The organism is Rhizobium sp. CB3090 (assembly GCF_029714285.1).
Lineage (GTDB): Bacteria > Pseudomonadota > Alphaproteobacteria > Rhizobiales > Rhizobiaceae > Rhizobium.
Window position 1 is genome coordinate 3,795,364 of the sequence record NZ_CP121662.1, and the last position, 55,335, is coordinate 3,850,698.

Annotated in this window: 53 protein-coding genes and 3 pseudogenes (2 of these 56 cut by a window edge); 25 read left to right on the plus strand and 31 right to left on the minus strand. The window is 61.0% G+C overall.

Annotated elements, in window-relative coordinates; translation table 11 throughout:
* Together QA646_RS18265 and QA646_RS18270 are read right to left on the minus strand one after the other, a co-directional pair.
* A protein-coding gene (locus QA646_RS18265) for a CDP-diacylglycerol diphosphatase (protein ID WP_283056781.1) crosses the window boundary here: on the minus strand, positions 1-647 show its 5' portion. 121 nt of this gene lie to the left of the window's left edge; the window shows 647 of its 768 coding nt (coding positions 1-647); its start codon is at positions 645-647; its stop codon lies beyond the left edge, outside the window.
* Positions 648-870: 223 nt separating this feature from the next.
* Positions 871-1,338: a truncated hemoglobin gene (locus tag QA646_RS18270; RefSeq protein ID WP_283056782.1), complete on the minus strand. Its 468-nt coding sequence runs from the start codon at positions 1,336-1,338 to the stop codon at positions 871-873.
* Positions 1,339-1,580: 242 nt separating this feature from the next.
* Here QA646_RS18270 and mbfA point away from each other — a divergent pair, with 242 nt between their 5' ends.
* Both mbfA and QA646_RS18280 read left to right on the plus strand, forming a co-directional pair.
* Entirely contained in the window at positions 1,581-2,564 is a 984-nt protein-coding gene (gene mbfA / locus QA646_RS18275; RefSeq protein WP_283056783.1) for an iron exporter MbfA, read from the plus strand.
* 246 nt (positions 2,565-2,810) lie between these two features.
* A complete protein-coding gene (locus QA646_RS18280; protein ID WP_283056784.1) occupies positions 2,811-2,996 on the plus strand; it encodes a hypothetical protein in 186 nt (61 codons plus the stop codon).
* A 119-nt stretch (positions 2,997-3,115) separates the two neighbouring features.
* On the opposite strand, the gene QA646_RS18285 is transcribed toward QA646_RS18280, so the two are convergent.
* Complete coding sequence (locus QA646_RS18285; protein WP_283056785.1) at positions 3,116-3,715, minus strand: transglutaminase-like cysteine peptidase; 600 nt, start codon at positions 3,713-3,715, stop codon at positions 3,116-3,118.
* A 235-nt stretch (positions 3,716-3,950) separates the two neighbouring features.
* Positions 3,951-4,763: an alpha/beta hydrolase gene (locus QA646_RS18290; protein WP_283056786.1), complete on the minus strand. Its 813-nt coding sequence runs from the start codon at positions 4,761-4,763 to the stop codon at positions 3,951-3,953.
* Positions 4,764-5,042: 279 nt separating this feature from the next.
* Here QA646_RS18290 and infC point away from each other — a divergent pair, with 279 nt between their 5' ends.
* Positions 5,043-5,579 carry a translation initiation factor IF-3 gene (gene infC, locus QA646_RS18295; RefSeq protein WP_283058912.1) on the plus strand — a complete coding sequence of 179 codons (537 nt, stop codon included), beginning with the start codon at positions 5,043-5,045 and terminating at the stop codon, positions 5,577-5,579.
* Positions 5,580-5,723: 144 nt separating this feature from the next.
* On the opposite strand, the gene QA646_RS18300 is transcribed toward infC, so the two are convergent.
* Together QA646_RS18300 and QA646_RS18305 are read right to left on the minus strand one after the other, a co-directional pair.
* Complete coding sequence (locus QA646_RS18300; protein ID WP_283056787.1) at positions 5,724-6,041, minus strand: type II toxin-antitoxin system RelE/ParE family toxin; 318 nt, start codon at positions 6,039-6,041, stop codon at positions 5,724-5,726.
* Positions 6,031-6,282 carry a type II toxin-antitoxin system ParD family antitoxin gene (locus QA646_RS18305; protein WP_283056788.1) on the minus strand — a complete coding sequence of 84 codons (252 nt, stop codon included), beginning with the start codon at positions 6,280-6,282 and terminating at the stop codon, positions 6,031-6,033. The genes QA646_RS18300 and QA646_RS18305 overlap by 11 nt, the downstream gene beginning before the upstream one ends.
* Positions 6,283-6,659: 377 nt before the next feature.
* Between QA646_RS18305 and rpmI the strand changes: the two genes are divergently transcribed.
* The 5 genes from rpmI to pheT all read left to right on the plus strand — a co-directional run bounded on the left by rpmI (position 6,660) and on the right by pheT (position 11,602).
* The gene (rpmI, locus tag QA646_RS18310) at positions 6,660-6,863 is read left to right on the plus strand and encodes a 50S ribosomal protein L35 (RefSeq protein WP_283056789.1); all 204 of its coding nucleotides are present in this window, start codon (positions 6,660-6,662) and stop codon (positions 6,861-6,863) included.
* 37 nt (positions 6,864-6,900) lie between these two features.
* A complete protein-coding gene (gene rplT / locus QA646_RS18315; RefSeq protein WP_283056790.1) occupies positions 6,901-7,305 on the plus strand; it encodes a 50S ribosomal protein L20 in 405 nt (134 codons plus the stop codon).
* Positions 7,306-7,620: 315 nt separating this feature from the next.
* Positions 7,621-8,703 carry a phenylalanine--tRNA ligase subunit alpha gene (pheS, locus tag QA646_RS18320; protein ID WP_283058913.1) on the plus strand — a complete coding sequence of 361 codons (1,083 nt, stop codon included), beginning with the start codon at positions 7,621-7,623 and terminating at the stop codon, positions 8,701-8,703.
* Between the two features lie 34 nt (positions 8,704-8,737).
* Positions 8,738-9,160, plus strand: a complete 423-nt coding sequence (locus tag QA646_RS18325) for a hypothetical protein (RefSeq protein ID WP_283056791.1) — start codon at positions 8,738-8,740, stop codon at positions 9,158-9,160.
* An 18-nt stretch (positions 9,161-9,178) separates the two neighbouring features.
* Positions 9,179-11,602, plus strand: coding sequence for a phenylalanine--tRNA ligase subunit beta (pheT, locus tag QA646_RS18330; RefSeq protein ID WP_283056792.1), 2,424 nt, complete (start codon positions 9,179-9,181; stop codon positions 11,600-11,602).
* A gap of 175 nt (positions 11,603-11,777) precedes the next feature.
* Here pheT and QA646_RS18335 read toward each other — a convergent pair whose 3' ends face one another.
* From QA646_RS18335 to QA646_RS18350, 4 genes are all read right to left on the minus strand, one after another.
* Positions 11,778-12,137 (minus strand): nuclear transport factor 2 family protein, encoded by a 360-nt coding sequence (locus QA646_RS18335; RefSeq protein WP_283056793.1) that lies wholly within the window; start codon positions 12,135-12,137, stop codon positions 11,778-11,780.
* An 89-nt stretch (positions 12,138-12,226) separates the two neighbouring features.
* On the minus strand, positions 12,227-14,314 hold the full coding sequence (pbpC, locus tag QA646_RS18340; RefSeq protein ID WP_283056794.1) for a penicillin-binding protein 1C: 2,088 nt from the start codon (positions 14,312-14,314) through the stop codon (positions 12,227-12,229).
* A gap of 9 nt (positions 14,315-14,323) precedes the next feature.
* Positions 14,324-19,825 (minus strand): alpha-2-macroglobulin family protein, encoded by a 5,502-nt coding sequence (locus tag QA646_RS18345; RefSeq protein WP_283056795.1) that lies wholly within the window; start codon positions 19,823-19,825, stop codon positions 14,324-14,326.
* Positions 19,826-20,053: 228 nt separating this feature from the next.
* Positions 20,054-21,049, minus strand: a complete 996-nt coding sequence (locus QA646_RS18350) for an aldo/keto reductase (RefSeq protein ID WP_283056796.1) — start codon at positions 21,047-21,049, stop codon at positions 20,054-20,056.
* A 135-nt stretch (positions 21,050-21,184) separates the two neighbouring features.
* Between QA646_RS18350 and QA646_RS18355 the strand changes: the two genes are divergently transcribed.
* Positions 21,185-22,078 (plus strand): LysR family transcriptional regulator, encoded by an 894-nt coding sequence (locus tag QA646_RS18355; RefSeq protein WP_283056797.1) that lies wholly within the window; start codon positions 21,185-21,187, stop codon positions 22,076-22,078.
* Positions 22,079-22,116: 38 nt separating this feature from the next.
* On the opposite strand, the gene QA646_RS18360 is transcribed toward QA646_RS18355, so the two are convergent.
* Positions 22,117-22,611 carry a ferritin-like domain-containing protein gene (locus QA646_RS18360; RefSeq protein ID WP_283056798.1) on the minus strand — a complete coding sequence of 165 codons (495 nt, stop codon included), beginning with the start codon at positions 22,609-22,611 and terminating at the stop codon, positions 22,117-22,119.
* A 169-nt stretch (positions 22,612-22,780) separates the two neighbouring features.
* Here QA646_RS18360 and QA646_RS18365 point away from each other — a divergent pair, with 169 nt between their 5' ends.
* Positions 22,781-23,398 (plus strand): hypothetical protein, encoded by a 618-nt coding sequence (locus QA646_RS18365; protein ID WP_283056799.1) that lies wholly within the window; start codon positions 22,781-22,783, stop codon positions 23,396-23,398.
* Here the strand turns inward: QA646_RS18365 and QA646_RS18370 are convergent.
* From QA646_RS18370 to QA646_RS18385, 4 genes are all read right to left on the minus strand, one after another.
* Positions 23,388-23,831, minus strand: a complete 444-nt coding sequence (locus QA646_RS18370; protein WP_283056800.1) for a GNAT family N-acetyltransferase — start codon at positions 23,829-23,831, stop codon at positions 23,388-23,390. The genes QA646_RS18365 and QA646_RS18370 overlap by 11 nt on opposite strands.
* Positions 23,832-23,850: 19 nt before the next feature.
* Entirely contained in the window at positions 23,851-24,801 is a 951-nt protein-coding gene (locus tag QA646_RS18375; protein WP_283056801.1) for an aldo/keto reductase, read from the minus strand.
* Positions 24,802-24,910: 109 nt separating this feature from the next.
* Complete coding sequence (locus QA646_RS18380) at positions 24,911-25,903, minus strand: helix-turn-helix domain-containing protein (protein WP_283056802.1); 993 nt, start codon at positions 25,901-25,903, stop codon at positions 24,911-24,913.
* The gene (locus QA646_RS18385) at positions 25,900-26,466 is read right to left on the minus strand and encodes an isochorismatase family protein (RefSeq protein WP_283056803.1); all 567 of its coding nucleotides are present in this window, start codon (positions 26,464-26,466) and stop codon (positions 25,900-25,902) included. The genes QA646_RS18380 and QA646_RS18385 overlap by 4 nt, the downstream gene beginning before the upstream one ends.
* A gap of 316 nt (positions 26,467-26,782) precedes the next feature.
* Between QA646_RS18385 and QA646_RS18390 the strand changes: the two genes are divergently transcribed.
* A complete protein-coding gene (locus QA646_RS18390; RefSeq protein WP_283056804.1) occupies positions 26,783-27,769 on the plus strand; it encodes a Gfo/Idh/MocA family oxidoreductase in 987 nt (328 codons plus the stop codon).
* 107 nt (positions 27,770-27,876) lie between these two features.
* Here the strand turns inward: QA646_RS18390 and QA646_RS18395 are convergent, their stop codons facing one another.
* Both QA646_RS18395 and QA646_RS18400 read right to left on the minus strand, forming a co-directional pair.
* Positions 27,877-28,263: a GtrA family protein gene (locus tag QA646_RS18395; protein ID WP_283056805.1), complete on the minus strand. Its 387-nt coding sequence runs from the start codon at positions 28,261-28,263 to the stop codon at positions 27,877-27,879.
* Positions 28,260-29,273 carry a glycosyltransferase gene (locus QA646_RS18400; protein ID WP_283058914.1) on the minus strand — a complete coding sequence of 338 codons (1,014 nt, stop codon included), beginning with the start codon at positions 29,271-29,273 and terminating at the stop codon, positions 28,260-28,262. Before QA646_RS18400 ends, QA646_RS18395 begins: the two co-directional genes overlap by 4 nt.
* Positions 29,274-29,515: 242 nt before the next feature.
* On the opposite strand from QA646_RS18400, the gene QA646_RS18405 reads away from it, so the two are divergent.
* Positions 29,516-31,351 (plus strand): hypothetical protein, encoded by a 1,836-nt coding sequence (locus QA646_RS18405; protein ID WP_283056806.1) that lies wholly within the window; start codon positions 29,516-29,518, stop codon positions 31,349-31,351.
* A gap of 28 nt (positions 31,352-31,379) precedes the next feature.
* Positions 31,380-31,991, plus strand: a complete 612-nt coding sequence (locus QA646_RS18410) for an RES domain-containing protein (protein WP_283056807.1) — start codon at positions 31,380-31,382, stop codon at positions 31,989-31,991.
* Here the strand turns inward: QA646_RS18410 and QA646_RS18415 are convergent.
* Positions 31,957-32,184, minus strand: coding sequence for a homogentisate export protein (locus QA646_RS18415; protein ID WP_283056808.1), 228 nt, complete (start codon positions 32,182-32,184; stop codon positions 31,957-31,959). The two genes, QA646_RS18410 and QA646_RS18415, sit on opposite strands and share 35 nt — an antisense overlap.
* Before the next feature lie 234 nt (positions 32,185-32,418).
* On the opposite strand from QA646_RS18415, the gene xseA reads away from it, so the two are divergent.
* The 3 genes from xseA (at position 32,419) to QA646_RS18430 (ending at position 35,846) form a co-directional block, all read left to right on the plus strand.
* A complete protein-coding gene (gene xseA / locus QA646_RS18420) occupies positions 32,419-34,035 on the plus strand; it encodes an exodeoxyribonuclease VII large subunit (protein WP_283056809.1) in 1,617 nt (538 codons plus the stop codon).
* Complete coding sequence (locus QA646_RS18425) at positions 34,035-34,631, plus strand: NAD(P)H-dependent oxidoreductase (RefSeq protein WP_283056810.1); 597 nt, start codon at positions 34,035-34,037, stop codon at positions 34,629-34,631. The genes xseA and QA646_RS18425 overlap by 1 nt, the downstream gene beginning before the upstream one ends.
* Before the next feature lie 105 nt (positions 34,632-34,736).
* Complete coding sequence (locus QA646_RS18430) at positions 34,737-35,846, plus strand: endonuclease/exonuclease/phosphatase family protein (protein ID WP_283056811.1); 1,110 nt, start codon at positions 34,737-34,739, stop codon at positions 35,844-35,846.
* A 39-nt stretch (positions 35,847-35,885) separates the two neighbouring features.
* Here the strand turns inward: QA646_RS18430 and QA646_RS18435 are convergent, their stop codons facing one another.
* The 5 genes from QA646_RS18435 to QA646_RS18455 all read right to left on the minus strand — a co-directional run bounded on the left by QA646_RS18435 (position 35,886) and on the right by QA646_RS18455 (position 40,435).
* Positions 35,886-37,139, minus strand: coding sequence for an aminopeptidase (locus QA646_RS18435; RefSeq protein WP_283056812.1), 1,254 nt, complete (start codon positions 37,137-37,139; stop codon positions 35,886-35,888).
* Between the two features lie 92 nt (positions 37,140-37,231).
* Positions 37,232-37,705, minus strand: coding sequence for a Cys-tRNA(Pro) deacylase (gene ybaK, locus QA646_RS18440; protein ID WP_283056813.1), 474 nt, complete (start codon positions 37,703-37,705; stop codon positions 37,232-37,234).
* A 10-nt stretch (positions 37,706-37,715) separates the two neighbouring features.
* Positions 37,716-38,072 carry an ArsC family reductase gene (locus QA646_RS18445; protein ID WP_283056814.1) on the minus strand — a complete coding sequence of 119 codons (357 nt, stop codon included), beginning with the start codon at positions 38,070-38,072 and terminating at the stop codon, positions 37,716-37,718.
* A 101-nt stretch (positions 38,073-38,173) separates the two neighbouring features.
* Complete coding sequence (locus QA646_RS18450; protein ID WP_283056815.1) at positions 38,174-39,235, minus strand: succinylglutamate desuccinylase/aspartoacylase family protein; 1,062 nt, start codon at positions 39,233-39,235, stop codon at positions 38,174-38,176.
* A gap of 225 nt (positions 39,236-39,460) precedes the next feature.
* Positions 39,461-40,435, minus strand: coding sequence for a quinone oxidoreductase (locus QA646_RS18455; protein WP_283056816.1), 975 nt, complete (start codon positions 40,433-40,435; stop codon positions 39,461-39,463).
* Between the two features lie 59 nt (positions 40,436-40,494).
* Here QA646_RS18455 and QA646_RS18460 point away from each other — a divergent pair, with 59 nt between their 5' ends.
* Positions 40,495-41,406 (plus strand): LysR family transcriptional regulator, encoded by a 912-nt coding sequence (locus tag QA646_RS18460; protein WP_283056817.1) that lies wholly within the window; start codon positions 40,495-40,497, stop codon positions 41,404-41,406.
* A 91-nt stretch (positions 41,407-41,497) separates the two neighbouring features.
* Positions 41,498-43,123 carry a SulP family inorganic anion transporter gene (locus tag QA646_RS18465; protein WP_283056818.1) on the plus strand — a complete coding sequence of 542 codons (1,626 nt, stop codon included), beginning with the start codon at positions 41,498-41,500 and terminating at the stop codon, positions 43,121-43,123.
* Positions 43,124-43,154: 31 nt separating this feature from the next.
* On the opposite strand, the gene QA646_RS18470 is transcribed toward QA646_RS18465, so the two are convergent.
* Positions 43,155-43,775: a 2'-5' RNA ligase family protein gene (locus QA646_RS18470; protein WP_283056819.1), complete on the minus strand. Its 621-nt coding sequence runs from the start codon at positions 43,773-43,775 to the stop codon at positions 43,155-43,157.
* A 242-nt stretch (positions 43,776-44,017) separates the two neighbouring features.
* Positions 44,018-44,350, minus strand: coding sequence for a hypothetical protein (locus tag QA646_RS18475; protein ID WP_283056820.1), 333 nt, complete (start codon positions 44,348-44,350; stop codon positions 44,018-44,020).
* Positions 44,351-44,362: 12 nt separating this feature from the next.
* Here QA646_RS18475 and QA646_RS18480 point away from each other — a divergent pair, with 12 nt between their 5' ends.
* On the plus strand, positions 44,363-44,923 hold the full coding sequence (locus tag QA646_RS18480; protein ID WP_283056821.1) for a methylated-DNA--[protein]-cysteine S-methyltransferase: 561 nt from the start codon (positions 44,363-44,365) through the stop codon (positions 44,921-44,923).
* 306 nt (positions 44,924-45,229) lie between these two features.
* On the plus strand, positions 45,230-45,658 hold the full coding sequence (locus tag QA646_RS18485) for a VOC family protein (protein ID WP_283056822.1): 429 nt from the start codon (positions 45,230-45,232) through the stop codon (positions 45,656-45,658).
* A gap of 407 nt (positions 45,659-46,065) precedes the next feature.
* Here the strand turns inward: QA646_RS18485 and QA646_RS18490 are convergent, their stop codons facing one another.
* On the minus strand, positions 46,066-46,590 hold the full coding sequence (locus tag QA646_RS18490) for a hypothetical protein (protein WP_283056823.1): 525 nt from the start codon (positions 46,588-46,590) through the stop codon (positions 46,066-46,068).
* A 22-nt stretch (positions 46,591-46,612) separates the two neighbouring features.
* Complete coding sequence (locus QA646_RS18495) at positions 46,613-47,434, minus strand: class I SAM-dependent methyltransferase (protein ID WP_283056824.1); 822 nt, start codon at positions 47,432-47,434, stop codon at positions 46,613-46,615.
* Between the two features lie 116 nt (positions 47,435-47,550).
* Between QA646_RS18495 and QA646_RS18500 the strand changes: the two genes are divergently transcribed.
* On the plus strand, positions 47,551-48,525 hold the full coding sequence (locus QA646_RS18500; RefSeq protein WP_283056825.1) for a LysR substrate-binding domain-containing protein: 975 nt from the start codon (positions 47,551-47,553) through the stop codon (positions 48,523-48,525).
* Between the two features lie 58 nt (positions 48,526-48,583).
* On the opposite strand, the gene QA646_RS18505 is transcribed toward QA646_RS18500, so the two are convergent.
* The gene (locus tag QA646_RS18505; RefSeq protein ID WP_283056826.1) at positions 48,584-48,955 is read right to left on the minus strand and encodes a YciI family protein; all 372 of its coding nucleotides are present in this window, start codon (positions 48,953-48,955) and stop codon (positions 48,584-48,586) included.
* Positions 48,956-49,281: 326 nt separating this feature from the next.
* Between QA646_RS18505 and QA646_RS18510 the strand changes: the two genes are divergently transcribed.
* The 3 genes from QA646_RS18510 to QA646_RS18520 all read left to right on the plus strand — a co-directional run bounded on the left by QA646_RS18510 (position 49,282) and on the right by QA646_RS18520 (position 51,537).
* Positions 49,282-49,629 carry a YciI family protein gene (locus tag QA646_RS18510; protein ID WP_283056827.1) on the plus strand — a complete coding sequence of 116 codons (348 nt, stop codon included), beginning with the start codon at positions 49,282-49,284 and terminating at the stop codon, positions 49,627-49,629.
* Between the two features lie 6 nt (positions 49,630-49,635).
* A complete protein-coding gene (locus tag QA646_RS18515) occupies positions 49,636-50,895 on the plus strand; it encodes a DUF6596 domain-containing protein (RefSeq protein WP_283056828.1) in 1,260 nt (419 codons plus the stop codon).
* 201 nt (positions 50,896-51,096) lie between these two features.
* Complete coding sequence (locus QA646_RS18520; protein WP_283056829.1) at positions 51,097-51,537, plus strand: hypothetical protein; 441 nt, start codon at positions 51,097-51,099, stop codon at positions 51,535-51,537.
* A gap of 118 nt (positions 51,538-51,655) precedes the next feature.
* On the opposite strand, the pseudogene QA646_RS18525 reads toward QA646_RS18520, so the two are convergent.
* Together QA646_RS18525 and QA646_RS18530 are read right to left on the minus strand one after the other, a co-directional pair.
* Positions 51,656-52,526, minus strand: a pseudogene (locus QA646_RS18525) (methyltransferase domain-containing protein).
* 225 nt (positions 52,527-52,751) lie between these two features.
* Positions 52,752-53,478 (minus strand): annotated as a pseudogene (locus QA646_RS18530) (NAD(P)/FAD-dependent oxidoreductase); the annotation flags it as partial.
* 2 nt (positions 53,479-53,480) lie between these two features.
* Between QA646_RS18530 and QA646_RS18535 the strand changes: the two are divergent.
* Positions 53,481-53,807: pseudogene (locus tag QA646_RS18535) on the plus strand (TetR/AcrR family transcriptional regulator C-terminal domain-containing protein); the annotation flags it as partial.
* A 146-nt stretch (positions 53,808-53,953) separates the two neighbouring features.
* Here QA646_RS18535 and guaA read toward each other — a convergent pair.
* Positions 53,954-55,335: the 3' portion of a glutamine-hydrolyzing GMP synthase gene (guaA, locus tag QA646_RS18540; RefSeq protein ID WP_283056830.1), read on the minus strand. The gene runs 181 nt beyond the window's last position; only the last 1,382 of its 1,563 coding nucleotides appear in the window; its start codon lies beyond the right edge, outside the window; its stop codon occupies positions 53,954-53,956.

Genomic DNA, 55,335 nt, shown 5'->3' on the forward strand with positions numbered 1-55,335 from the left:
TCCGGCAATGTCGAGCCAAAGACGCCAACCACCACGTTTTTCATATTCGAGCGGGCTCCATCAACACCGTCTGCGACAAGCTTCAACGGGTTCAAATTTGAAAGGTCATCGGCCGCACGGAATGTTGCCCACCAACCGACATTGGTTCTCAAGTTTGTAAACCGAATGCTTCCAATCTCCGTCGCATGGATCTTCAGCAGAGCGCGAAAGCGAGGCGTCTCGCATCCCATGTGGATATGAAGCCGATCTTGTGTGCGCCAACTTGCGGCGTTTATCGCCAGTGCAAAATCCGGTGGCGAACCCTTCCAGGCACGCGGGCCTATTCCGGCTGATCGCTCTCTCCACGCTGCGTCAAAATAGTTCGGCGCCCCCGCCGCCAGAAGGCGAGGGTCTTCAATGCCGGATACATCGGCGAGCGGCGCAAGAATGGTTCGCTCTTTATCGGTCGGCTCGCGAAGAACGGCGTAGGAAGACAACGGATCCTGCCCCTGAACTATTTTGAGGCACGGATACGGCGATCCTGTCAGTGTAGAGTTAACCTCGCAAGCTCTAACGACCAGCCCCAAAGCAGAGCGGCTGACGAATGAGCTCATGATGATGACGACAATAACGAGAGAAATGGAGAGAATAACGGGGCGATGCTTCATGCGTGATTTCGAAGTTTTGTTGACGAGCCCATCATTTCCAAAGACCTGGCCCTCATGATATTTTACCTTAAAATCCCTTGCGATAGTCGCGGAAGAACCACCGACCTCGATAATTCGGCGGAGATTTCCATTATGGCTGTCGGGACACTAATATTTCCAGAATTTTTGTCGGGCTAAGCAGGAAATATGCAATCATCGAGCCGCACATTGCGCCCAACTTGCTTTAAACGGTCTTTCTCGCCGGATCATCCACCGCCGGATTATAGAAGAGCGATAGCGTCAGGCTCTTGGCGATTCGCTCGGCCGTCGCCATAAACCAGGCCTTGGCTTCATCCGAGGGTGCTATGTCGGCAAGTGTTTCGGAAAACAGCGCCAGCCATTCCGGAAAGAGATCGGGCGCGATGCCTTCGACGCCGAGATGTGCCTGCACCGGCTTACCGCCATAGGCGCCGTTCTTGAAAGCGACCGACGACCAGAAGCGTTTCATCTTCTCCATATGGTCCGGCCAGCGGCCGGCAAGACGTCCGTCAAAAACGGGACCAAGTCTGGGATGGGCTTGAATGCGGCCGTAGAAAGTATCGACAAGCCTGTCGATGAAGGCTGCATCGATGCCCATGCCGGCCATCTCGGCTTCGGCCTTCTCACGAATGCCGGCCAGGTGAGCGGCGCGGCCCTGTATGTCATTATTCACGTGATGCTCCTGCCGCCGCGCAGCATTCGGCGCAGATACGGCGTTGTCGATCCCTATCTATGCATTTTCATGGCGCAACCAAGGCGTCATGCCGCCGTTGCGGCAATCTGTCAAAGTCGCGGTGGTTGGCCTGGCATGATCCTGCCTTAAAAGCGCATCGCAACTGTCGGGACAAGCCTTAGCCCTTGACCCGCGTGATTGTCCACTTTAGCTTAGAATAATTCTAAACATGGAGATTCTTAATGTTGCTCGGGTTTTTCCGCTCGCCAAAACGTTCCTTTGCCTCTTTGACCGAACAGGAAATTCTCGCAATTGCCATCGCCTCGGAAGAGGACGATGCGCGCATCTATCTCGCCTACGCCGATATTCTAAGAGCCAGTTATCCGGACTCCGCCAAGGTGTTCGAGGACATGGCCGAGGTCGAAGACACGCATCGCAAGACGCTGATCGACATGCACCGCAAGCGTTTCGGCGAGCGCATCCCGCTGATCCGGCGCGAACATGTCAGTGGTTTCTACGAACGCAAGCCGGATTGGCTGCGCAAGAACCTCTCGCTCGAAGCCATTCGTGCCGAAGCCGAGGGCATGGAGCAGCAGGCCTATAATTTTTACGTCGAGGCGGGCAAGCGGGTTGCCGACGCCTCGACGCGCCAGCTTCTCGGCGATCTGGCACTGGCCGAACAGGGACATGAAGACATCGCCCGTATGCTCGGCGACAAACACACGCCACAGTCGGTGAAGGAGGAAGAGGACGCGGATGCCCACCGCAAATTCGTCCTGACCTATGTGCAGCCGGGCCTTGCCGGCTTGATGGACGGCTCCGTCTCGACGCTTGCGCCGATCTTCGCCGCCGCCTTCGCGACGCAGCAGACATGGCAGACCTTCCTCGTCGGCCTCTCGGCTTCCGTCGGCGCCGGCATTTCCATGGGCTTCACCGAAGCCGCGCATGACGACGGTAAGATTTCCGGCCGCGGTTCGCCGGTCAAGCGCGGCCTTGCCTGCGGCGTCATGACGGCGCTCGGCGGATTGGGGCACGCGCTTCCCTATCTCATTCCCCATTTCTGGACGGCCACCATCACCGCCGCTATCATCGTCTTCTTCGAGCTTTGGGCGATCGCCTTCATTCAGAACAAATATATGGAGACGCCATTTCTCCGCGCCGCCTTCCAGGTCGTCGTCGGCGGCTCATTGGTGTTGGCCGCCGGCATATTGATTGGAAATGGGTGAGACGCGTTCGGCGAAGCCGACAAAACGATGCAGTGGATCGTTTCCGGCATCGAACATCCTTTTTGGCAAGCTCGGGATGCAGAGCAAGGGCCCGGTGGTACGGCATAGGCGGTGACCTATCCCTGCAGAAGTGTGAGGACAAGCCACACATCACGAAATGTTAAAATTCGGAACGCTCTCTGGGGCCATCTGTTACCAGCACGAGGCCGCTCTTGGCCTCGACTGGAAACCTAAGGAGATAATCCAATGGCAAACCAAGGTGGAAGCCACGAACAGCACGTCAAGGCTGGGCAGCAGAGCCATAAAAACATGGACGACAAGACCCGCAATGCCTCGTCTTCCGGCTCACGCGAACAGCAATCGAGCGGTACGCGTGGTGGTACCCACGAGCAGCATGTGAAGGCCGGTCAGCAAAGCCATAAAAATCACTAATCAATGGCGATCGAATTTGTCCATGCCTAACGGCAGGGACCGTTCTGAGCAGTTTCGGAAAAGCAGAAGGCCGGCAGATCCGCCGGCCTTCTGTATGGATTCTGTTCTTCTATTGCTGCTTACTTGACTGCACCGACCAGGACGTCGTTGCCGTTTTCGATGGTGACCCAGCGGCCGGCATTGTAGCTCGCCTGACGCTTCAGATAGGAATAGGGGGTCTTGTACCAGACCTTCACCTCGTCATCGAGATTATCGAGAATGTAGTCGCCCTGCTGGGTACGCAACGTCAGCACGGCATGGCCCTCGCCATCGGGCTTGCGCACGACCGTCATCAGAAGATTGGCGGCGGAAATGCCCTTCTGCATCAGAAGCTTGCGCTTCAGGAGCGCGAAATCTTCGCAATCACCGGCCGTCTTAGGATATTCCCAATATTCTTCCTGGCCATAGACTTCCATGTCTGTGGCGGGCGTGATGGTCTTGTTGACGCGCAGGTTGATCTGGGTGACCAGCGCCCAGGTGTTGGCATTCATATCGACAGGACCGGTATTGCGCGTCGGACCGCATTCGTCGGTGTGGCGCTCACAAAATTCATAATGCCCGATGGGCTGCGACGTGACGCCGCCGATGGTCATCGATGCTGTGTTCTGGGGGGCCGGCATGGCCGACGACGACATCGCAACAATAGCTGCGAAGGCAACGAATACGCCCTTAATACGCACGCCCACTTTCCTTGTATCGCCCTTGCATTTGTTAACAAATTGTTAATGTAAGGGGGCGCGCCAAGTCAATCGTTACTTAAGTGTTAACAGCGGAACCAGCCTTTATGGTTAATTTCAGCACAATCAAAAGGCTAGTTGTCATAATTCAATGCCTCTTATGATCATCTGATCGCATGCGAACCCTACCCGCGGCGGGGCCGCCAACAGGGTTTTCCTAGAGGCTATCTCAATGTTTTTATGGATGATTATGGAGCGCCAGCATCTCTGCCGCTGTCAATATGCGCTCGATATCCTGCGGTCGGGAAAGCCTATGGTCGCCATCACGCACAAGTGTTAACACGACATCATCGGCCGGCAAATGTTCGACCAATTTTAACGAATGCGCAAAGGGCACATCCTCATCCTGCATGCCCTGCAGGATATGAACCGGGCAGCCGGTTTCAATGATGCCGGTCAGGACGCGGTTGGCGCGGCCGTCCTCGATAAGGGCGCGGGTGAAAATATTCGGCTCGGGACTATATTCCGAGGGCTCCTCGAAATAGCCGCGTTCGGCAAGCGATTTCCGTTCGGTGTCGGAAAGATTGGGCTCGATCAGGTCGATGGTGAAGTCCGGGGCAGGAGCGATCAGCACCAGGCCCTGGATGGCGGGCGTCTTCTTGCGCTTGCGCAGTTCCTGGATGAGCCTCAGCGCGATCCAGCCGCCCATGGACGAGCCGACGAGGACGATGCGCTTCGGCTTGGCATAGTCGATAACGGCGAGCGCCTCTTCCAGCCAGCGCGAGATCGTGCCCTCGGTGAAGACGCCGCCGGATTGGCCGTGGCCCGAATAGTCGAAGCGGATGCAGCCGAGGCCTAATCGTTCGGCCAGTACATCGAGCTCCAGCGCCTTGGTGCCGCTCATATCGGAACGATAGCCGGAGAGCCACACGAACGTCGCGCCCTTTGCACCTTTCCTGGCCGCGCGCAATTGCACAGCTATCTGCCGTTGATCGCCGACGTTGCCCACGGAAACGAAGGTCGGTTCAAGATTGGCTAAGGCTTCGGACATCGGAAACTCCCGGAATTTTGTGCTCTATAAAGCAGATTCGCACGCGCGTAACCGCAAAAATCCTTCCGATTTCTGAAGAAGCTCACGCGCTATTTTGCGATGTTGCTGTGTCCTTTGCGCATCTTACGGCTGCGCGGCACAGTAATGGTGCACGGGAGATGATTTTTTCCTGACATCATGCTATTGACTTCACCGCAGCTTTTACGACATTTCCGTCAGTTGCGCCGACGGGAGCGAGAGGCTGCAGCAAATCCGAAACAATTCGTGGAGAGTACGACCATTCGCAGACCCTTTAAAGCCGACGCGCCCGTAAAGGACGGGCCGCGTTCCAACAGGGAAATTCGCATTCCCAAAGTTCAGCTCATCACGGCTGACGGCCAGAATATGGGCATCGTCCCGACCGACCAGGCATTGAGAATGGCAGAGGAGGCCGGTCTCGATCTGGTGGAGATTTCCCCCAATGCTGAACCGCCTGTGTGCAAGATCCTCGATCTGGGCAAGCTGAAATATGCCAACCAGAAGAAGGCGGCCGAGGCGCGCAAGAAGCAGAAGGTCGTCGAAGTCAAAGAAATCAAGATGCGTCCCAACATCGACACCCACGACTATGAGGTGAAGATGAAGGCGATCGGCCGTTTCTTCGAGGAAGGCGACAAGGTGAAGGTGACCTTGAAGTTCCGCGGCCGTGAAATGGCCCACCAGGAACTCGGCATGAAGCTTCTCCAGCAGGTCAAGGAAGATACGCTCGAGATCGCCAAGGTCGAAGCCGAGCCCAAGCTCGAAGGCCGTCAGATGATGATGGTGCTTGCGCCGAAGTGAGGCGCGAGCAGAAGTAAGAGGCCGGAGCCGTCCCAAGGGGCGGCTTTTTCCTTTTGTGGCGCCGGCCGAAAGGCTTGGCAACGAACCAGCTGCGGCTATCGCGTGGGTGTATGATCCGTCGCCAAGCCTGCACGGAGCTTTGTATTATTCTACAAAATCCTGGGGTTTGACATCTTCGGCGCCGTGCTTGACGCGTAGGATGACGATCCGGTCGTGATAAGAGCGATAATAAATACAGCGACCGCGGTAGGGAAAGCCACGCAAACCCTCCACGAGATGGTCTCGAGGCGAGCCGGTGAAGTCGACTTCGGCGATCCATGCAATTTTCGTCGTCAGATCGGCCAGAAATTCCTGGGCATAGTGTGGACTGCTTGCGGCGATATAGCGCCGGATGCTTCTAAGATCTTCCAAAGCCGAAGGTGCGATAATCAGCCGTTTCGACTTGCCGGCCTCAGCCGTCATTCATAACATCCTTTAGCAGGGCGGCGCTATCAGAATACTCCCTGCCAAGGCCCGCCTTAATTTCAGCGTCGGCGATGCTTATGTCTTGGCGTAGCGCTTGCATCTTCAGTTCATGGTCGGCAAGCATACGGATTCCTGCGCGAACGGCCTCGGTTTCCGTACCGAAACGTCCGTTCTTGACGAGGTCCGCGAGGATACCGTCATAGGTATCCCCGAGGGAAAATGTCTTCGCACGCGCCATGGCAATAGGCTCCTTCGCCTTAGATTATGGTAAAAACTAATATTATTGCAATATATTTTACGGCCCGTTCGATCCAAAAAATCACCGCTGATTGAACGCTTCGTTTCGGAAACTTTTATCCGCTAATGCTGCCGACATCGCTTTGATGAAAATCCCGTGACGGCCCGTTGCACTTACGGGCGACTGCGGTTATAAGCGCGCGTCCGAACTGACCGGCAGGGCATGCCGTGGCAGTTCAGAATGCTGGCGGAGCGGTTCATCACCGTTTCAGCCGTTCAACAACAAACGCTCCGGCACCTTGTTGCAGCCCGGCTTGGCCGGATCTGTGGGAAGGGCTTTTAGCAAAGCACGCCAGGAAGCATCGAAGGAGTAGCAAAATGCCCAAGATGAAGACGAAGTCGTCTGCCAAGAAGCGGTTCAAAATCACCGCGTCCGGCAAGGTCAAGGCAGCCGCTGCTGGCAAGCGCCACGGCATGATCAAGCGTACCAACAAGTTCATTCGCGACGCCCGCGGCACCATGGTTCTCGCAGAACCGGATGGCCGTAAGATTGTCAAGAACTACTTGCCGAACGGTCTCTAAGACTATTCGTAACGCTATAGACTAAGGAGATCATGACATGGCACGCGTAAAAAGAGGCGTTACCGCCCACGCCAAGCACAAGAAGGTTCTGAAGCAGGCCAAGGGCTTCTACGGCCGCCGCAAGAACACCATCCGTACCGCCAAGGCGGCCGTCGACCGTTCCAAGCAGTATGCTTACCGCGACCGCAAGGTCAACAAGCGCAATTTCCGCGCCCTCTGGATCCAGCGCATCAACGCTGCCGTCCGCGAATTCGGCCTGACCTATGGCCGCTTCATCGACGGTCTGAACAAGGCTGGTATCGAAGTCGACCGCAAGGTTCTCTCCGACATGGCGATCCATGAGCCGGAAGCCTTCGGTGCGCTCGTCGCAGCCTCCAAGAAGGCCCTGGAATACCTCAAGGACGCCGGCACGAAGAACGAATTCGAAGCTGTTGTGAGCTAACACAGCTTCGCACGTAGTTCGTGTATTCATTGCAAACCCGCGTCGGCAAACCGGCGCGGGTTTTGCGTTCCGCCGCAGGCGCAATCGAGCCTATTGGCCTGGTCAAAGCGTGTGCCGCCGCAGGCGATGGCCGAACTTCGGCACATGACCCGCATTCTCAGCGGGTTTTTGTCATTTGCCCGGTTGATTGGCCGCGTGCACATGGGTAGTGATCTGCAGCGCTTCATCGTTGCCACCAGCTATCCGATGGATGTGTTCACCAATTATTCTGCGGATAGCGGCGCGGTGAGCCCGCCCTCCGCAAGGCAGGACAAGATGACGGAACTCGATACTCTTGAAACCCAACTCATGGCCGACGTGGCCGCTGCCACGGACGAGCAGGCAATCGAAGCCGTCAGGGTGTCCGCTCTCGGCAAGAAGGGCTCGGTTTCGGAACTGTTGAAGACGCTGGGCTCGATGTCGCCGGAAGAGCGGCAGACGCGGGGTGCGGCGATCAATGCGCTGAAGAATTCGGTGACCGACGCCATCAACGCCCGCAAGGGGGCGCTGCGCGATGCCGCGATCGAGGCCAAGCTGAAGGCAGAGACGCTGGATGTCAGCCTGCCGGTGCGCTCCTCGCCGGCCGAGCGCGGCCGCATCCATCCGATCAGCCAGATCGTCGACGAGATCACCGCCATCTTCGGCGACATGGGCTTCTCGATCGCCGAAGGGCCCGATGTCGAGACCGATTATTATAACTTCACGGCGCTGAACTTCCCGGAAGGGCACCCCGCCCGCGAAATGCACGACACCTTCTTCTTCCAGCCGGACGAGAAGGGTGAGCGCAAGGTGCTGCGCACGCACACCTCGCCGGTGCAGATCCGCACGATGGAAGCCTCGAGCCCGCCCATCCGCATCATCATTCCCGGAAAGACCTATCGCCAGGACAGCGACGCCACGCACTCGCCGATGTTCCATCAGGTCGAAGGCCTTGTCATCGACAAGACGGCGAATGTCGCCAATATCCGCTGGGTGCTCGAAGAGTTCTGCAAGACCTTCTTCGAGGTCGACAATGTGACGATGCGTTTCCGCCCGTCCTTCTTCCCCTTTACCGAGCCGTCATTCGAGGTCGATATCCAGTGCGACCGCTCCGGCCCGATCGTCAAGTTCGGTGAGGGCACCGACTGGATGGAAATCCTCGGCTGCGGCATGGTGCATCCGAACGTGCTGCGCTACGGCGGTCTCGATCCGGACGAATATCAGGGCTTTGCCTGGGGGATGGGCCTCGACCGCATCGCCATGCTGAAATACGGCATGCCCGACCTGCGCGACTTCTTCAACGCCGACGTCCGCTGGATGAACCACTACGGCTTCCGCCCGCTCGACATGCCGACGCTGTTCGGCGGTTTGAGCGTGTAACGGACGCTAAGTTTGCCGTGGCAGAAGGGTCGTTATGAGCGGTGAATACATTCCATTGATCGTGACTGTCTTAGGACTGGTTGGTGCCGCAATCACCTACACGTATCAGCGGAATGTCGACCGGAAGACCACTCTGATGGAGCTGCGGCGAAAAGCTTACCGCGACTATTTAAGAGCTTTTCTCTTGATGACTGGCACGCCTGAACGTGATGAGGAAATACAAAACAGTCTTCTCGCAGCAGAGTTCGAACTGTTGGTGGTCGGCTCGGATCAAGTTGTGAAGTGCGTTGGTGCTTTGTCCCAATATTATGCGGAGACCAATCATGATCGCTTCAACAGAAGTGGCTCCAAAGTGCGGAGTTTGGTGGCTGAGGTATGTCGAGCGATGAGGCAAGATTGCTTTGAAGGAACCGACCTGAGCATCGATGAAATCCAGGCCATCGTGCCTATTGTCTGATTTGGAAGAGATCGACCGATGAAATTCACACTCTCCTGGCTGAAAGAGCATCTGGATACCGACGCCACGCTCGATGAGATTTGCGCTCGCCTGACGATGATCGGGCTGGAGGTCGAAGATGTCGACGACAAGGCGGCGTTCAAGCCCTTCGTCATCGCCAAGGTGCTGTCAGCCGAAAAGCATCCGCAGGCTGACCGGCTGAAGGTGCTGATGGTCGACAACGGCTCCGGCAAGCCGGTTCAGGTCGTTTGCGGCGCACCGAATGCGCGTGCTGGCCTCGTTGGCGCCTTCGCGGCTCCCGGCACCTATGTTCCCGGCATTGACGTGACGCTTATGGTCGGCAATATCCGCGGCGTCGAAAGCCACGGCATGATGTGCTCGGAAAAGGAGCTGGAAATCTCCGACAGCCATGACGGCATCATCGATCTGCCGGAAGATGCGCCCGTCGGCACCAGCTTCGCCGCCTATGCCGGCCTCGATGATCCTATGATCGAGATCAACCTGACGCCAAACCGCCCGGATTGCACCGGCGTCTATGGCATCGCCCGCGATCTAGCTGCTTCCGGCCTCGGCACGCTGAAGCCGCGCCTGACGCCAACCTTCGCTGTCGACGGCGATACGCCGACCGAGCTGAAGATCGAGCTTGACGATGCGCGTCTTTGCCCCGGCTTCGCCCTGCGCTTGGTGCGCGGCGTCAAGAACGGCCCGAGCCCGAAATGGATGCAGCAGCGGCTGCTCGCCATCGGCCTCCGCCCGATCAGCGCGCTGGTCGACATCACCAACTACATGACTTTCGATCAAGGCCGGCCGATGCACGTCTTCGATGCGGCCAAGGTCAAGGGCAACCTTGTTGTCCGCCGCGCCAGGGAAGGCGAAACCGTGCTGGCGCTGGACGAGCGCGAATACAAGCTCAACCCCAGCAACGTCGTCATCTCCGACGATAACGGCGTCGAGTCGATCGGCGGCATCATGGGCGGCGAGCATTCCGGCTGCGATGAGAACACGGTCGACGTGCTGATCGAATCGGCGCTTTGGGATCCGATGAACATCGCCAAGACCGGCCGCAGCCTCGGCATCATCTCCGATGCCCGTTACCGTTTCGAGCGCGGCGTCGATCCGGAATATATGGCTCCCGGTCTGGAGCGGACGACCGAGCTGGTGCTTGCCTGCTGCGGCGGTACCGCTGCGAAGGCGAGGGTCGTGGGCTACAAGGGTTATGACGCGAAGATCGTCGATTTCCCCTTCTCCGAGGTCAAGCGTCTGACCGGCCTTGACGTTTCCATGGAAGAGGGCAGGTCGATCCTGACGAAGCTCGGCTTTTCGGTTTCCGGCTCCGGTGAGCGGGTTTCGGTTGCCGTGCCCTCATGGCGGCCGGATGTCGATGGCAAGGCCGATCTCGTGGAAGAGATCATGCGCATCCACGGCGTCGACAACATCAAGCCGGCGCCGCTCACAAGCCACAACGCCGTCAACGGCAAGATCTTGACGACGCTGCAGATCCGCACCCGCACCGCCAAGCGCGCGCTTGCATCGCGCGGCATGCTGGAAGCCGTCACCTGGTCGTTCATCTCGGAAGACCAGGCCAAGCTTTTCGGCGGCGGTTCCAACGCGCTGAAGCTTGCCAATCCGATCGCCGCCGACATGTCGGACATGCGCCCCTCGCTCTTGCCGGGCCTGCTGTCGGCCGCGCAGCGCAATGCCGACAAGGGTTACGGCGATGTCGCGATCTTCGAAGTTTCCGGCACCTATGAAAACGACAGGCCGGAAGGCCAGCGGCGCGTCGCCGGCGGCATCCGCCGCGGCACCGCCTCACTCACCGGTGCCGGCCGTATGTGGTCGAATGCCGCCAAGGGCGGCGGCAAGCCGGTCGATGTCTTCGATGCCAAGGCCGACGCGCTTGCCGTCATCGAAGCCTGCGGCCTGCCGATGGGCAATATCCAGATCGAACAGGGTGGCCCCGCCTGGTATCATCCGGGCCGTTCCGGCACGATCAAGATGGGCCCGAAAGTCGTCCTCGGCTATTTCGGCGAATTCCATCCGAAGACACTGGAAGCGCTCGATGTCACCGGCGCGCTCGCCGGCTTCGAGGTCTATATCGACGCCATGCCGGAGCCGAAGAAGAAGACCACGCGCACCAAACCGCCCTTGGAGCTCTCGTCTTTCCAGGCAGTCAAGCGCGATTACGCCTTCGTGGTCGATAAGACGGTGGAAGCCGGCGCCATCATCCGCGCCGCCGTTGGCGCCGACCGCAAGCTGATCACCGCCGTCAATGTCTTCGATATTTTCGAGGGCGCGTCGCTGGGTGACGGCAAGAAGTCCATCGCCATCGAAGTGCAGATCCAGCCGGCCGAACGCACGCTGACCGACGAGGATTTCGAGGCGCTGACCCAGAAGATCGTCGCCAATGTGACGAAGACGACGGGCGGAGTTTTGCGGGGGTAATGAGATTGTCCTTCTCCCCTCGGGAGAAGGTGCCCAAAGGGCGGATGAGGGGGCGAGGACCTTCAGCACCGAGCGTTCTGAGCGGAAGCGAAGAACAACCCTTACGGTGCAGCGCCGCCCCCTCAACCCGCGCGTGCCGCGCGTACCTTCTCCCCGCTGGGGCGAAGGTTTCGATCTACCTATGCAAATGATAGACTTTGTTGACGATGGTCCATCGTCCGTCGATCTTCAGCAGTGACAGATAGTCGGAGAAGCGCATGCCGGCGAATTCGTCGACGACTTTGACGCTCGCAGCATCGCCCTCGATATCGATCAGCTCGATCTCCATCAGCGGCACCGTGTCAGGTGGTGCACTGCCTTCTTCGACGATCGCGGTAATGTATTCGTCGCGCGTCATCCACTCCACCGCGCCCTGATAATTGCCTATGATCGCGACCCGTGGATGCAGCGCTTTGCGCAAAGCCGGCTCATTCGCGAATGCCATGCCATCGACATAGAGGTGAACAACTGCGCGGATTGCTTGCTCTTCCGACATCTCGCCGTTCCTCGCTTGAGTGCCTGTTAATATAGCATAAACGCCCAGACAGGCAAAAACGCCGACACGCTCACAATATTTATCAGGCCCTATTCCACGAAAACCCGTACGCTCGCGGCCCGGCCGGCGGCATCGATGACGGTCAGCGTCGAATAGCCCGCGCCATCCGGAATCCATTGGTTGGTGCGGCGACGCGAGAGGTCGGGCAGCGGCTTGCCGTTGGCGAGCCAGCGGAACGGCGCCCGGCCGCCCTGCAGCTTCAGCGCCAATGGCATTAGCGGGCTGGCGCCGCTGCTTGCGCCAAGGTCGACGCGCGCGCCCTCGGGCGGGTAGACGATCTGCGGCGCCGGTTCGCGGGTCGAGGCCGACAGCAGGCCGGCGGCGGTAACCGAAAAGCGTCGCTGGCTGATCGGCAGTTCGGTGGCGGAAATGCGCACCGCGCCCATGGGAGGCGGCGGAAACGGCGCGATGGCGACGCCAGACTTGGCAAATCCTTCGAACAGGATGGGCGCGGCCGAGACATAGCCAGCCAGTCCCGGCACCGCGCCATTGTCCGGCCGGCCCACCCAGACGCCAAGCACATGCGCGCCGTCATAGCCGACGGACCAGGCATCGCGGTTGCCGTAGCTGGTGCCGGTCTTGTAGGCGATGCCGAGCTGCTTGCTGCCGGCCGGCGCGATGATGTCGGAGAGAATGTCGGTGATGTTCCAGACGGCCACCGGCTCCATCAGCGGCTCGCCTTCGATCGGCCCCGGCTGATCCTGGATACCGTCGCCGATCCGCATCGGCTTGCCGCGGTTGGCAAGGCCGGCATAGAGCTGCACCAGATCCTTCAGCGTGATGCCGACGCCGCCGAGACCGATGGCAAGGCCGGGCGCTTCATTGGGCGGCAAGACAGGCTTCACCTCGGCGCGACGGAAGCGCACGAGCAGCCGCGTCGGTCCGACCGCATCGAGCAGGCGCACGGCCGGTACATTGAGCGACAGTTGCAGCGCCTCGCGCACGCTGACATCGCCCTGGTAGGTCATGTCGAAATTGTGCGGACGATAGCCGTAGAAATCGGCGGGGCGATCTTCGATGATGGTTTCTTGAGCGACATATCCCTCCTCGAAGGCAAGGCCGTAGATGAAGGGCTTCAACGTCGAACCGGGCGAGCGCAGGACGCGGGTCATGTCGATCCAGCCGGAGCGGCTGGAATCGAAATAATTGGCCGAGCCGACTTCGCCAACGATCTCGCCGGTATGCGCATCCGCCATCACCATGGCGACCGAGACTTTCGGTCCCAAGCGCTTCGATGCCTCATCGGCCACGGTTTCCAGGCCCTGCTGAATATTCCGGCGCAGCGTCGTGTGGTGCTGGATGATACTGGGTTCCTTGCGCAGTGCAGCTTCTGCGAGATGCGCGGCATAGGCTGGCAATTGCCGCCGCTTGGCCGGGACGGGAACGAGTGCGGCCCGTTCCGCCTCGCCATCGCCGACGGCAGCCGAAACGGCGGCCCGGTCGAGCACGCGGCGGCGGGCCGCCTCGGCGCTCGCAAGATTGCGGTCGGGCCGGCGCTTTTCCGGGAGTTGCGGCAGAGCGACAAGCAAGGCCGCCTGCGCGACTGTCAAATGCCGCGGCTCCTTGCCGAAATAGGCGAGGCTTGCGGCCCGCACACCCTCCAGATTGCCGCCATAGGGCGCATGCGTCAGATAAAGATCGAGAATCTGTTCCTTGCTGAGCCGCCGCTCGATCTGGATGGCGCGGACGATCTGCAGCAGCTTCGCGGTCACCGACCGTTCGCTACGCGGCTCGATCAGCCGTGCCACCTGCATTGACAGCGTCGAGCCGCCGGAGACGATGCGGCCATGGCTGACGAGCTGCAGAAAGGCGCGGCCGAGCGCCACCGGATCGACGCCGCGATGGTCGTAAAAGCGCCGGTCCTCATAGGCGACCAGCATGCGCAGGAATTGCGGATCGACATCGGCGACATCGGTTTTCAGCCGCCAGCGCCCCTCCGGCGTGGCGAAGGCGCGAAGCAGCTCGCCATTGGCATCCAGCACTTCAGGCGAAACGACGCCGGCCTTGTCGAGCGGCGGCGGAAAGGCGCGGTCGGCGGTGTCAAGGCCGAAGGCGAGCGCCGCCACCGAAAGGGCGCTCACCCCGATACCGATCGCAATTTTCCACCGCGTCTTCATTGCCTTCTCTTACTGCTGCGCTGCCAGCACCTCCATGCGGCCCATGGCCGTGCGGGCCGAGAATTGCGGACGGTACATGTCCTCGACGCTTGCGGCCGGATGATCGTAAGTGCCAGGCGTAACGGCGCGCACGACATAGGCGAAGCTGAGATCGCGGTCGGACGATTGGTCGAAGGCGGCGACGAAGCGGTCGTTGCGGAACTCGACGTGGGCCGGCTGCACATCGCTCAGCCAGTCGAAGTTCGAAAGCTGCGCGCTGTTGACGATGCTTGGATTGTCGATCTCGAAGCCGGCCGGTAACAGGTCAGTGACGAGAACACGCGACGGCCAGTCGTTGGTTTCCGTGATATGCAGCACGACGACGTAACGTTCGTTCTGCTGTGCCTGGCTGACATTCGCCTCCTCGCCGTCGAGCGTGTAGTATTTGCGTTCGATGGTGAAGCCGTCGCCGCCGGCCGGCAGCGGCGTTACCGGGGCCGCGACGGTGGTCACGGAGGCTGACAGCGGCTGGCGGGTGGTGTTGGTGACGGTCAGCGGATGGCCCATCAGGGCGTCGCCGGTCATCTGGGCCATGTAAGCGCCGCTATGCGCAGCGCCGTTGACATCGAGCGTCAGGCCGTCATCGCCGTTCTGCAGGGCGCGGGCGGCGAGCAGCATCCAAGTCTGTTCCTGGGTGCTGGTATAGGTCTTGGTCTGCCATTCCTTGGCAACGACACCAGCCAGTTCCGGAATGATCGGCGGCACGGGGCGGCTTTCGGCGGCAAGCGCCAGCACGGCCGCGCCGTCGCGCAGCGACGAACCGTAGTCGGAGCGGGCGAAGCTGACCTTCGTCACCGCCGCCTTTTGCGACATCTGCAGCGCATCGATGAAGATATTGCGCGAGCGCTGCGCGTCGCCATAAAGCGCCAGAGCCGCCGCCAGATGCGCCTTGGAGAGCGGCGTCGGGAAGTCGTTCAGCATGGTGTCGGCGTAGTAGCGCAGATCGCTGATCGAAGCCTTCTTGTTGCGGGCGAGCACGTAGAGCGCATAGGCGATCTCGTTGCCCTGATCCTTGACGTTGGTGTTGATGCTCAGCGAATTCTGCAAGTTCTCCAGCGCCTGCACCATAGCCTGATCCGGCACCGTGTATTTCTGCTCGCGGGCACGGGTCAGGAAGTCGGTGACATAGGCATCGAGCCAGAGATCGCCGGAACCGGGAGCCCAGAGGCCGAAGCTGCCGGTCGACGACTGATAGGACGTTTCGCGATAGATCGCGTCCTGAATGCGCTTATGAATTTCAGCGTCGTCAGCAAGACCGTTCTTGATCGCCATCTCGCTGAAATAGAGCAGCGGCAGCGAGCTGCTGGCCGTCTGCTCGGCGCAGCCATAGGGATAGTGGCTGAGGCTCATCAGCAAAGCCGGCACATCAAAGGCGCTGGAGCGGCTGACATTGACGCTGACGGAAGCGCCCGGCAGCACGCTGTCGGCGAGCAGATCGGCATTGACCGTCAGGCTCTTGCCGGGTGCGAGCGTAATCAGCCGCCGTTCGGTCACCGGTAATTGTGCCGGCCGGACCGGTATGTCGACCGATTGGTCGAGCGACATTCCCGAAGCATTGGACAGATTGATCGCGACCGTGCCGGCACCCGGTTGTCCGCCGGTCAGAGGCAAGGTGATATCGTATTTGCCGCCTTGTTTCAGGTTGATCGTCTGCTGCGCGGCACTGGCATCGACGGTCACGGCCGAGTTGCCGGTCACTGCCAGCTTATAATCGCCGGCAGGCGCGTCGGTATTGGCGATATCGAGCCGGAGATTGGCCTTATCCCCCGGAGCGAGAAATTTCGGCAGGCTGGCGGTGACCACGACCGGGTCGCGGATGATCACGTCCTGCGTGGCATGGCCGATGCCGGCCTTTGACCAGGCAACCGCCATCAGGCGCGCCGTGCCGTTGAACTGCGGAATGTCGAAGCTGACATTGGCCTTGCCGCTGGCGTCGAGCTTGATCGGACCGGAAAAGAAGGCGATCAGCTTTTCCGTCGGCGGGCTCGCCTGCAGGGCCGCCTGTCCGCCGTCGCCGCCGGTGCGCAGCCGCCCGGTGGCGCCGAGCGAGCCGTCGATCAGGCGGCCGTAGAGGTCGCGGATTTCGAGGCCGAGCTGGCGCTGGCCGTAATACCAATCGTCCGGAACCGGCGGCTGGTAGCGCGTCAGGTTGAGAATGCCGACATCGACGGCGGCGACGGTGACGTAGGCATCCTCGTTGGCGCCTGCGCCCGCCACCTGCACGCCGATATTCAGCGGCTGGCGCGGCAAGGTCTTCTGCGGCGCATCGAGCTTGACCTGCAGCTTGCGTTCGCCGGGATCGACGGTCGCCCATTTGATGCCGATCGCGCGCATCGGCATGCGGCTTTCCTGCGCGTCGCCGGGACGGAAGAGGGTGGCGGTCACATAGGTGCCCGCCCCCCAATCGGCGGTGACGGGAATGTCGACTTCGCCGCCGGTCGTGCCGATGTCGGCATTGGTCACCGAGATCAGCGTTTCGGAGCCGGCCGTCACCATCAACTGGCCGGCATAACGAGAGGTTACCTTCAGCTTGGCCGTATCGCCGACATGGTAGTTGTCCTTGTCGAGCGCGATCTCCAGCGCATCCGGCGTTTGCGTCGAGGTGGAAGCGACATACCAGCCGGCGTCGAATTCGACACTGGATTGCGGGCCGTTCGTATCGGCGGTCTCCACCTCCAGCCGGTAGCGGCCCCAGGTGACCGGCACGGAAATTTCCGCGCCATCCGTCGTGGCATTGACCGTGCCGGTGGCGACCTGTTTTGTCGAGGCGACGGCTTCGTACTTCCAGCTACTGCCGTCGCGATACCATTGGTAGTCGCGCTCGACGGCGAGCAGCTTCCAGGTCAGGCCCTGCATGGCCTGCTTCTGGCCGTTCTGGTCGACGGCGATGACGTGGAAATTGCCGATCGAATTTTCGCCGAGATCGCCGTCGAATTCCGGCTTGATGCCGATCCGCGGCCCATCAGCCTTGACCGGCAGCGTCAGCGAGCGCTCGACAGCACGGCCGCCGGCCTCCTGCATGCGGACGGTGATGTTGGCGTTGAGGAGCTGCGTGGTTGAGGGCGTATCAGCGATGGTAACGTCGAAGGTCGTCTTGCCGTCTTCGTCCAGCGCCTGCAGGTCTTCCAGCGGCACTTGCGAGCTCTCGGCCTTGTTGTCGCTGCTGCTGTCGCTATCGCTGTTATCCTGTCCGGCGGCCTCGTCGGCAAGGCCGAATTCGTAGCCCTTATAGTCGTCGCTCTCGCGCGTCGGCTTTAGCGTTACTTCGCCTTCGAGGCTGAGGCCCGCGGCCGGCGCGCCATAGAGATAGCGCCCTTCGATATTGACGGGCGTCGGCTGGCCGACTTCGATCGCCTTGGCGTCGCTCTTCATGTCGAACTCGAAGCGATCCGGCACGAAATCGTCAACGAGGAAGGTCTGCGAGCCGATGGAGGCGCCCTTCGGGTCGGTATAGATGTTCATCGTCCAGGTGCCGCGCATCGAGGTCTGTTGCAGCGGCAGGTCGACATTGTAGCCGCCGAGCTTGCCGCCGTCGGTCACGATGCGACGGTCCTCGACGCCATCGGGGCGCAGGAAGACGAAGGTGAGCGGCAGGTTCTCGATCGCCATGGAGCTGACGTCGCGGGCAAGAGCGGAGGCATGCACTGTCTCGCCAGCGCGGTAGATGCCGCGTTCGGTCCAGGTGAGCAGATCGATCGCGCCCGGCGCCGTGCGGCCGGTGACGCCGCGGTCGGAGAGATCGAATCCGGCGCGGGTCATGTCGAGGAAGACGTAATCCTGATCGCCGTTCTGCGCTGTGATGACGGCCGGCGTCATGCCAGCAGTGCCGCGCATCAGGCCGGCGCTGAAGGTGGCGCGGCCATTCGCATCGGTCTTCGCTGTGCCGAGGATTTCATTGTTCTTGGCGAGCAGTTGCAGCTCGACGCCGGCGATCGGCTTGGCACTGGCGAGGGAGCGGGTGAAGACGTTCAAGCCGTCCGTGCCGGCATAGGTCGTAACGCCGATATCGGAGACGACGAACCATTGCGTTGCCTGCGGATCCCATTCCTGGCCGGCGTTCGGTGCGACCGCGGTCAGGACATAGACGCCGGGCTTGCGCTTCGGCAGGGCCTCGTCGATGGGGAAGCTCGTCACGACATCCTTGTTGAGATCCTGCTGGATATCGATCGAGCCCTGCCAGACCAACTCGCCGCTGGTGTCCTGAATGGTCTGGGCGCTATAGCTGTCCATCTGCGTCAGGAACTGCGAATTGTTGAGCAGTTGCGCGATATTGCGGTCGCCGATGCGGTAGAGCTTCAAGTTGGCGGTGGTGGCGTTGACCGAAACCAGCGGAATGCCGCGACGCGCTGTCGACGGCAGCACGAAATTGTCGCCGGTGAAGCGGATCGAGGCGGTGCGGTCCTTGACGTAGACCTCGATGTCCACCTGGGCGGCAAGATCTTCATCGACGGAGGAAGGCAGGCCGCGGCGCAGCGAAATCTTATAACGCTGACCGAAATCGAGGCCTTCGACGCAGATCTGGTTGTCCTTGGCATCGACGCCCTTCGGAGCGGCGCCATTGACGGTGACGAAAGGCGTATAGTCGACGCCGCTCTTCACCAGCTTTTCGGAGAATTGCAGGCAGGCGCGGGGCGAAGCGTTGTCGTTGTCAAGCGTGTTGCCGGTGACGCGGAAGCCCTGGCGGGCTCTCAGATCCTCATAGGCGGCCTGAACCGTCGGCGAGCCGGCCAGGGCGAGGCTTGCCTTGTAGGCGCTGAGCGCCTGACGATAATTCTGCGCGTTCTGCAGAGAGCTGGCGAGCACGGCGAGCGCGTCGGCGCGGCTCCGCGTCGTGCGGGAAAGCTGATAGCCGTTGAGGGCAGCATAGGCCGCCTGGGTGGCGACGGTCGTGTCGTTCGTTATGGTGTTGGCGGCCCGCGCCATCTCGACCCAAAGCGCGCCATTGTCAGGCGCCAGCGATAGCGCACCCTGGAAGGCGTTCAATGCGTTGTTGACGTTACCGGAGGTCAGCTCGATGCGGCCGAGCGCCGTCAGGCTTTCGACGCCCTGTCCTTTCAATTCGTTGGCAAGCATGAGCCTGCTCTTCGCATCGCGCGCGGCCTGTACGAAATTGTCGGAAAGGAAGGGAAGAGCGGGTGCGGCGCCGATATCCGGCTCGTTGGCGGCCGCAGTTTCGACAATCTTGCCCGCAACAGCGCCGGGGAAGCTGTTGAGCTGGTTGAAATCGGACTTCAGGAAGCACCATTTCACCTTGGGATTATAGGTGAAGGCCTTGCAGGACTTGTCGCCGATGCAGGATGTCGAGCATTGATCCAGCGTGACATTCTGCTCGGTGCGCAGATCGAAGCCGAAGTAATCGCCGTCCGGCGTGGTGACCACCTGCCGCTTGGCATCGGCGGCGCTCGCGGGTGTCAAAGCGACGAAGGTGGCTATAAGAAAAGCGGAAAGTCCGATAAACGCGCGCTTAGACATAAGTCCCCCCAACGCTGCCCGTTTCGATTGGCCGCACTCTTCAAACTTCGGGCTAATTTGTCAACCGAGCGTGGAGACGTAAATGCGCGATTTCGACTATACCGATCTGTTCGGCTGCCGCTTAGAGGCCATGCTTTCGCAGCTTTCGTAAAGGTGCCAACGAAAAAGCATCGACACCAGCGAGGGAACGCCGGTGCCTATGTTGCGTGCGAGAAGCTGACGATGCTCCTACAGGTTCGTCATGGCTAGCGAGGCATCCGAATAGCGCTTGCCGGCCACCAGATCGGGCGGGATGACATCGCTCAATTCCTGCAGTTCGCTGGCCGAGAGCGTGATATCGGCGGCGGCGGAGTTCTGTTCCAGATGGTGCAGCTTGCGGGCGCCGGGGATCGGTACGATGTCGTCGCCCTGGTGCAGCACCCAGGCGAGTGCGAGCTGTGCTGCGGTGACGCCCTTGTCCTTGGCGAGGACTTCGAGCTTGGCGACGAGGGCGGCGTTGGCGTCGAAGTTTTCACCCTGGAAACGCGGCACGTTGCGGCGGAAGTCATCGGCTGCGAGGTCGCCCACGTTGCGGATCGCACCGGTCAGGAAGCCGCGACCGAGTGGGCTATACGGCACAAAGCCGATGCCGAGTTCACGGCAGGCAGCAAGCACCTCTTCCTCCGGATCGCGGCTCCACAGTGAGTACTCGCTTTGCACGGCGGCAATCGGATGCACAGCATGGGCGCGGCGGATGGTGGCGGCACCGGCTTCCGAAAGCCCGAGCGCACGCACCTTGCCCTCCTTCACCAGCTCCGCCATCGCGCCGACTGTATCCTCGATCGGAACGTTCGGATCGACGCGGTGCTGGTAGAAGAGGTCGATGACATCGGTGCCGAGCCGCTTCAGCGAGGCTTCGGCCACCTCTTTCACATGTTCCGGCCGGCTATCGACGCCGATCATCGCTGCCGGACCTGACTTTTCCGGATCGAGCTTGAAGCCGAACTTCGTCGCAATGACGACGCGGTCGCGGACGGGCTTCAGCGCACGGCCGACCAGCACCTCGTTGGTGAAGGGGCCGTATGTTTCGGCCGTATCGAAAAAGGTTACGCCGAGATCGACGGCTCTATACAGCGTTTTGATGGATTCATTGTCATCGGTTGCGCCATAGGCGAAGCTCATTCCCATGCAGCCGAGGCCGACAGCGGAGACGGAGAGTTCCTTGCCGAGTTTGCGGGTTTTCATAGTCGTGTCCTTCTGAGCTTAATTCTGGTCCGCGGCGACATTCTCGCCAGCCGCGTGACGAGAGAGAAATTATGTCTGCCGATAGCGAATGAAAATGCATGCAAATGCAAATGGGCTGTTCTATTATTTAGATCAATGAACAGAACTCAGCTCTCCCAATTGGCAGTCCTCGCCGCCGTTGCCGCCCATCGGAGCTTCCGTGCCGCCGGCAAGGAATTATCGATCGCGCCCTCTGCCGTCAGTCATGCGGTCTCCAGCCTCGAGGAAAGCCTCGGCGTGCGGCTGCTTGCCCGCACCACCCGAAGCGTTTCGCCGACGGAGGAGGGCAAGCTGCTGCTGGAACGTCTGGCGCCAGCGCTGCAGGAGATCGACATTGCATTGGAGGATACGCTTGCCGCCCGTGGGCGCCCGGCCGGCAATCTCCGCATCACCGCACCGCGTTTTGTCACCGACCTGCTGCTTGCCCCGCGCCTCGGCGATTTCCTGAATACCTATCCCGATATCACGCTGGAGATCGCCAATGAGGACGGCTTTATCGATATCGTCCGGGAGGGCTTCGACGCCGGTATCCGGCTGGAAGAGAGCCTGGAGGCGGATATGATCGCGGTGAAGATATCGCCCGACATCCGCACGGTCATCGCCGGATCCCCGGCCTATTTCGAGAAACATCCGAAACCTTTGCATCCGCGCGATCTTGTGCATCACCGCTGCATCAAGCGACGTTTCACCAATGGCGCGATCTATCGCTGGGAATTCGAGAAGGACGGCCGCGAGCTTGTTGTCGCCGTTGATGGCCCGCTGATCGTCGGGGAAGATCAACTCGCGGTTCTGGCAGCGCTGAATGGGGCAGGGCTCGCCTATCTATTCGATATGCGCGTTCAGCAGAAACTCGCCGAAGGCCAGTTGATCCGCGTGCTTGAAGACTGGTGCCCGTCTTATCCTGGCCCCTATGTTTATTACCCCAGCCGCCGCCAGATGCGCCCGGCACTCAGGGCCTTCATCGATTTCTTCAAATATTCAGGGCAGTAAGAGCAGCGGGAAAGCCCGCCGCTCTTGCTATGAGCCAATCAGGCTGCCGCTTTCTGATTGGCTGCGGTCATAGCCAGCTTCGAGAGGACCTTGTCGGTATTTCCCTCTTCCTGCAGCGTCTGGTCGAGCAGCTTGACCACCTGTTGTTGGCCGAGCGTGTTCGCCCAGGTGCGCAGCGTGCCGTAGCGGGCGATCTCATAATGCTCGACGGCCTGCGCAGCGGAAATCAGCCCGGCATCGAGAGCAGGCGTTCCCTTGAATTCATCGATGATCTCCTCGCCTTCGGCGATGATCCCTTGGATGGCTTCACAGGTCTTGCCTTGCGCGCGTTTGCCAATCAGTTCGAACACTTGCTGCAGACGTTCAACATGCCCCTCGGTTTCCTGCAGATGCTTTTCGAAGCCGGCTTTGAGATCCGGCGATTGCGCCGCACGTGCCATCTTGGGCAGCGCCCGAACGATTTGCCGTTCGGCATAGTAGATGTCCTTCAGCGTATCGTAGAACAGGTCTTCCAACGTCTTGTCCTTGGGCATTGTTTCTCTCCGTGTTTTTAGAGCCTGATTTTTCTGAGATGCCGCCTGACGGCGACCCCTACAGAAGCCAGCGCAATCCTAATTGTTCCCGATGCTGACAAAATTCGGAGCGGCCATGTGCGATAAAGCGTGGGCACTGGCCGCGCGAGCAGAGAGAAGGGTAGGAACGATGAAGAAGCCGGGATCGATGAAAGGGTTGGAGGAGCTCGGCCGTGTCAGGTTGTCGAAAAATTTCTTCTTCCGTGATTTCCTGCATTCGGAGATCGCCGACTTCCATCGCATTCCGAATATCCCCGACGATCCCGATCTGGCGATCGAGTCCGGCAGCCGGCTTTGCCAAGAGCTACTGGAACCTCTGGAGGCGACCTTCGGCCGGCTGCATATCCGCTCCGGTTACCGCGCGCCTGCCGTCAACGCTTTCGGTAACAGGAACGGCTTGAATTGCTCGACCAATGCGCACACCGCCGCGCATCACATATGGGATATGCGCGATCTCGATGGCTGCATGGGCGCGGCAGTCTGCATCGTCGTGCCATGGCTGATCGACAATTGCCGCGAGGAGGGCGATTGGCAGAAGCTTGCCTGGTGGATCCACGATCATCTGCCCTACGCATCGCTCTGCTTCTTCCCGAAATTATGGGCTTTCAACATCCAGTGGCACGAGCGGCCGCAACGGACGATCCAGAGTTTTGCCCAGCCTCGTGGCATGCTGACCAAGCGCGACATGGCAAATTGGCAGGGCGATCATTCGCCCCTCTACGAAGGTTTTCCGAGACTCAAAAACTGATGCGGTAGCGGATGTGCCCGTCGCTCTCGACATAGCTGTCATAGAGCTTGCGGGCAGTGGCGTTGCTCTCTTCCGTATGCCAATAGAGCCGAGCCCAGCCGTTCTTTTTGCAGAGTGCGACGAGGTCGTCCAGCAGCGCCCGGCCGACACCGCGGCCACGCGCACTTTCGTCGACGAAGAGGTCTTCCAGATAACAATCCGGTGCGCGGACCCAGGTGCCTTCATGGGTCAGGCAGAGCGTGAACCCCTTGACCTCTCCATCGACTTCGGCGACGCGCATGAAGATAGCGGACGCCGGATCAAAGACGCGGCGCCATGTCTTGTCGGTGATATCGGGCGCGATGCCGACGCCATAGAAGGCGAGATAGTCGGCCCAGAGCTTGCGCCAGCGGGTTTCGTCTTCGGGCTTGGCATCGCGGATTACGACAGTCATCGGTTCAATCCTGCTTATTTTATTCGCCGGCTTTGTCGAGCAAGCTCATGGCTTCGTCGGAAAGCGAAAGCTTCGCCGAATTGATCAACGCATCGAGCTGGCTGAGGCTGGTGGCGCTGGCGATCGGCGCAGTGACGCCGCGTTTGCGCAGCAGCCAGGCAAGCGCGACGTCGGCCGGCGTCGACTTGGTCTCCGCGGCAACCGTATCGAGGGCGGCGAGAATTCGGAAGCCCTTGTCGTTGAGGTAAGTAGCGACACGGTTTTCGCGCGCCCGGCCTTCGGTATCGGCCTTGCTGCGGTATTTGCCGGTGAGGAAGCCGGCCGCAAGGCTGAAATAGGTGATGACGCCAATCTCCTCTTTCACGCAGAGGTCCGCGAGCGGACCTTCGAAGCCGTCGCGGGCATAGAGATTATATTCCGGCTGCAGCACATCGTAACGCGGCAGGCCGGACTTGGCAGCGGCATCGAAGGAGGCCTGCAACTGCTCGGCATTGAGGTTGGAGCAGCCGGCATGGCGGATCTTGCCCTGCTCCTTCAGCTTGGCATAGGCGCTGAGCGTCTCTTCATACGGGGTTTCCGGATCAGGCCAGTGCGAGAGATAGAGATCGATATAGTCGGTCTGCAGCCGCTTCAGCGAATCCTCGACCGCCTGCAGGATGTAGTTCGCCTTCAGTCCCTTCTTGCCGGGACCCATTTCCGAGCCGACCTTGGTAATGATGATCGCCTTGTCACGGGCAACGCGGCCCTGTTTCAGCCACTTGCCGATGATCTCCTCTGAATCGCCGCCCTTATTGCCGGGAACCCAGCTTGAATAGACGTCGGCGGTATCGATCGCGTTGAAGCCGGCGTCGAAGAAGGCGTCGAGCAGAGTGTAGGAAGTCTTCTCATCTGCTGTCCAGCCGAAAACATTGCCGCCGAAGACGATCGGTGCGGTGAAAAGATCGGGTCGTCCAAGCTTGCGCATTTCCATGATGGCTCTCCAAATTATTTGAGCAAAACCGGCGCTGAAAAGGCCGGAACGGGAGGGGACGTTGGTGCAAGTTATCGTCCTACCATTGGAAATGCTACTAACGATTATTTTATTCAGCGGCCGATCGTCGGTAGTGGCTGGGCGGCAGCTCATTATATTTCGACCAGACGCGCCGCATATGCCGCGGCGAGGCGAAACCGGATTTTTCCGCCACGCGCTCCATATCCAGTCGCGAATTGGCAAGCACATCGCGGGCGAGCGTCACGCGCATCAGATTGACATAGGCGGTTACCGACAAGCCGGCATGCTCCTGAAACAGCCGGGAAATATGCCGCGTGCTCATCGCGCCGATGCCGGCAAGCTCCGCGAGCGACCAGCCGTGGGCGGGATCGGCCATGATCGCATCCTGGACGCGGTGAATGGCGGGATGCACATGATTGCGGCCGCTGAGCCAGGGTGAAAGCTGCGGATCGGCGCCGGTGCGGCGCATGTAGACGACCATGTGGCGCGCGATCGTCAGCGCTGTCACGGGAGAAGTGAGCTTGGAGACGATGTGCAGCATCAGGTCCGTGCCGGTGGAGATGCCTGCGCTGGAATAGCGCTCACGGTCCTCGACATAGAGCCGGTTGTCGAGTACCCGCGCAGTCGGTGCGTGGTGCTGGACCTCATCGAGACAGGCGGCATGCGTCGTGCAGGCATAGCCTTCGAGCAGCCCGGCGCGGGCGGCAAGCACAGCGCCGGAGCAGATGGTGATGAGGGTGACGCCCGGCCGGATCGCCGTCTTGAGCCAGGTGGCGAGCAGCCTGTTCTCCTCCTCGATGTCGCCGGCATCGGGCGGCGGCGTGACGCTGCCGGAGACGACGACCAGGGCGCCTTCGGGAATAAAGTCAGGCAAGGGCAGGAGATCGGCCACCGTCAGGCCGATCGAGGTCGTCTGCGTCGGCCGGGCGGCAATGAAACGGTAATCGAACAGGATATCCTCCTGTTCGATATTGGCGCGGCGCAGAACCTCCACCGGCCCGGCCACATCCATCAGCAGCGTATAGGGCGGCAGGAGGACATAGACGGGAATGGTCCGGAGGTGTCGGCCGGTTTGGTTCATGCAGCACTCCTGATCGTCACGGATGCAAGCGCATCTTCCACCGTGGCGATGCGGGCGAAACGGCCTGATAGCACCAGCTCGGTACGCTTCTTGATATCGTCGGCGCTGAAAACCGTACCTGACGCATGCGTCATCGGGAAAGTTAGCGTTGCCTCGGTGACGTAATCGACATCGTAGCCGAGGTCGGAGGCATGGCGCGTCGTCGTTTCGCAGCATTGCTCGGTACGGATGCCGGAAACGATCAGCTTGCGGATGCCGTTTTCCACCAGCCAGACGTCAAGACCGGACCCTACGAGCGCGGAATGGCGGGATTTGTGGAACACGGCATCAGCCTCCAGCGTGATCTCGTCGAGCTTGCGGACATATCCGCTCGCGAGGCTGAAATGCTCGTCGCCGTCGACATGAAAAATCTGGATCACTGGAATGCCGCGGGCCTTGGCGCCATCGATCAAAGCCTGCAGCCGGTCCACGAACTCCGGCAGCTCGTCCGCTTGCCAGTAGGGGCGCTGGCGAAAGGATTCCTGAACGTCGATAACCAGCAAAGCAGTGTCGACATGGGACATTTTCGTATCTCCTGTGATTGAAGGATAACCGAAGCTAGATCCATAATACCAGCGGCAAAAGCCACAAGCCGGACAAAATGAGGACAAATCCAGCCATAGATATCCTTCCCACGATGGCGAGTTTCTGGCTTGGGGTTGCGCGATGGCATTGCGCCTTGGGTAAGGGCCGAATAAAGTTGCCTCCGGTTTCATCGCGAGCGAGATGATCCATTATTTCGTCCCACCTATCACTTTCATAAGGTCCTATCCGAAAGCCGCTCCGCGCTCTCCGCCTTGCGGTTGTTTGCTTGGGAATCTTGCTCCAGGAGGAAAAGTCATGCTGCGTTTCGGAATCTTATCGACGGCCAAGATCGGCCGCGAACTGGTCGTGCCGGCTATTCAGGATGCTGAAAATTGTGTGGTGACGGCGATCGCCAGCCGCGATCTGGCGCGCGCCCGCGACATGGCCGATCGCTTCTCCGTGCCGCATGCTTTCGGCTCCTACGAGGAGATGCTCGCTTCGGACAAGATCGATGCCGTCTATATTCCGCTGCCGACCTCGCAGCACGTCCAATGGACGATCAAGGCCGCCGATGCCGGCAAGCATGTGCTCTGCGAAAAGCCAATTGCCCTGAAGGCCGATGAGATCGACAGCCTGATCGCTGCCCGCGACCGCAACAAGGTGCTGGTGACGGAAGCCTATATGGTTACCTACACGCCGGTCTGGCAGAAAGTCCGCTCGCTGCTGGCAGCCGGCGCCATCGGCCGGTTGCGCCATGTTCAGGGCGCCTTCACCTATTTTAACCGCGATGCCGGCAACATGCGCAACATCCCGGAACTCGGCGGCGGCGGCCTGCCCGATATCGGCGTCTATCCGACGATCAGCACCCGCTTCGTCACCGGTCGCGAACCCCTGCGTATCCAGGCGGTCACCGAGCGCGACCCTGAATTCGGCACGGACATCTATTCCAGCGTCAAGGCTGATTTCGGCGATTTCGAACTGACCTTCTATATCGCAACGCAGATGGCCGCCCGCCAGGTCATGGTCTTTCACGGCACGGACGGTTTCATCGAGGTGAAATCCCCCTTCAATGCCGATCGCTATGGCGCTGAAGAGCTGGAACTGACCAATCGCGGCCACTCGGAATCGCAGATATTCCGTTTCCCTGACAGCCGTCAGTACAAACGCGAGGCGGAAGCTTTCGCCTCGGCGGCATTGGGCAAAGGCACGGAAGTCGTGACGCTCGAAAGTTCGAAGCTCAATCAGAAGGTCATCGACGCCATCTATCGCGCCAGCGAGAAGGACGGCTGGGAGCCTGTCTGAGCCGGCCTACAGCATGATCCCAAAAAGTGTGCAGCGGTTTTTGGATAAGATCATGCAAAATCAAAGAGCTAGAGCGTGACGACGATTCGGAGAAGAGTCGTCACGCTCTAGGGATTTTGCCGGTGGCGGAAGACGAAGCGCGAATAGCCGAAGAAGCTGAACGTAGTCGCTGCCGCCGATGCCAGGATCAGCGCTAGGATCGGTTGAAGGGTCGGCATGGAGACAAGCAGCGAGCTGAACAGGGCATAGTTCAGCAGCGCCGAAGTCAGGCCGACCGAACCATAGCGAAAACCTTCGGCGGCCAGCGAGCGATTGGAACGGCCGAAGGTAAAATTACGGTTGAGAAACCAGGTGGCGAGCAGCGCGCTCGGTATGGAAAGGGCCCGACCGACGAATGGGCCGAAGGGCGTGAACCAGAGCAGCAAGTGCAGCACGCCCGCATCGACCACGAAGCCTATGCCGCCGGCGATCAGGAAGCGCAGAAGCTTCTTCATGCAGCCTTGGCCTTTTTCCTCCGGCTCGCCGGCTTTTCGTGCTCGGTGATATAGACCGTTCGCTCATCCCCAATCTGCCGGGATGCCGGTTTGGCCAAGCTCATATAGTGGATGCGAAGCTGTTCGGCGCGGGCTCGTGCGACAGAATCGAGGATCAGCCCGGCCGTGAACAGCATGAAGGAAATCATCATCAGCGCCATGGACAGCACCCAGGTGGGCATGCGGGCGACCAGGCCGGTTTCGAAATATTCGAAAAAGACCGGGATCATGAAGCCGATACTCGTCTCCATGAAAATGGCTCCCAAAATGCCGAAGAACGCGAAGGGCCGCGTTTCCTTCATCAGCATCGCGAACATCCAGAGAATCTTCCAGCCGTCGCGGAAAGTCGAAAGCTTGGAATGCGAACCCTCCGGCCGCCGGCCGTAATCGAGTTCCAATTCGCTGACGGGCAGCTTCAGCCGCGAGGCATGCACCGACATTTCCGTCTCGATCTCGAAACCGCCGGATACGGCCGGAAAGCTTTTAACGAAGCGCCGGGAGAAAGCGCGATAGCCGGAGAAAATATCGGTGAAGTCGGTGCCGAAGATCGTACGGTAAAGCCAGTTGAAGATCCGATTGCCGAAGGCATGACCCTGCCGGCCGGCATCGTCATGCACGCCGCGGCGGGTGCCCACCACCATATCGGAACCTTCGGTCAGAAGCGTGCGGATCAGTTCCTCCGCATCCTCGGGCGTATAGGTGCCGTCGCCGTCGGCCATGATGTAGATGTCTGCGTCGATATCGGCAAACATGCGGCGCACCACATGCCCCTTGCCCTGGCGGCGCTCGCGCACGACGGTCGCGCCCGCAAGCATGGCCTGCAGCGCCGTCCCGTCGGTGGAGTTGTTGTCGTAGACGTAGATACCGGCCTTCGGCAGCGCCTCGCGAAAGCCGCGCACGACCTGGCCGATGGTTGCGGCCTCGTTGTAGCAGGGCAGGAGAACGGCGATGTTCAGGTTCTCACTCCACATGGTTTCTGGCCAATTCTTACGCATGACGTTCACTTGAGGCCTCAACGGATAATTTGGATGAGAACTTATCCCGCTGCGCGTTAATAAGACCCTATGGCTGCGGGTGAAAAATGGCAGGTTGCGATCTCCGCGGGAACATTATCGTGATATCGGCTGCGGCGTGGCCTTGCTTTACGCTTTCTTGATCGCCAGCCATTAGCGTGACGCCCTTGCATGTCCTTCAAACACGGGGTTTCATCGAAATGGTGCAGGCGGTGGGAATATCGCGCGGATCGGCATTGGCAGCCACGCAGACAGCGCCTTCGCACTGGTCGCGGCTGTGGCTCGTCGCGCTGATCTACAGCGTCGTCATCATCGCCGCCCTGTTGATCCTCAATCGTCACGCCATGGACTATGTCGGCCCCGACAATGACGACATGATGCGTCTCGTCGAAGTGCGCGATTTTCTTGGAGGCCAAGGCTGGTTCGACATGGTGCAATACCGCCTCGGCCTCAATGGCGGCACGCTGATGCACTGGTCGCGCTTCATCGACTTGCCGATCGCCTCACTGATTGCATTCTTTCGGTTGTTTCTGGCGCCGGAGAGCGCGGAAGCGGCGGCGCTTACCGTTTGGCCTCTCATGCTCGTGCTGCCGCTGATGTTCTCCATGGGCCTTGCCGGACGCCGCATCGCCGGCACGGAAGGCATGCATTTCTCGCTCGGCCTGACGGCGCTCTTCATTTTGGTGTCGAGCCGTTTCAAGCCGGGTTCCATCGATCATGATAATGTGCAGCTCGGGCTTGTCGCGCTCACCGTCGCCATGTTGGCCGACGAGAGCTACAGGCCGCGCAATTTCGTCATTGCGGCCATTGCCCTTGCCATTGCCCTTGGCATCGGAGCGGAGACGACGCCGTTCGTCGCCGTCGCCTGCATGGCGGTCGCTGGGCTTTGGGCTTGGGATGGCGAGGTTTTCGCGCCTGCTGCCCGCGCTTTCGCCCTGACGCTGACGATCGCCGTTAGTGCCGCATTCTTCGCGCTGGTCCCGCCGCATCTCTATTCCGCCGTCACCTGCGACAATCTCTCGCTGGGCTTCTATAGCATCACCAGCATCGGCGGCGCCGGCCTGTTGCTGTCGGCGCTGTTCGCCAGCCGTCTGCCGCGCCCATGGCGTCTGGCGGTGCTGGTGGCCAATGGCGCCGTCGTCTTCGCCACGACACTGGCGATCGCGCCGCAATGCCTGCGCAATCCGCTTGCCGATCTCGACCCGTTGCTGGTGCAACTGTGGTTGAACAGCGTCTCCGAAGCGCAGTCGATCCTCGCTTTGTCCCACCATCAGCCGGAAACGCTTGGTGCCTTCTATGCCACCGGCTTCATGGCGATCGTCATTTGCATCTTCCGCATGATGCGCGGCGAGCGCGCCCGGTTGCATTTCGTTCTTCTGGCTCTGGTGGGCGTCAATTGGATCATCGCGCTGGTACAGGTGCGCGGCGCCGAGTTTTCCAATCTGCTCGCCATTCCGCCGCTCGCCCTGCTGCTGGCCGAACTTCGCCGCATCTCCGCCGCTGATACGGAGGATGTGGGCGCAGCCTTCTTCTACGTCGCCGCGACGCTGCTCTCGGCGCCCGCCGTCTGGGCTGTCGGCGGCGCGCTTGCCAACAACGGCGTCGCGAACAGTTTCTCAGCTCCGGTCGCCAAGGCGGAAGAGACGGGGCAATGCATCTCAAAGGACGCACTGGCACCGCTCGCCGGTCTTACTCCCGGCGTCGTTTCCGCACCGTCGAACATGGGTTCGCCCATCCTGCGCTTCACGCCGCATCGCGTGCTCTCCGGTCCCTATCATCGTGATCAGGGTGGTATGCTGACCGAGTTGCACATCGGCCTTGCAGAACCGAAAGAGGCGGAAGCCTTCCTGCGTGGCGCCCATGTCACGTTGCTTGCCTTTTGCGCCAGCGATCCGCAGGTGGAGGAGGTTTCCAAGCTGAAGCCGGATGGGCTTTATGCTCAACTCAGCCAGGGGCACGTGCCCGCCTATCTTCAGCCGATCCCAACGGCAGCGAAGTCGGACGTGCAGTTCTTCCGGTTTATGCCGGCGGATTGACGGTGCGTGTGTCTGATTAACGGATCCTATGGAAGAACAGTCGTCAGCAAGTGAATCGTCGAGCCTCTTTCGCGAGGTGAGTGGGCGCTTCTTTCGTTCGGTCCTTATCGAACGCCTCGATCATATCCTCGATCCTCCGCATGAGGCGAGCGCTGGCCGCTATCACCGGCTCGGGCAGCCCGCCCTCTACATGAGCGCTTCGCCGGAATGGGCGATCATGGCGATTTCAGGCTATATGCGCGAAGACGGTCGGCGACGTGTTGTTGTGCCGCTGTTGGTCCGCAACGCATTGGTGCTCGATCAGCATGACCAGCAGGCCTGTGAACGGCTCGGCATCGATCGGAATGCCTCGAATCTACCGTGGCGCCCTGCATTGGCGGCCGGCGAGGAGCCACCCTCATGGCGCACGGCCGATGCTGCCAGAGCAGCCGGTGCCGATGGCATTATCGATCGATCAAGATTGATCCCTGGTGGCTGGCATCTCAATCTGTTTCGCTGGAACGCGCTCGGCGGCCCGTCCGTCGTGGTGAACGGTGATCCGGTTGGGCGTTGTCAGAAGATGGCCCGAAGTGGGGCTTGTAACCAAAGCTTTGTGCCACGGACTGTCAGGCCCGGCGCTGCTCCAGCACGTCGAGCGTGACGAGATAACCGATGAAGCCGAGGTTGTATCCGCCGAGCGCTATGAACAATGTCGTCAGAGGCGGCGGAACCGCGGAGGCGGCAACGGCTGCCATGAAGGCAATGCTGACCAGGGCTGCACCCAGAATCGAGCCGATCGCCGAACGCTGCAGGCCGGCCGCAATTCCGATGATCATGGCGGTTACGAATATCATCGCTCCACCTCCTCTTTACCAAAAACAAGTTTGCACAGAATTGCATGCAGATGGCTAAGAAAGGCTTTGTGGATAGGGTTAACGCATGATGAAGCTCATTGTGCCGTGCGTCCTATTGAACGCGCAAAGGGCGCAGCAGCATTTTAAATCTGCGCATAATCCTTTCCTCAAATCGATTCCGACTTAAGGATTATGCGGCTCCGCATTTGCGGCGACTTCGGATAAAAAGACCGTATGAGCAGCTTCTTTGAGAGTGATTCGCCGACGAATCTCGCCGAATATTCCGTCTCGGAATTATCCGGATCGATCAAGCGTACCGTCGAGAGCGCCTTCGATCAGGTACGGGTGCGCGGCGAAATTTCCGGTTACCGCGGGCCGCACTCCTCCGGTCACGCCTATTTTTCACTGAAGGATGATCGGGCCCGCATCGACGCGGTGATCTGGAAAGGCACATTCTCCAAGCTGAGATTCCGCCCCGAAGAGGGAATGGAAGTCATCGCCACGGGCAAGGTGACGACCTTCCCCGGCTCCTCGAAATACCAGATCGTCATCGAAACGCTGGAGCCGGCGGGCGCCGGCGCGCTGATGGCTCTGTTGGAGGAACGCAAGCGCAAGCTCGGCGCCGAGGGTCTGTTCGACGCCGATCGCAAACGCCGGCTTCCCTTTTTGCCCAAGGTCATCGGTGTCGTCACCTCGCCGACCGGCGCGGTCATCCGCGATATCCTGCACCGCATCTCCGATCGGTTTCCTGTGCATGTCCTGGTGTGGCCGGTGAAGGTGCAGGGTGACGGCTCGGGCGATGAGGTGGCGAATGCCATCCGCGGCTTCAACGAGTTTGCGCCCGGAGGCCCCGTTCCCCGTCCTGACGTGCTGATCGTCGCCCGTGGCGGCGGCAGCCTGGAGGATCTCTGGAGCTTCAACGACGAAGCGGTCGTTCGTGCCGCCGCGGCGAGCGAGATTCCCTTGATCTCCGCCGTCGGTCACGAGACCGACTGGACGTTGATCGACTATGCCGCCGATATTCGTGCCCCGACGCCGACCGGAGCCGCGGAAATGGCCGTGCCGGTCAAGGCTGAACTCGAGGCGCAGCTCGCAAGTCTGGCCGCCCGTCTGCAGGGGTGTGTCGGCCGGCAAATGGATCAACGCCGACAGGCGGTGCGCGCGCTGCTTCGGGCGCTGCCCTCGCTCGATCAGCTCCTGGCCCTGCCGCGCCGCCGCTTCGATGAGGCCGCCGCAGGTTTGGGTCGCGGGCTGGAGCTGAATACGCTCAACAAGCGCCGCGCCTTCGAACGCACCGCCTCGCATCTGCGGCCCGACGTGCTGTCGAACCGTATTGTCGAGCGCCGGCAGATGTTGGGCGAGCGGATGAGCCGCACTGAGCGCACCGTCGAGCGGATGATCGATCGCGCCCGCGCCCGTATCGGCCGGGCCGACGCCGTTTTCGCCACGCTGCCGTCGCGGCTGGCGGCGCAGACCGGTCGCGCCCGCGATCTACTAGGCAATCTTTCTCGCCACGCTGACACCGCGATACGCCATCAGCTCGTGCGGGCGCGTGGTGAGTTGATTGCTCAGGAGCGAATCCTGCAATCGCTGTCCTACAAAAACGTCTTGAAGCGCGGCTACGCCGTCGTGCGTGACGAAGCCGACCGCCCGGTTTCGCTGGCAGCAGCGCTCGCCGCAGGCGCTGCGATTTCGATCGAATTTGCCGATGGCCGCGTTGGTGCCGTTACCGGAGACAGCCCTGCCGCCGCTTTGCCGACCGTGCCGCCGGCAGACCCGCCGCCACAGAAGAAGCGGACGGCGAAACCGGCCGATGCCGCCGATCCGCCGAAGCAGGGAAGCCTGTTCTGATGCGCATCCTCCTCGTGCTCGCCCATCCGCTGGAGGATAGCTTTGCCGCTGCGGTGACGAAAACGGCAAAGGAGACGCTTGTCGCCGGCGGGCATCAGGTGGATGTACTCGATCTCTACCGTGAGGACTTCGACCCGCGCCTATCCGAAGCCGAACGGCGCGGCTATTTCGATCAGCCCTACGATACATCCGCCGTCGGGACTATCGTCGCCCGGCTGCGGGCAGCCGACGGGCTGATGCTGGTCTTTCCGCAATGGTGGTTCAATTTTCCGGCCATCCTCAAGGGCTTCTTCGATCGGGTCTTCGCTCCCGGCATCGCTTTTCGCCATGATCCAACCGGCGGCCGCATCGTGCCGCAGTTGAGCAATATCCGCCTGTTCTGGGCTCTGACGACGACCGGTTCTCCGTGGTGGGTCGTGCATCTCTATATGGGCAATCCGGTGCGTCGGCTCTTGAAACGCGGCATCGCCGCCTTCTGCGCAAAACGGCTCGATTTCCGCATGTTGACCCTGCATGACATGGATCGGATCGGCGAAGACAAGCGTCTTGCACATCTCGCCCGCGTCAAGAATGCGCTGGCCGCGCTGCCGCTTTGACCTAACTAATCCCCGAGTACCCAATCCGCAATCAATTCGGCTGATATGCGGTTTTGGCGGCGGTATGTTATTATAACGCCATGTTTTTTCGAGGAGGGCCATACGATGAGATTGGCCTCTTACAACGTCGAAAACCTCTTCGATCGCGCCAAGGCGATGAATCTCGATAGCTGGGAGGAAGGTCGTCCGATCCTGGAAAAGTTCGCCGCTCTTGAAGGCCTGCTCGGCCAGGCGAGCTACAGCGACGCCGATCGGCGAAGGATGACGGACCTGATCGTCGCACTTGGGCTGGAGAGAAGCGATACCGGTCCTTTTGTCGTTCTGCGGCGCAATCGCGGTGCACTGTTGACGCGACCGAAGACCGGCGGTGTCGTCGTTACTGCCGATGGCCGCGCCGACTGGGTCGGCTCGCTGGAGTTGCGCGAAGAGCCGGTGGACGAAGAGGCGATGCGCAACACGGCCCGCGTCATGAACGATGTCAATGCCGATGTGCTGGGCATTATCGAAGTCGAAAGCCGGCCGGCGCTGTCCTCTTTCAATTCTTTGATCGTGCCGGCGGTCGGCGGCGATCCTTTCGCACATGTCATGGTGATCGACGGCAATGACGAGCGCGGTATCGATGTCGGTCTTATGACGCGGAAAGATTTCCCGATCGGTTTCATGCGCAGCCATGTCGATGATCGCATGCCGGATGGTTCGCTGATCTTTTCACGGGATTGCGCCGAATACCGGGTGACGACGCCCGCCGGCACGACGCTCGTCGTTCTGGTCAATCATTTCAAAAGCAAAGGTTACGGTGGCGTACAAGCGTCCGATGCCCGGCGCAGGATTCAGGCGAAGCGGGCACGGGAAATTTACGAGGCGCTGCTGACTGAAGGTGTCGACTACATTGCCTTGATCGGCGACCTCAACGACTATCCCGACAGCCAGCCGCTGAAGCCGCTGACCACCAGCACTCTGAAGGATGCCTTTACCCATCCCGACTTCGATGATGGCGGCTATCCCGGCACCTATGGCCTCTGCAACACCACCGGCAAGATCGACTATCTCTTTCTGTCGCCGATGCTCTTCGACAGGGTTCAAGGGGGCGGCGTTTTCCGCAGGGGCCTCTGGCCGGGTTCACGCCCTAGGCGCTGGGACGTCTATCCGGAGCTGACGGCGGAGAAGCAGGGCGCATCGGACCACGCCGCAATATGGGTGGATCTGGATATTTGAAGATACCCCCGATCTATCGAAACGAAGATATCTATAACCCTAAGCCCACTCGCCCCCGCGCATGACCGGCGTGCGCGAGCCGTCGAGCTTGATGCCATCGATATCGACTTTGTCGGAGCCGATCATCCAGTCGATGTGAATGAGGCTCGAATTGCCGCCCTGGGCCTTGATCTGTTCCTGGCTCAACGTCGCGCCATCAATGAAGCATTTGGAATAGCATTGGCCGAGCGCGATGTGGCAGGACGCGTTTTCGTCGAACAGCGTGTTGTAGAACAGGATGCCGCTGGCCGAGATCGGCGAGGAATGCGGCACCAGCGCCACTTCGCCGAGGCGCCGCGCGCCTTCGTCGGTATCCAGCACCTTGTTCAGCACTTCCTCGCCGCGCGACGCTTTCGCCTCGACGATGCGGCCGCCTTCGAAACGAACCCGGATATTGTCGATCAGCGTGCCCTGATGCGAGAGCGGCTTGGTCGAGGAGACATGGCCTTCGACACGCAGCGCATGCGGCGTGGTGAACACCTCCTCGGTCGGGATGTTCGGGTTGCAGGTGACCCCGTTCTTGGCGACCGAGGCGCCGCCATGCCATTCGTGGCCGTCGGCAAGGCCGATCTTCACATCGGTACCCGGACCTTGGAAGTGCAAGGCGGCAAAGCGCTGACCGTTCATCCAGGCCGAACGCTTGTGCAGATTGGCATTGTGCTCGGCCCAGGCGCCGATCGGATCCGGCACGTCGACGCGCGAGGCGGCGAAGATCGCCTTGGCAAGTTTGGCGACGGCGATCGCTTCCGGATCGTCCGGGAAGACCAGCTTCGCCCAGGAGGGATTGGGATAAGAGACGATATTCCAGTTGATATCGAAATTGGAGATCTTTTCCAGAGCCGGCTTGTAGGCAGCGGAGTTGGCGCGGTTGGCGCGCGCGACCTTGGCCGGGTCCTGGCCGGAGAGCAGCATCGGATTGTCGCCGGAGATGGCGAGCCGCGCGGCATTGTTGGCATAGGCCTTGGCCATGCCTTCGTAGAGCCAGTTCGCGGCACGGTCGAAACTGTCGTCATGACCGTATTCGTAGCGGGCAAGCGTGGTTTCTTCGTCGGAGTAGAACGTGCTGACGAGACCGGCGCCGGCTTTGTAGGCCTCGCGGGTGATCAACCGTACCAGCGGCATCGAAACGACCGGGGCGGTGATGACCAGATCCTGGCCCTTCTGCAGTTGCAGCCCGACCTTCACGGCCACTTCGGCAAGCTTCTCCAGCTTGGCGGGATCGACGGGATGATGGTTGGGAGAGGCAAACGTCATGGCAAAACCTGCGTGTTGAGGATCGGAACAACGGTCCCAGACTTAGACCCGTTTGCGCCGGAAATGAAGGCTGTTTTGATTTTTAGCCACCATCAAGCAATCAGCGGCGCGGCCTTCGCCTTCAAAACCTTAAGCGCATCCTGCGGGTTAAGGCGCACTTGCAGGCCGCGTTGACCACCGTTGATATAGACATAGGCTTCCGTCGTCGCCTGCGCCTCGATCGCCGCCGGCACTGTCTTCTTCTGGCCGAAAGGGCTGATGCCGCCGACATGATACCCCGTCAGCCGCTCGGCATCCGCGGGCTTCATCATAGCCGCCGACTTGCCGCCGAACGCGGCGGCGAGCTTCTTCATGCTGACGTCATGGTCTGATGGAACGACTACGCAAACCGGCTTGCCGTCCACCTCAGCCATTAGTGTCTTCAAGACCCGGTGCGGCTCCTCGCCCAACGCTTCCGCCGCCTGCATGCCGACACGCTCGGCATTCGGATCGTAGTCATAGGCATGGACGGTGAAGGCAATCTTGGCCTGGGTCAGCATCTGCGTGGCACGGGTGGTTTTGGACATGGCGCAGCCCTTATGCATCCACCTCGAACGCACCCGCATAGATCTCCGGCTTGAAGCCGATCAGCAATTTGCCGTCTGCTTCCAGCACGGGGCGCTTGATCATCGAAGGTTGGGCCAACATCAAAGTGATGGCTTTGTCTTTGGTGAGATCGGTACGGTCTTCTTCGGGGAGCGCCTTGAAAGTGGTGCCGGCGCGGTTGAGTACGGTTTCCCAGCCGGCTTGCGTGGTCCAGCGCTCCAGATGGTCGCGGTCGATGCCGACGGCCTTGTAATCGTGGAAATCATAGGCGATGCCGTGGCTTTCCAGCCAGGTTCGCGCCTTCTTCATCGTGTCGCAATTCTTGATGCCGTAAATGGTGATCGTCATGCCGAATCCGTTCCTTGCTGTGCGCCATCGCATAACACGCAAGGGGAGATGAGCGAAAGCCGCGGGAGGGGCACGACGGTTCGGGCGGCTGTCAGGGTGCCTCAGTCTTCCAGCGTTCCCGGCTTGCGGGCAGCCGCGCTCGGTCTGTCGCAACCGATTTTCATCATGTCGCCGCGGCGGCGCACGAGCCGGTCGGAAACGCGGGTAACGATGAGGCCGGCTTGCGGGGCGCGGACATCGATGGTTCCATCCGGCATGCCGGGCGCGGTAATGATCGTCGCCAGCAACTCCCCTTCGGTGACATGTTCACCGATATTGCGATGGAAGAGCACGGTGCCAGCCTGCGGTGCACGGATCATCTCGACATTGTCGAGCGGCACGGCAGGCCCCGTAAAGCCGGACAGGCTCACACAATCGTCACGCACTGCGCCACGGGCAGCGAGGAAGCGCCAGAGCCCTTCGGCATCCCTCTTCGCCATCTCCGGATAGACATCGCGCGTGCCGCGCAGTTCGACGGTAACCGACAGTTTACCCGGCAAATGCGCCTTCTTCTCGCCAGGCACTTCATATTTCCAGGCGAAGCTGACGGCTTCCTCGAAGGCAGAGCTTTCACCATCCGATAGCAGCACGGCGTCCATGTCGAGCGCCGCCGCCAGATCGGCGGCCTCCGGCCAGAAGGCTTCGTCGATATAGGCATATTGCAGGGATTCATCATCGCAATGCAGGTCGATCACCAGATCGGCCCCGAGCGCCATGTGGATGAGCTGCCGCTTCAGCCGGTCCGCGGCCGGATAGCGCTCCAGATTCTCGATCAGCAGATGTCGGTCGCGCGCCGAGATCAGCGGAAAGTCGCGGTTGAAATTGGTGCGTGTGCCCAGATCGAAGCGGCCCTGCATTTCGCCGAAATGCGACTGTGCCGCGCCGATCGGATTGGCGTGCGGCACGATGATGATATCGCTCAGAAGCGCGCCTTCAGTCTCCGCCTGCCTGAGCCGCTCACAGAGGAAATGCGCCAGCGCCGTGCCCGGCAGCTCGCCGGCATGCAGCGCCGCCTGGATATAGATCTTCGGCGCATCCGGCTTGCTGCCGGTAAAATGCAACACGGGCAACCGCCACGCGATCCCAGGCGTATCGCCGTCGATAGTGATGTGCGTGACGTCCATGTGCTTCTCTCCTGCTTGCCATGCCTGATACCAAGTCGTGGCCGCCGCGCGCAATATTTATGGGAAGGCGGCGCGCGGATGGATCAGAACTTGTTTCACCGCCTTCCGAAAGGCAAGGGCTCCGGTTGCAGGACGAGCGGGGCTTCGCCGTGCTCGGCCAGAGGGAAGCATCTTTGCCACGAACCAAGGGCAAGGTGACGACTGCGCCACCTTGCTTTTGGTTCATCACATCGTCAAAACCACGCTTGCCGTCGTTCGCCCCGCCTCCAGGTCGGCATGTGCCCTGGCCGCATCCTTCAGCGCATATTCCGCACCGATCGGATTGATCAGGCCGGCCTGTAATTCCGCCATCAGTGCCTCCGCACCCTTCCGGTAGAGATCGGGATCGTTGGCATAGGTCAGCACACTCGGGCGAGCGAGACCGATGGCGCGGGGCGCGGTCAGTTCCTCGATCCGGATCGGAGGAATGGGGCCGGCGGCCTGGCCGAGGCTCGCGACCATGCCAAAGGGGCGGACAGTGGCGAGTGTCTGCGACAACATCGCGCCGCCGATGCCGTCGATAGCGAAATGCACGCCGCGGCGGTCGGCGATGCGGCGCGTCTCTTCCACCCAATCCTCGGAAGTATGCAGAAGAACGGCATCGGCGCCGGCTTCATAGCCAAATTCGGCCTTGGCTTCGGAACCGACCGTGGCGATGACATTGGCGCCGAGCCGCTTAGCCCAGCGCGTCACGATCTGCCCGACACCGCCGGCTGCCGCATGCACCAGAACCCATTCGCCGGGTTGCAGCGGGTGGACCTTATGGAGCAGCATATGGGCGGTGAGCCCGCGCAACATCGTACTGCCGGCGAGCTGTTCGCTGACATCGTCGGGCAGCCGCACCAGCCGCGAGGCCGGTAGAGTCCGCACTTCGGCATAACTGCCGAGCGGATGACCGGCGTAGGCGACGCGATCGCCCACCGACAGAGCCTCGACGCCGGGGCCGATTGCCTCCACGATGCCGGCACCCTCAAATCCGAGAACGGTCTGGCCGGGCGGCAGGGGATAGAGCCCGGAACGAAAATAGATATCGACGAAATTGACGCCGGAAATACTTTGGCGGATGCGGGCCTGGCCGGGTCCCGGCTCGGCGATGGCAAGATCGACGAGCTGCATTGTTTCGGGGCTGCCGGGGCCGGTTATGGCGATGGCTAGGGGCATTGATGGTCTCCTTTCAGACGCATTTCTTGACCACAAAGGCGCGTCTGAATAAATTCGGTATGAACTCACTGCATCTGTGCAATAATGCACAGATGATCGATTGGCAGGACCTTCTTCACTTCGCCTCTCTGGCGCGCACCGGCTCGCTCTCGGCGGCCGCGCGCGAGCTTGGCGTCGACCATGCCACGGTCGGTCGGCGGATCGCCGCGCTCGAACGCACGCTTGACCTGCGGCTCATCGACCGCAGGCCACGCACCTCGCCGCTGACGGCCGACGGTCGGGCGATTGCCGAGCTGGTGGCGGGTATCGAGGACAATGTCGAGGCGATCAGGCGTTATTCGAAAAGTGCAGGTGCGGGGCTTTCCGCCGCCGTCACGATCAGCGCGCCGCCTTCTATCGCGGCCCACCTCATCGCCCCGAAAGCGGCTGCCTTTCGCGCCGACCATCCCGATATCACGCTGACGATCGCCGGTGTCACCCGCCGCGCAGCCCTTGATCATGGAGAGGCCGATATTGCCGTTCGCATGTCGCGCCCCGAGGAAAGCGATCTTCTCGTGCGGCGCATCGGCGTCATGCGCTTCGGACTCTATGCCATCCCCGACGTCGCGGCGATGCCGGAGGATAGGTGGGTCTTTATCGGCTACGACGCGGCGCTCGATCATCTGACGCAGCAAACCTGGCTGCGCAGCCTGCTAGCGGGCCGTCCCATCGTTTTCCGTGCCGGCGACGTCTTCGGTCAGTTGCAAGCCGCACTCGCCGGTCTTGGCATCGTCGCGCTCCCTGCCTTCCTCGGGGACAGCGAGGCCGCCCTGAGGCGTTTGCCGACGGAGATTCCTTCACCCACGCGCGATCTCTGGCTTGTTACCTATCCCGATCTCCGCCGTTCGCCGGCCATTCGCGCGGTGATGGATTTTGTCAGCGAGACGATCGGCAGAAGTTGTCCGCTGAGGGGGGCTGACGGGGCCGCCTGAACCAACGGTTCGCAACGCTTACTTTCCTGTTGCAGCCTGTCAGTGAAACTCTACACCTAGCCAGATTGGCGATTCCTGTGGTCGGTGATCGATGACGAAACTAAGCGGCTGGCCCGCGGTAAACAAAGCCGATGTGATCGCGGGCATATCGATTGCAGGCCTGATGCTGCCGGAAGCAGTTGCCTATGCGGGCATCGCAGGTTTGCCGCCGCATAGGGCGATCCTCGCCGGCATCGCCGGCTGCCTGGTCTACGCTATTTTCGGGCGCAGCCGCTTTGCCATCGTTTCGCCGACCTCCTCGTCCGCCGCCATTCTTGCCGCGACACTGGCGGTCGTTCCGGGAGATGCTACCGTCAAGGCCGGCCTCGCGACCATCGCCGTCGCGCTCGCCGGCATTCTCTTCGTCATCGCCGCCGCCTTGCGCCTCGGCGGCATCACCGGCTTCATTTCGCGCCCGGTGTTGCGGGGCTTTGCGCTGGGGCTGGCGATTACCATCATCCTGCATCAGTTGCCGATTCTCGTCGGCGTCTCCGTGCAAGGCTCCAATATCTTCAGCTATGCCGGTGCGCTGCTGAGGGCGATCCCGCGATGGAACCTTGCAAGCGTCGCTGTAGGTATCGCGGCATTGACCGCGCTGCTGCTGCTCAAGCGCCTCCCGGGCGTTCCCGGTGCTTTCCTCGTGCTCGCCGCTGGTATCCTCGCCTCTTCCGTCTTTGGCCTTGGCGGCCATGGTGTCGAACTTGTCGGGACGATCGAGGTCCTGCCGCAATGGCCTTCGCTGCCTGACGCCGGTTGGACGGCTTATTCGCGGCTGGTGCAGTTCACCGTGCCGCTGGTGCTCATACTCTTCGCCGAATCCTGGGGAACGATGCGGGCCTTGGCGCTGCGCTATGGCGATCCTCTGGAAGTCAATCGCGAACTGGGTGCGTTGGGCTTTTCCAATATCGCCAGCGCCATCGTCCAGGGCATGCCCGTCGGCGCCGGCTTTTCCGCAGGTTTTGCCAGCGAGGCGGCGGGTGCGAAGACGCGCGCCACCGCTGTTTTTGCTGCTATTGGCCTTGCCATCCTCATCGCCTGCGCCCGGCCGCTGGTGGCGCGGCTGCCGGAGCCGGTGCTAGCCGCCGTGGTGATTGCCGCCCTCACGCATGCGCTCGATCCCGGTCCGATCCTTCGCCTGTGGCGGCTCCATCGCGATTTCTATGTCGCGCTCGGCGCTGCCGCCGGCGTGCTGTTCTTCGGCGTTCTCAACGGCATGCTGCTGGCGATCGCACTCTCGCTCGCTGCGATGATGCGCCGGTTGGCATCTCCCTATGTAGCCCGTCTCGGGCGATTGGGGAGCAGCCATAATTTCGTCGACCTCAGTCGCCATCCGCAGGCGATGGAGACACCCGGCATCGCCATCTGGCGCCCCGGCGAGCCACTGTTTTTCGGCAATGCCGATATGATCCTTGGCGAGATCCTGACGCGCAGCCGCGCGGAAACGGGGCTGAAGGCCGTGGTGCTCAGTCTGGAGGAAAGCTTCGACCTCGACAGTTCCGCACTCGACGCCCTGATGGAATTCGATAGCGCCATGCGCACCGCCGGCATCCGCGTGCAATTCGCGCGTGCCCATGATCAAGCCCGTGACCTCATGGCCGCCGCCGGAATGACCGATCTCGACAAGCGCTGCAGTTTCAGTGTCGACGATGCTGCCATGGCTGTTAGTTCGGTGGCATAAACCGGCAGATGTCAGCCGAATGCGTGAGTAGCTAGTTCAGCGGCCAAAAGCCAAGATGCTTGTGCTCGCCTTCGCCCTGCAAGCTATGGACCAGGACAAAATCTCGAACGGTCCAGGTGACGGGTTTGTCAAGGATAACCTCGGGAATGAAATAGCCCCGATACAGCAACGTCATGTGCGGCTCGAATTTCTCTCTGCCATCACTTGCAAATCCGATGTGCCGCATGGCGTCATCCAGTTCTCGATGCAGCGCCTTCAGCTCCGCATTTCCCTCCTTGCACCACAAGACAAGTGGCCGGTTGTCACCGCTGCCAAAGCTGACGGCTCGATCGAAGACCACCTGGAACGATGTTTTGCTGACGGTCGATGCGGCTTGCATCGCCGCAAACGCAACCTCATGCGGTGGCTCGGGCGCGCCGATATAGGAACCCAACGGGTAGAGCGTGATATGAAACAGATCCGGCCGTCTCGGCTTTGCCGAAAAGCCGTATTGCCGACGGAGATGCCCTGCCAGTTCAGCACTTGAAAAGGCAACGTCCCGATCAGGCAGGATAGCAAAATAAAGCGCATCGGCATGTGTCGGACCGGCTTCGGATTTCCTTGCCCGCGATCCTCCGCCAAGATTGAGCGAAAGCTGTCCGTTGTTCTTCATGAGATCGCTTCAAAGCCAAGTCGCTTTGCCTCGTCCTGTTCTTGCCGACCAACCGCAATCCTACGGTTGCATAGCCTCGAAATCAAGAACAAAAAGAGAACATACTTGAGCGGCGACAATTGGCTGGAAGATCCAGATAAACCATCGCATCGCTAATTTAGGAAAACATCGAATAAAACTGCCCTTCGATTGTTCACCTCAAGTCAGGGTGTTTTGCGCCCGCTCTCAACAAGGGAATGATCTCACATGTTGATAAAAGCCATCTTGTCCGCTGCGTTTTTTACCCTCGTCGGCATCAGTGTTTCGGCTTGCTCCACTACAGGGCAGGGTAATTCCGCCAGCGGCAGCGGCGGTATGACGCATTCCTCTCCGGCCGGCGGCAGTATGTCGGGCGGCGGTATGGGCGGCGGATATTGATAAGCTCCCAAGCTGGATGGGGGAGGCGGTGCGGCTGATGTCATAGCAGCATCGGCACCGCTTCCCTCTACCGGGAAATGTTGGCAAGGATTGTCCTGCGCAAGAATCGGGTTGAATTTGACGGCCCGAGGCACGATTTTCATGGCAAGTGGAAACACGGAGACTCTGCCATGAGTGAGACGATGCACTATCTGATCTTCGAAACCGCAGGCGGTTTCTGTGGGATTGCGTGGAACGATATCGGCATAACGCGCTTCCAACTGCCGACAAAAAGCGCTGAAGCGACCGAGCGGCTTATGCTCCGCCGTCTGCCAAATGCAGGGCCCGGCGCAGCGACGCCCGAAGTGGCCGAGGCGGTTGCCGCCGTGAAGCGCTATTTCGCAGGCGAACAGATCGACTTCTCCGGCGTCAAACTGGATCTCAGCGAACAAGACGATTTTTTCAAACAGATCTACGCGGCCGCGCGGCAGGTCGGTTGGGGGAACACCACCACCTATGGAGCGCTCGCCAAACAGCTCGGCGCCGGTCCGGAAGCTGCGCGCGACGTCGGCCAGGCCATGGCCAAGAACCCCGTAGCGCTGATCATCCCCTGCCACCGCGTCTTGGCCGCCGGTGGCAAGATAGGCGGCTTCTCCGCACCTGGCGGTTCGAGCGCCAAGGCTCGCATGCTGGAGCTGGAAGGCGTCCAGCTCGCGCCGCCGAAGCCCGTGCAGCAATCCTTGGGTTTTTGAACGGAAGCCGAGGATAATCCGCAGGCGAAGGACAGATGCGGATTAGTCCTTGTGATTTATTTCGTCGTGTTCCAGCCGCTGATCGTCGTCGCTATCGCCGCGCCAACCAGTGGTGTTGTCGAGACGACCAGCGCTTCCCGCGCGCCGGTAAGAAAGGCGTTCATCTTCCCACGAGCGATCCAAACAAAGCCACTGCCTTGACCAACTGCCGAGGGGTCTGACTTCCGGCGTTTTGCGGTCATCGCCTCGATTTATGAAACGAACTCCCGATTGCTTGCGTTCATCCTGCGCAAAGGAGGAGACGCCATGGAAGAAATCACAAATACCAGAGTCTTGTTCATCGCCGGCTTCGGCCCGATTGTCCGCGAGGCGGCGGCAAGCCGACAGCTATATGCTCAGACATTCGGTATTCCCTTCAAGGAGGAGAAAGGTGGTTACCTCCACACGGAGGCGCTGAATGGAGCAAAGAGTTTTGCCCTCTGGCCGCTCTCTGAGGCCGCTCAGACCTGTTACGGGAAAGACTCATGGCCCAGCGATGTCCCTGTCCCGCAAGCCTGGATTGAGTTTGACGTTGGCAATGTCGAAAAGGCCACGGCGGAACTTGAATCACGAGGCTATCGAATGCTGGTCAAGAACAAGAGAGAACCGTGGGGTCAGACTGTAAGTCGCTTCATTGGCCCCGAAGGATTGTTGGTCGGGATCACCTTTACCCCATGGATGCGAGAAGAGACGTAAAAAGCCAAGCCGCGTGCGCATTCTGATGATGCCACATCGGGACGGTGAGGCCGGCAATCCTGCGGGGCGCCTCAGTCCGGCGACCGTTCTAAGCGGCTTGCGGCGGACCGGAGGCTAGACTTTGGCACACAATGCTTCCGCAAATTCTCTGACGATGCCTTGACTAATGCATGCCGCGCAAAAGTGTGCGGCGGTTTTGCGAAAACGACATGCAAAAACAAGGAGCTAAAGCGTCGGAGCGAATCTGAAAGATCGCGACGAGCTTTAGGCGCCCCGTAATGCTGTCCCCCTGCCATAATGTGGTCATCCCCACGGGTGACGGCTTCCAATCAGGCAGGACATGAACGAGGTGCCGGTTGCCATGTCATCCTCGATCAGGAATTCGGGCAGATTAGCGACGCAAAGATCTATGATGCGGCCGTATCACCGGTGAGGGAACGCACGGCCTCCGGCTGAGGACGCACCAGCAGATAAAAGGCGACGAAGTGCGTGATCGTCAGCACGGGCACATAGATAATCGGGATCCAGTATGTGGCGCCCAACTCCCCCGCGAGTGCAGGAAGGTCAAGCTGGTTGCCGTGATAATAGTCGATGAGGATATCCGCTGTCCCCACGAGGTTGAAGGCAACAACGAATAGCCAAAAAAGCGGGCGCATTCTCACCGTCAGAAGCGCGAGCATGGCCAGCAGCCCCACTGCAAAGTCACCGTAGGCGGCAAATGTCGCGAAGCCAGCGGGCAGATTGGGCCCGACGACGCCGGGAACAATGAAGACGAGCCCGAAGAAGCGGAAACTGTGCAACGTGGCAATGGCGCGTTGTGCTTCGACGCTGTCCATCGATTTAAGCCTCGGCCAGACATATGCGCTGAAGCACAGCAGCCATGGGATGTAGCCGAGAACGAGATGTATCTGGAATACGGTTGCCGGAGACATTTGATTTCCTATCAAGATGGGTTCAAGCGGCCTCGAACACCGCAGTCAGGATGCCGAGCCGGCCTTCCATGAGACTTCGCCCTAGGTTAGCGGTAAGCTGCGCAAAATCCGGCCCCATCACCAGGCCGAGATTTGGCGAGGGCGGTGGCCCCGACTCGCGCAACTCGGCGATCCAGGCCCTGGCGGCTTCGATGCTGTCTTGCCATACGAGCGTGCGGAAACCGGCGGATTCGATCGCCTCGCGCGTCGCGGCGGCCGTTAAGAGAAAGCTTGTTGCCGGCGTTCGCGCCCAGGGTACCGGGTAGTGCGGCTCCCCGCTGTTCAACACGATGTCATAGATGGCAAACCTGCCGCCTGACTTCACCACACGCCGGATCTCGCGGTAGAGCCGCGCCCGGTCGGCGATGTTCATCGCCACATGCAGCAGCAACACGACATCGAAACTGTCGCTTTCAAAGGGAAGCTCCAGCGCACTGGCGGTCTGGAACGACACCTGTCCGGTTTGCCCAGTGCGCTCGGTCAGGTAGTGTGCGGCATTCACGAATGGCTCGCTGAGGTCGATGCCCGCCACGCGGCAGCCATGGGCGGCAGCCAGGAAGCGCGCCGGCCCGCCGACCCCTGAACCGACATCGAGAACCGACATATCTGCGGAAATCTCCGCCAGCTCGCCAAGTTCGGCGGTCGCCGCGAGCCCTCGGGTGTGAAACTGGTCGAGAGCACCCAGTTGCCGGGGCGTGAGGCGCTGGTCCTCCGGCCCGAGGATTGCGAGCGCCGCCTTCAGCCGCTCGGTCAGGCCGATCGCATGATAGTGGTCGCGCACGCCATCAAGATTATCCGTCATCATAGGGTTCCTCCAAAGCTTCGGCTTTTGTCGTGGGTCGGAATCGGGTAACTCCCTCTTGCAAGCCAGATGTACGACCGCTTTCGCCTCGCGACTATTCGCTATAATGTTGACGGGCCATGAAGCAGAATTTCACAGTCAGACGGAGCGCGCTCGATGGTGTGGAGGCATTCCTGAGCGTTGCCGAGCACCGCAGTTTTCGCAGGGCGGCCGCGGAACTGGGGGTGACTCCATCGGCGATCAGCCAGGTGGTGCGCGCCCTTGAGGCACGCGTCGGCGCGGCGCTCTTTCTTCGCACAACGCGCAGTGTCGGCCTGACCGAAGCGGGCGAACGGTTCCTGTCGCGTGCTAAGCCCGCCTTCGAAGAGCTCGTCGCCGCAAGCGAGGTCGCCGCTCAGCTCGGCGAGCGGCCGGCCGGATTGTTGCGCCTTGCCGTGCCGCGTTCGGTTGTACCGATCCTGCTGGAGCCGCTCATCGCGTCTTTCTGCGAGGCCTATCCCGCAATCGAGGTGGAGATCGCGGTCAGCGAGAAGCTGGTCGATCTCGCGGCCGAAGGTTTCGATGCCGGTGTCCGGATGGGCGAGTTCATCGACGCCGACATGATCGCGGTGCGGCTGACGCCACCATTTCCGTTTGTGGTCGTTGGCAGTCCCGATTATCTGTCTCGTCACAAGCGGCCGGAGCGCATCGACGATCTGCGTGACCACGCCTGCCTGCGCATGCGCCGCTCGAACGGCTCGGTCGCGCCCTGGTCCTTTGTCGACGGCGGCAAGACGATCGAAGCAATCGTCTCAGGGCCACTCATCGCGCATGATTATCCCACGGTGCTCGGGGCTTCCATCCAGGGTGCGGGACTTGCGCAGGTGCCCGGTCCGCTCGCCGAAGCGGCTGTTGCCGACGGGCGATTGCAAGCGCTGCTCACCCCGTTCGCCGTCACAACGCCTGGGGTTTTTCTGTACCATCCGGGTAGGCGTCAGGTCCTGCCCAAGCTCCGCGCGTTCATCGAGCATGTCAGATACCGGAGCACCGACGTTCCGCGCGGCAACGCAACTCGACGAGGGTTGCGCGAGCGCCCGGATGCCAATCACTCCTGATGAATGCCGGAAGTTTCCGCCATTCGTCATCGTCCGGTCCTGGGATTCCGCCGGCGGATTATTGCTGCAAATCAGCCATCTCGTAAAACGGTCGGATTTCGATCTCGCTCGGTCCCGGCATGGGATTGGGGCAGCGCTTTACCCAGGCGACCGCCTCATCCATGTCCTTGACCTCCCAGATCCAGAAGCCGGCGACCAGTTCGCGGGGGCCGGCGAAGGGCCCGTCGATGATCGTACGGCCGGGACCATCGAAGGCAACGCGCTTGCCCTCGGAGGAGGGTTTCAGGCCGTCGGCCGTGATCAAGATGCCGGCATCGCGAAGCTCGTCGTTAAATCTGCCCATGGCCTCCATCATCTCCATCTCCCAGGTCGTGTGGGAAAACCCCTTTTCACTCTCCTCGGTAGCCTTCACGAGAACCATCACACGCATCGTCTGTCTCCCTTGTTCGAGCCGGGCCTCATCGGCCTGATAACGGAATGACGAACGGGTTTTTCGGAAACCGACACCGTCCTGCAAATTTTGACGCCAGACGCATTCTCTGCGCTGAAAATAGGCTCAACGATTGGAATTCAGCGTGCAGTGCGGCCTTTCTCTCTGCAAGCGGAAATGCCACCTTTGTCTCCCAAGCGATGCTCAGGTTGTGAACCGCCGATGCTCAAAAATTTTTTCCTGCGCCCTGTCAAAATCCCGCCAGTTCAAACGTCGTTGTCGCAGCCGGCCCTGAGGCTGCGCGTATCGAGAGAAAGGAATGCATCATGCAATATATGCTGTTGGTCTATTGGAACGAAGCCGAGCACAAGAATGCAAGCAAGGAACAGAAAGCCGAGACGTTCGCGGCTTACGCCGCCTACACAGAAGTGTTGAAAAAGGCCGAAGCCTTCGTGGCGGGCAGCGGATTGCAGGATTCCTCGACGGCAACCGTGGTGCGCGCGTCGGATGACAAGCCCACCGTTCTCAACGGCCCCTATATCGAAAGCAAGGAGCAATTGGCCGGCTACTACATCATCGAGGCGGCAGATCTCGATAGCGCCATCGCCTGGGCGGCGCGTTGTCCCGGCGCTCAACGGGATATCGTGGAGATTCGTCCTCTTATGGTCTATTGAACTGCCATGTCACAAGGAGACGACCAGTCTGCCATCAAAGCGGCCGAAGCGGTAGCGCGCCGAAGCTATGGCAAACTGGTCGCGATCCTCGCGGCGCGCACGCGCAATCTCGCGGGTGCCGAAGACGCTTTGTCGGAGGCCTTTGCTTCCGCTCTGGCGGATTGGCCGGTCAAGGGCGCGCCGCTAAACCCCGAAGCCTGGTTGCTTGCCGTTGCGCGGCGCAAGATGATCGACGCGATCAGGCGCAGGCGGGTAAGCACTTCCGCCTCCGAGCATCTAAAGCTCATGGCGGAAGAGCTGGAGGCAACGGCGAGCCTGGCGCCAGAGATTCCAGACGAGCGTCTAGCCTTGATGTTTGCTTGCGCGCATCCGGCGATAGAGCCCGGAATCAGAGCACCGCTGATCCTGCAGACGATCCTTGGCTTTGATGCACAGACAATCGGCTCGGCCTTCCTGGTCTCGCCGGCGGCAATGGGTCAAAGGCTGGCGCGGGCGAAGAACAAGATTCGAAACGCTAAAATTCCCTTGTGCGTGCCCGATCGGGGAGACATGCGCGCACGGCTGGGAGCAGTGCTGGAGGCGGTCTATGCTGCGTATACGGAAGGCTGGAGCGATCCGGCCGGCGCCGATGCAAGCCTGCGCAACCTGGCTGAAGAGGCCATCTGGCTCGGCCGGCTGATTGTCGCGCTCTTGCCGGAGCAGGCCGAAGCGCTCGGCCTTCTTGCGCTGATGCTCTATTCCCATGCGCGGCGTGGCGCACGACGCAGCTCGGCCGGCGAATTCGTGCCGCTGGCCGATCAAGCTCCCGCTCTATGGGACGAAGGCCTGATCGACGAAGCCGAAGGTCTGCTTATTCGCGCCAGTGGGTTCGATGCCTTCGGCCGCTATCAATTGGAAGCGGCAATCCAATCGGCCCATGTCGTGCGCCGCCGCACAGGGGCGACAGATTGGGTGGCGATCGAGCGTCTCTACGATGGCCTTTGCGCAATCACCGGCTCTCCGGTGGCGGCAATCAATCGCGCGATTGCTGTCGCGCAGACGCGTGGGCCTGCCGCAGGGCTCGCGGCGCTGCCGATGCTGGCCCCCGGCAGCCGGCTTGTCGAGTATCAACCCTATTGGGCGGCGCGCGCCGAACTTCACGCGAGGCTGGGGGAAATGGCGGCGGCTCGCGAAGCCTATGACCAAGCCATTGCCTTGGAAATAGACCCTGCTGTCCGCCGCTTCTTGCAAAGGCGGCAGAGGGAAAGCGTGATGCCGCAGCGCTAAGCTCAGTGTCCTCGGACGACCAACATCCTGTCCTGGATGCAAGGTGTCGCCGTTGCCTTTCACTCGCACTCGATTATTTCGATATGTTATTATTTGGACCGTGGAACTAATGACCTACGAGACTGTTCAGCTATAACTTTGATGCAACGCTGACGTGCCCGGCAGGTTGGGTAGGCAGCGCTCTTTGAGGAGTCTCTCGTCATGAATATTTCGTCCGGATTTCGTTCAGTCGCGGTTGCCGTCATCGCTGCCGCGGGAATTAGCTTTGCCAGCGCTGCGCATGCCGACAGCGGTACGATCCGCTTCGCCGTCTACAAGGCCGCCTTCTTCGTCGGCGGCTCCGGAGGCGAGGGCACGCTGACCTTCCATGGCCGCCGCTATCCCATCACAATCGGCGGCATTTCGGGCGGCCTCGCCTTCGGGGCCTCCAAGACCTATTTCAGTGGGACAGTCCGCCACATTCGCCGCGCTCGTGATGTGGCCGGAGTGTATGGCGCAGCGGGCGGTGGCGGTGCGGTCGGCAGAGGGGCCCAGATGATTGTCATGACCAATGACAAGGGCGCCCAGCTCGAACTCACAGGCCGGCAGGTTGGCTTGCAAGTCAACGCCGATATCAGCGGCTTGAGCATCTCGATGAGGTAAGTAACTAACTCTCTACTCTCCGAGACCGAGACCGCCGGCGAATACGACCTCATCTGGTCTCGCTGACCGACCAAAGACGCCCCATCACCGAGCGGGGCGTCTCCCCTGCTAATCCGTGTCAGCTTGCCGGATTTCGCGCCATGACGATCCACGCCGCGCCGTCGATCATCACCGACCGCTCGCCGGGAAGGCCCGCGAAGGCGGCACGAACCGCGACCGAGGCGTGGGCGCGGATGCCGTCGGGCTGATCAGCGAGTGCACGCGACAGCGGGCCGCCCTCGAACGCCATCTTCACCGCGTCATCGATCGCCGCGTCCCGCGTCCCGCGTCCCGCCCCCGCCGAACGGGATGGAAGCATCGAAGGGCGCGATAGCAATATCGGTGAAGCCGGCCGCTGTCAGGACGCGTGCCACGCGCGCCCGGTCGCCGAACGAGAATGGGCCGGGCGCTTCGGGATCGGGCGGCGCGGTCGGCGGGACGATGCCCTTGATTGCGCCCATCGGCAGGCGCATCCAATCGTTCTCGGCCATACCACGCCAGCAGACGAAAGCGACCCGCCCGCTCGGCCGGAGCGCGCGTCGCATATGCGCGAACGCCCCTGTCGGATCGTCGAAGAACATCACCCCGAAACGCGAGAACAGGATGTCGAACGCGCCCTCGGGAAGCTCGGCGCTGCTGGCGTCGGCCACCCGGAACAGGGCCGGCGTACCCTGTGGCGCACGCGCGCGCGCTCGGCCGATCAGCGGTTCGGATATGTCCACGCCTAGCACTTGGCCCCCCGCGCCGACGAGAGCGGCCAGAGCCAGACTCGACGCGCCCGCGCCGCAGCCAACGTCCAGCACGCGCTCACCCGTCGCGGGCGCGGCGGCTTCGATCGTGGCCTGGCCGAACACCGCCAGCATGGCGTCGAGCCGAGCCTGGTTGGCGACCCAGTACTCTCCGCTTTGGCCATTCCAGTCGGCGACCTGATCGGCATCGTGCTGTGCCATGCTATCTCCTTGTTCTGATTTCGTCCTTAACTAGCTATCCTTTGATCGAGGCAGGGGGGAGCCGAACCGATGCCAAGGCGCGTATCGTCTCGAGCAAACCGTCTCCACCAGCGATAAGGCTCCAGACCTGCGTGTCATCGTCTCACACGTCGAGATCGGTGCCGCCTAGCGCCGGACGTCGAAGGACAACTGCGCCCGCAGCAACCGGAGAGGGGATCTGTGCTCTCAAGTCAGCATCGACTGCTGGGCGAAGATACCCGCCATCGCGCCCTGGGATGATGCTAGGGTGACCGAGGGCATGCCGGGGTTGGCGAGGTCGCCGGCGGCGTAGATACCGGGCATGCTGGTCTCGCGGCGCTCGTCGACCTTGAGGGCGATGCCGCCGGGCGTATCGACCGTGGCGAGGCCAAGTGATTCATGCAGGCTTGCGGACGGCTTGTTGCGCGGATGAGCGAACAGAATGTCGACTTCGACATTGGGGCCGGTATCGAGCTTGACGGTGGCGTTATGGCTCCCGTGATGGGCGATCCCGGTGATCCGCCCATCGATGACAGGTGTGTTGCGGCGCGCCAGATCGGCCCGGATATCGGGCGGAATGTCGTGGCCATCGGCGAAGAGCGTCAACCGGTCCAGTCGGGGAACAGCCTGGCCTGATTGTGCGACTGCCGGCCGGACCAGACGAGGCCCCAATGCTGGCCGGCGACTTCAAAGCCGTCGCAATAGGGCAAGGCACGATGGCCGTGCCCCAGCTTTCGGCAAAACCTGGAACATCCGGCATCTGGTCGGCGACGCCATAGCTCAGGATCAGGCGGCGCGCCCCAAGGCTTTCGCCATCGGCAGTGAGGACGGCGAAATCGTCGATGGCGCCGGAGATGCTGTCGGCCCGCGCATTGACCAACCTGATCGTGGGATAGCGCGCCAGCTGCTGCCGCGCCTCGGCCAGGATGTCCAGCGCTCCGCAGTGTCGAAGCCATGGTCATGGCTGACAAAACGAATCAAAAGTCGTTAAGCAAGCTCCATTACGAAGCCGGCCCTGCCCATGTCATCGCCCAAATCGAGGCCCTGTTGCGTCAGTTGCACGCGAAGGCGGCTCTGAACGTGCCGGATCCTCTCCGGTCCGCCCGTTTGTTTGCCGCGCTTTTCAAAGGATCCGATCTCCTGATTATCGCACGCTTCGATGAGGCGAGAGCAGAGGACGACAACGAAATCGAATCCTATTGCCGGTCGGCCGTCGCCATGTTCATCGCCGCGCACGGTGGCAACGACCACGCGGGCAGATAGCCTAAACGAGGCCGCGAAGGAGGGCGGCGAGCAACCAATAACACCCGCCTTTTTGGGCAGCAGCATTCAAGCGCCGCCCAAGTGGATGAAACAGGCACGGCAGCGAAAATTGGCGCTTAGACTGCGCGATCACTGCCGTTCCCCACTCACTCCCACTCGATCGTGCCGGGCGGCTTCGACGTCACGTCGTAGACCACGCGGTTGATGCCGCGGACTTCGTTGATGATGCGGGTCGCGGCGCGGCCGAGGAATTCCATGTCGTAGTGATAGAAATCCGCGGTCATGCCGTCGACGGATGTGACGGCGCGCAGCGCGCAGACGAATTCGTAGGTGCGGCCGTCGCCCATGACGCCGACGGTCTGGACCGGCAGCAGCACGGCAAAGGCCTGCCAGATGGCGTCGTAGAGGCCGGCCTTGCGGATTTCGTCGAGATAGATGGCATCGGCTTCGCGTAGGATCTCCAGCTTCTCGCGGGTGATGCCGCCGGGGCAGCGAATGGCAAGACCGGGGCCGGGGAAGGGGTGGCGGCCGATGAAGCTGTCGGGCAGGCCGAGCTCCTTGCCGAGTACGCGCACTTCGTCCTTGAAGAGTTCGCGCAGCGGCTCGACGAGCTGCATCTTCATGCGCTCCGGCAAACCGCCGACATTGTGGTGCGACTTGATGGTGACCGACGGGCCGCCGGTGAAGGAGACGCTTTCGATCACATCGGGATAAAGCGTGCCCTGGCCGAGGAAATCGGCGCCGCCGAGCTTCTTGGCCTCTTCCTCGAAGGTCTCGATGAAGAGCCGGCCGATGATCTTGCGCTTGGTCTCGGGGTCGCTGACGCCTTCGAGCTCGCCGATGAAGCGGTCGGAGGCATCGACATGCAGAAGATGCAGATTGTAGTGCTCGCGGAACATGGCGACGACATTGGCCGCCTCGTCCTTGCGCATCAGGCCATGGTCGACGAGGATGCAGGTGAGCTGATCGCCAACCGCCTCGTGGATCAGCAGCGCAGCGACGGAGGAGTCGACGCCACCAGACAGGGCGCAGATCACGCGCTTGTCGCCGACTTGCTCGCGGATCGCCTGCACCGCCTTGGCGCGATAGGCCGACATCGACCAGTCGCCCTTGATCCCCGCGATATTGTGAATGAAGTTACTGATGAGCTTGGCACCATCGGGCGTATGCACTACTTCCGGATGGAACTGCACGCCGTAATATTTGCGCTTCTCGTCGGCGATGAAGGCGAATGGCGCGTTCGATGAGGTGGCGACCACTTCAAAGCCCTCGGGCAGCGCGGTAACGCGGTCACCATGGCTCATCCACACCTGATGGCGCGAACCCTGCGACCAAAGGCCTTCGAAGAGGGCGCAATCCTTATCGACGTCCAGGAAGGCGCGGCCGAATTCGCGGTGATGGCCGCTTTCCACTTTGCCGCCGAGCTGCATGCACATGGTCTGCTGGCCGTAGCAGATGCCGAACACCGGCAGGCCGCTGTCGAAGATGATCTGCGGCGCCCGTGGCGAGCCTTCATCCACGGTCGAGG

What these genes read in the sequence shown, in the direction of transcription:
- QA646_RS18300 (WP_283056787.1), bottom strand. Translation starts at nt 6,041, where the DNA reads ATGACGGCTGAGGCCGGCAAGTCGAAACGGCTGATTATCGCACCTTCG.
- QA646_RS18335 (WP_283056793.1), bottom strand. Translation starts at nt 12,137, where the DNA reads ATGTCGGAAGAGCAAGCAATCCGCGCAGTTGTTCACCTCTATGTCGAT.
- QA646_RS18325 (WP_283056791.1), top strand. Translation starts at nt 8,738, where the DNA reads ATGAGCGGTGAATACATTCCATTGATCGTGACTGTCTTAGGACTGGTT.
- QA646_RS18410 (WP_283056807.1), top strand. Translation starts at nt 31,380, where the DNA reads ATGGAAGAACAGTCGTCAGCAAGTGAATCGTCGAGCCTCTTTCGCGAG.
- QA646_RS18520 (WP_283056829.1), top strand. Translation starts at nt 51,097, where the DNA reads ATGAATATTTCGTCCGGATTTCGTTCAGTCGCGGTTGCCGTCATCGCT.
- QA646_RS18400 (WP_283058914.1), bottom strand. Translation starts at nt 29,273, where the DNA reads ATGTGGAGTGAGAACCTGAACATCGCCGTTCTCCTGCCCTGCTACAAC.
- QA646_RS18345 (WP_283056795.1), bottom strand. Translation starts at nt 19,825, where the DNA reads ATGTCTAAGCGCGCGTTTATCGGACTTTCCGCTTTTCTTATAGCCACC.
- QA646_RS18360 (WP_283056798.1), bottom strand. Translation starts at nt 22,611, where the DNA reads ATGCCCAAGGACAAGACGTTGGAAGACCTGTTCTACGATACGCTGAAG.
- QA646_RS18430 (WP_283056811.1), top strand. Translation starts at nt 34,737, where the DNA reads ATGAGATTGGCCTCTTACAACGTCGAAAACCTCTTCGATCGCGCCAAG.
- QA646_RS18500 (WP_283056825.1), top strand. Translation starts at nt 47,551, where the DNA reads ATGAAGCAGAATTTCACAGTCAGACGGAGCGCGCTCGATGGTGTGGAG.
- QA646_RS18380 (WP_283056802.1), bottom strand. Translation starts at nt 25,903, where the DNA reads ATGAACCAAACCGGCCGACACCTCCGGACCATTCCCGTCTATGTCCTC.
- QA646_RS18385 (WP_283056803.1), bottom strand. Translation starts at nt 26,466, where the DNA reads ATGTCCCATGTCGACACTGCTTTGCTGGTTATCGACGTTCAGGAATCC.
- rpmI (WP_283056789.1), top strand. Translation starts at nt 6,660, where the DNA reads ATGCCCAAGATGAAGACGAAGTCGTCTGCCAAGAAGCGGTTCAAAATC.
- QA646_RS18505 (WP_283056826.1), bottom strand. Translation starts at nt 48,955, where the DNA reads ATGCGTGTGATGGTTCTCGTGAAGGCTACCGAGGAGAGTGAAAAGGGG.
- ybaK (WP_283056813.1), bottom strand. Translation starts at nt 37,705, where the DNA reads ATGTCCAAAACCACCCGTGCCACGCAGATGCTGACCCAGGCCAAGATT.
- QA646_RS18490 (WP_283056823.1), bottom strand. Translation starts at nt 46,590, where the DNA reads ATGTCTCCGGCAACCGTATTCCAGATACATCTCGTTCTCGGCTACATC.
- pheS (WP_283058913.1), top strand. Translation starts at nt 7,621, where the DNA reads ATGACGGAACTCGATACTCTTGAAACCCAACTCATGGCCGACGTGGCC.
- QA646_RS18305 (WP_283056788.1), bottom strand. Translation starts at nt 6,282, where the DNA reads ATGGCGCGTGCGAAGACATTTTCCCTCGGGGATACCTATGACGGTATC.
- QA646_RS18375 (WP_283056801.1), bottom strand. Translation starts at nt 24,801, where the DNA reads ATGGAAATGCGCAAGCTTGGACGACCCGATCTTTTCACCGCACCGATC.
- QA646_RS18370 (WP_283056800.1), bottom strand. Translation starts at nt 23,831, where the DNA reads ATGACTGTCGTAATCCGCGATGCCAAGCCCGAAGACGAAACCCGCTGG.
- QA646_RS18355 (WP_283056797.1), top strand. Translation starts at nt 21,185, where the DNA reads ATGAACAGAACTCAGCTCTCCCAATTGGCAGTCCTCGCCGCCGTTGCC.
- QA646_RS18445 (WP_283056814.1), bottom strand. Translation starts at nt 38,072, where the DNA reads ATGACGATCACCATTTACGGCATCAAGAATTGCGACACGATGAAGAAG.
- QA646_RS18465 (WP_283056818.1), top strand. Translation starts at nt 41,498, where the DNA reads ATGACGAAACTAAGCGGCTGGCCCGCGGTAAACAAAGCCGATGTGATC.
- QA646_RS18455 (WP_283056816.1), bottom strand. Translation starts at nt 40,435, where the DNA reads ATGCCCCTAGCCATCGCCATAACCGGCCCCGGCAGCCCCGAAACAATG.
- QA646_RS18395 (WP_283056805.1), bottom strand. Translation starts at nt 28,263, where the DNA reads ATGAAGAAGCTTCTGCGCTTCCTGATCGCCGGCGGCATAGGCTTCGTG.
- QA646_RS18365 (WP_283056799.1), top strand. Translation starts at nt 22,781, where the DNA reads ATGAAGAAGCCGGGATCGATGAAAGGGTTGGAGGAGCTCGGCCGTGTC.
- QA646_RS18425 (WP_283056810.1), top strand. Translation starts at nt 34,035, where the DNA reads ATGCGCATCCTCCTCGTGCTCGCCCATCCGCTGGAGGATAGCTTTGCC.
- QA646_RS18515 (WP_283056828.1), top strand. Translation starts at nt 49,636, where the DNA reads ATGTCACAAGGAGACGACCAGTCTGCCATCAAAGCGGCCGAAGCGGTA.
- mbfA (WP_283056783.1), top strand. Translation starts at nt 1,581, where the DNA reads ATGTTGCTCGGGTTTTTCCGCTCGCCAAAACGTTCCTTTGCCTCTTTG.
- QA646_RS18280 (WP_283056784.1), top strand. Translation starts at nt 2,811, where the DNA reads ATGGCAAACCAAGGTGGAAGCCACGAACAGCACGTCAAGGCTGGGCAG.
- QA646_RS18435 (WP_283056812.1), bottom strand. Translation starts at nt 37,139, where the DNA reads ATGACGTTTGCCTCTCCCAACCATCATCCCGTCGATCCCGCCAAGCTG.
- QA646_RS18470 (WP_283056819.1), bottom strand. Translation starts at nt 43,775, where the DNA reads ATGAAGAACAACGGACAGCTTTCGCTCAATCTTGGCGGAGGATCGCGG.
- QA646_RS18405 (WP_283056806.1), top strand. Translation starts at nt 29,516, where the DNA reads ATGGTGCAGGCGGTGGGAATATCGCGCGGATCGGCATTGGCAGCCACG.
- QA646_RS18450 (WP_283056815.1), bottom strand. Translation starts at nt 39,235, where the DNA reads ATGGACGTCACGCACATCACTATCGACGGCGATACGCCTGGGATCGCG.
- QA646_RS18415 (WP_283056808.1), bottom strand. Translation starts at nt 32,184, where the DNA reads ATGATATTCGTAACCGCCATGATCATCGGAATTGCGGCCGGCCTGCAG.
- QA646_RS18390 (WP_283056804.1), top strand. Translation starts at nt 26,783, where the DNA reads ATGCTGCGTTTCGGAATCTTATCGACGGCCAAGATCGGCCGCGAACTG.
- QA646_RS18480 (WP_283056821.1), top strand. Translation starts at nt 44,363, where the DNA reads ATGAGTGAGACGATGCACTATCTGATCTTCGAAACCGCAGGCGGTTTC.
- QA646_RS18460 (WP_283056817.1), top strand. Translation starts at nt 40,495, where the DNA reads ATGAACTCACTGCATCTGTGCAATAATGCACAGATGATCGATTGGCAG.
- QA646_RS18290 (WP_283056786.1), bottom strand. Translation starts at nt 4,763, where the DNA reads ATGTCCGAAGCCTTAGCCAATCTTGAACCGACCTTCGTTTCCGTGGGC.
- pheT (WP_283056792.1), top strand. Translation starts at nt 9,179, where the DNA reads ATGAAATTCACACTCTCCTGGCTGAAAGAGCATCTGGATACCGACGCC.
- QA646_RS18485 (WP_283056822.1), top strand. Translation starts at nt 45,230, where the DNA reads ATGGAAGAAATCACAAATACCAGAGTCTTGTTCATCGCCGGCTTCGGC.
- QA646_RS18350 (WP_283056796.1), bottom strand. Translation starts at nt 21,049, where the DNA reads ATGAAAACCCGCAAACTCGGCAAGGAACTCTCCGTCTCCGCTGTCGGC.
- pbpC (WP_283056794.1), bottom strand. Translation starts at nt 14,314, where the DNA reads ATGAAGACGCGGTGGAAAATTGCGATCGGTATCGGGGTGAGCGCCCTT.
- QA646_RS18495 (WP_283056824.1), bottom strand. Translation starts at nt 47,434, where the DNA reads ATGATGACGGATAATCTTGATGGCGTGCGCGACCACTATCATGCGATC.
- QA646_RS18510 (WP_283056827.1), top strand. Translation starts at nt 49,282, where the DNA reads ATGCAATATATGCTGTTGGTCTATTGGAACGAAGCCGAGCACAAGAAT.
- xseA (WP_283056809.1), top strand. Translation starts at nt 32,419, where the DNA reads ATGAGCAGCTTCTTTGAGAGTGATTCGCCGACGAATCTCGCCGAATAT.
- rplT (WP_283056790.1), top strand. Translation starts at nt 6,901, where the DNA reads ATGGCACGCGTAAAAAGAGGCGTTACCGCCCACGCCAAGCACAAGAAG.